The 57671-nt window shown below is 46.6% G+C and carries 52 protein-coding genes (2 of these 52 running past the window's edge); 19 read left to right on the top strand and 33 right to left on the bottom strand.

The window, feature by feature from the left end; translation table 11 throughout:
* Nucleotides 1-4, bottom strand: the beginning of a protein-coding gene (gltS, locus tag ATB78_RS15050) for a sodium/glutamate symporter (RefSeq protein WP_005443440.1). 1232 nt of this gene lie to the left of the window's left edge; 4 of the gene's 1236 nt are visible here — the first part of the coding sequence; the start codon lies at nt 2-4; its stop codon lies off the left edge, out of view.
* A gap of 561 nt (nt 5-565) precedes the next feature.
* Nucleotides 566-1198, bottom strand: a complete 633-nt coding sequence (locus tag ATB78_RS15045; RefSeq protein ID WP_061009081.1) for a CatB-related O-acetyltransferase — start codon at nt 1196-1198, stop codon at nt 566-568.
* 198 nt (nt 1199-1396) lie between these two features.
* On the opposite strand from ATB78_RS15045, the gene ATB78_RS15040 reads away from it, so the two are divergent.
* The 4 genes from ATB78_RS15040 to ATB78_RS15025 all read left to right on the top strand — a co-directional run bounded on the left by ATB78_RS15040 (nt 1397) and on the right by ATB78_RS15025 (nt 5051).
* Complete coding sequence (locus tag ATB78_RS15040) at nt 1397-2170, top strand: DUF4344 domain-containing metallopeptidase (RefSeq protein ID WP_039986478.1); 774 nt, start codon at nt 1397-1399, stop codon at nt 2168-2170.
* Nucleotides 2171-2211: 41 nt separating this feature from the next.
* On the top strand, nt 2212-2598 hold the full coding sequence (locus ATB78_RS15035; RefSeq protein WP_061009080.1) for a DUF393 domain-containing protein: 387 nt from the start codon (nt 2212-2214) through the stop codon (nt 2596-2598).
* A gap of 175 nt (nt 2599-2773) precedes the next feature.
* Nucleotides 2774-4435: a methyl-accepting chemotaxis protein gene (locus tag ATB78_RS15030; RefSeq protein ID WP_061009079.1), complete on the top strand. Its 1662-nt coding sequence runs from the start codon at nt 2774-2776 to the stop codon at nt 4433-4435.
* Between the two features lie 121 nt (nt 4436-4556).
* Entirely contained in the window at nt 4557-5051 is a 495-nt protein-coding gene (locus ATB78_RS15025) for a peptidylprolyl isomerase (protein ID WP_061009078.1), read from the top strand.
* 117 nt (nt 5052-5168) lie between these two features.
* Here the strand turns inward: ATB78_RS15025 and ATB78_RS15020 are convergent, their stop codons facing one another.
* The 9 genes from ATB78_RS15020 to ATB78_RS14980 form a co-directional block, all read right to left on the bottom strand.
* Nucleotides 5169-5804, bottom strand: coding sequence for a DUF2268 domain-containing putative Zn-dependent protease (locus ATB78_RS15020; protein WP_061009077.1), 636 nt, complete (start codon nt 5802-5804; stop codon nt 5169-5171).
* Between the two features lie 68 nt (nt 5805-5872).
* Nucleotides 5873-6664, bottom strand: coding sequence for a LytTR family DNA-binding domain-containing protein (locus ATB78_RS15015; protein ID WP_061009076.1), 792 nt, complete (start codon nt 6662-6664; stop codon nt 5873-5875).
* 15 nt (nt 6665-6679) lie between these two features.
* The gene (locus tag ATB78_RS15010) at nt 6680-7702 is read right to left on the bottom strand and encodes a sensor histidine kinase (RefSeq protein WP_061009075.1); all 1023 of its coding nucleotides are present in this window, start codon (nt 7700-7702) and stop codon (nt 6680-6682) included.
* Nucleotides 7703-9031, bottom strand: a complete 1329-nt coding sequence (locus ATB78_RS15005; protein WP_061009074.1) for a hypothetical protein — start codon at nt 9029-9031, stop codon at nt 7703-7705.
* Nucleotides 9032-9076: 45 nt separating this feature from the next.
* Nucleotides 9077-9862 (bottom strand): outer membrane lipoprotein-sorting protein, encoded by a 786-nt coding sequence (locus ATB78_RS15000; RefSeq protein WP_061009073.1) that lies wholly within the window; start codon nt 9860-9862, stop codon nt 9077-9079.
* Nucleotides 9855-11123, bottom strand: a complete 1269-nt coding sequence (locus tag ATB78_RS14995) for an ABC transporter permease (RefSeq protein ID WP_061009072.1) — start codon at nt 11121-11123, stop codon at nt 9855-9857. The genes ATB78_RS15000 and ATB78_RS14995 overlap by 8 nt, the downstream gene beginning before the upstream one ends.
* A complete protein-coding gene (locus ATB78_RS14990) occupies nt 11111-11809 on the bottom strand; it encodes an ABC transporter ATP-binding protein (protein WP_061009071.1) in 699 nt (232 codons plus the stop codon). The genes ATB78_RS14995 and ATB78_RS14990 overlap by 13 nt, the downstream gene beginning before the upstream one ends.
* Nucleotides 11810-11818: 9 nt before the next feature.
* Nucleotides 11819-12487, bottom strand: coding sequence for a hypothetical protein (locus ATB78_RS14985; RefSeq protein WP_017189795.1), 669 nt, complete (start codon nt 12485-12487; stop codon nt 11819-11821).
* A gap of 84 nt (nt 12488-12571) precedes the next feature.
* On the bottom strand, nt 12572-13492 hold the full coding sequence (locus ATB78_RS14980) for a LysR family transcriptional regulator (protein ID WP_061009070.1): 921 nt from the start codon (nt 13490-13492) through the stop codon (nt 12572-12574).
* 119 nt (nt 13493-13611) lie between these two features.
* Here ATB78_RS14980 and ATB78_RS14975 point away from each other — a divergent pair, with 119 nt between their 5' ends.
* The 3 genes from ATB78_RS14975 to rodA all read left to right on the top strand — a co-directional run bounded on the left by ATB78_RS14975 (nt 13612) and on the right by rodA (nt 17070).
* Nucleotides 13612-14661: an HlyD family secretion protein gene (locus ATB78_RS14975; RefSeq protein ID WP_061009069.1), complete on the top strand. Its 1050-nt coding sequence runs from the start codon at nt 13612-13614 to the stop codon at nt 14659-14661.
* A gap of 11 nt (nt 14662-14672) precedes the next feature.
* Nucleotides 14673-15683 carry a DUF2955 domain-containing protein gene (locus tag ATB78_RS14970; RefSeq protein ID WP_061009068.1) on the top strand — a complete coding sequence of 337 codons (1011 nt, stop codon included), beginning with the start codon at nt 14673-14675 and terminating at the stop codon, nt 15681-15683.
* A gap of 304 nt (nt 15684-15987) precedes the next feature.
* A complete protein-coding gene (gene rodA / locus ATB78_RS14965; RefSeq protein WP_009706701.1) occupies nt 15988-17070 on the top strand; it encodes a rod shape-determining protein RodA in 1083 nt (360 codons plus the stop codon).
* 83 nt (nt 17071-17153) lie between these two features.
* Here the strand turns inward: rodA and ATB78_RS14960 are convergent, their stop codons facing one another.
* The 3 genes from ATB78_RS14960 to ATB78_RS14950 form a co-directional block, all read right to left on the bottom strand.
* A complete protein-coding gene (locus ATB78_RS14960) occupies nt 17154-17870 on the bottom strand; it encodes a YebC/PmpR family DNA-binding transcriptional regulator (protein WP_005435878.1) in 717 nt (238 codons plus the stop codon).
* A gap of 133 nt (nt 17871-18003) precedes the next feature.
* Nucleotides 18004-18213, bottom strand: coding sequence for a DUF3283 family protein (locus ATB78_RS14955; protein WP_005435877.1), 210 nt, complete (start codon nt 18211-18213; stop codon nt 18004-18006).
* A gap of 94 nt (nt 18214-18307) precedes the next feature.
* A complete protein-coding gene (locus tag ATB78_RS14950) occupies nt 18308-20227 on the bottom strand; it encodes a hybrid sensor histidine kinase/response regulator (RefSeq protein ID WP_061009067.1) in 1920 nt (639 codons plus the stop codon).
* 68 nt (nt 20228-20295) lie between these two features.
* Here ATB78_RS14950 and ATB78_RS14945 point away from each other — a divergent pair, with 68 nt between their 5' ends.
* Entirely contained in the window at nt 20296-21051 is a 756-nt protein-coding gene (locus ATB78_RS14945) for a transporter substrate-binding domain-containing protein (protein ID WP_061009066.1), read from the top strand.
* A 96-nt stretch (nt 21052-21147) separates the two neighbouring features.
* Here ATB78_RS14945 and ribA read toward each other — a convergent pair whose 3' ends face one another.
* Nucleotides 21148-22206, bottom strand: a complete 1059-nt coding sequence (gene ribA, locus ATB78_RS28490) for a GTP cyclohydrolase II (protein WP_081096602.1) — start codon at nt 22204-22206, stop codon at nt 21148-21150.
* A gap of 165 nt (nt 22207-22371) precedes the next feature.
* Nucleotides 22372-22569, bottom strand: coding sequence for a hypothetical protein (locus tag ATB78_RS14930; protein WP_009706697.1), 198 nt, complete (start codon nt 22567-22569; stop codon nt 22372-22374).
* A gap of 361 nt (nt 22570-22930) precedes the next feature.
* Between ATB78_RS14930 and ATB78_RS14925 the strand changes: the two genes are divergently transcribed.
* The 3 genes from ATB78_RS14925 to ATB78_RS14915 are packed head-to-tail and all read left to right on the top strand — an operon-like array spanning nt 22931 to nt 25181.
* Nucleotides 22931-23785 (top strand): ABC transporter ATP-binding protein, encoded by an 855-nt coding sequence (locus tag ATB78_RS14925; protein ID WP_061009127.1) that lies wholly within the window; start codon nt 22931-22933, stop codon nt 23783-23785.
* Nucleotides 23782-24714 carry an ATP-binding cassette domain-containing protein gene (locus ATB78_RS14920; RefSeq protein ID WP_039986455.1) on the top strand — a complete coding sequence of 311 codons (933 nt, stop codon included), beginning with the start codon at nt 23782-23784 and terminating at the stop codon, nt 24712-24714. Before ATB78_RS14925 ends, ATB78_RS14920 begins: the two co-directional genes overlap by 4 nt.
* On the top strand, nt 24714-25181 hold the full coding sequence (locus tag ATB78_RS14915; protein ID WP_061009065.1) for a hypothetical protein: 468 nt from the start codon (nt 24714-24716) through the stop codon (nt 25179-25181). Before ATB78_RS14920 ends, ATB78_RS14915 begins: the two co-directional genes overlap by 1 nt.
* Before the next feature lie 323 nt (nt 25182-25504).
* Here the strand turns inward: ATB78_RS14915 and ATB78_RS14910 are convergent, their stop codons facing one another.
* Nucleotides 25505-27475: a replication initiator protein RctB domain-containing protein gene (locus ATB78_RS14910; RefSeq protein ID WP_061009064.1), complete on the bottom strand. Its 1971-nt coding sequence runs from the start codon at nt 27473-27475 to the stop codon at nt 25505-25507.
* 1242 nt (nt 27476-28717) lie between these two features.
* Here ATB78_RS14910 and ATB78_RS14900 point away from each other — a divergent pair.
* The 4 genes from ATB78_RS14900 (at nt 28718) to ATB78_RS14885 (ending at nt 35179) form a co-directional block, all read left to right on the top strand.
* Entirely contained in the window at nt 28718-29935 is a 1218-nt protein-coding gene (locus ATB78_RS14900; protein ID WP_005428912.1) for an AAA family ATPase, read from the top strand.
* Between the two features lie 7 nt (nt 29936-29942).
* Nucleotides 29943-30917, top strand: coding sequence for a ParB/RepB/Spo0J family partition protein (locus tag ATB78_RS14895; RefSeq protein WP_012130357.1), 975 nt, complete (start codon nt 29943-29945; stop codon nt 30915-30917).
* Nucleotides 30918-31032: 115 nt separating this feature from the next.
* The gene (locus tag ATB78_RS14890) at nt 31033-33051 is read left to right on the top strand and encodes a GNAT family N-acetyltransferase (RefSeq protein WP_061009062.1); all 2019 of its coding nucleotides are present in this window, start codon (nt 31033-31035) and stop codon (nt 33049-33051) included.
* 448 nt (nt 33052-33499) lie between these two features.
* Nucleotides 33500-35179 carry a FapA family protein gene (locus ATB78_RS14885; RefSeq protein ID WP_061009061.1) on the top strand — a complete coding sequence of 560 codons (1680 nt, stop codon included), beginning with the start codon at nt 33500-33502 and terminating at the stop codon, nt 35177-35179.
* Nucleotides 35180-35244: 65 nt separating this feature from the next.
* On the opposite strand, the gene ATB78_RS14880 is transcribed toward ATB78_RS14885, so the two are convergent.
* Nucleotides 35245-35898: a CatB-related O-acetyltransferase gene (locus tag ATB78_RS14880; protein ID WP_061009060.1), complete on the bottom strand. Its 654-nt coding sequence runs from the start codon at nt 35896-35898 to the stop codon at nt 35245-35247.
* A gap of 92 nt (nt 35899-35990) precedes the next feature.
* Here ATB78_RS14880 and ATB78_RS14875 point away from each other — a divergent pair, with 92 nt between their 5' ends.
* Nucleotides 35991-36893: a LysR family transcriptional regulator gene (locus ATB78_RS14875; RefSeq protein WP_061009059.1), complete on the top strand. Its 903-nt coding sequence runs from the start codon at nt 35991-35993 to the stop codon at nt 36891-36893.
* Nucleotides 36894-36905: 12 nt separating this feature from the next.
* Here ATB78_RS14875 and ATB78_RS14870 read toward each other — a convergent pair whose 3' ends face one another.
* From ATB78_RS14870 to murQ, 4 genes are all read right to left on the bottom strand, one after another.
* A complete protein-coding gene (locus ATB78_RS14870) occupies nt 36906-37154 on the bottom strand; it encodes a hypothetical protein (RefSeq protein ID WP_061009058.1) in 249 nt (82 codons plus the stop codon).
* A gap of 224 nt (nt 37155-37378) precedes the next feature.
* On the bottom strand, nt 37379-38437 hold the full coding sequence (locus ATB78_RS14865; protein WP_009706687.1) for a porin: 1059 nt from the start codon (nt 38435-38437) through the stop codon (nt 37379-37381).
* A gap of 152 nt (nt 38438-38589) precedes the next feature.
* Nucleotides 38590-40044, bottom strand: coding sequence for a PTS N-acetylmuramic acid transporter subunit IIBC (gene murP / locus ATB78_RS14860; protein WP_061009057.1), 1455 nt, complete (start codon nt 40042-40044; stop codon nt 38590-38592).
* 28 nt (nt 40045-40072) lie between these two features.
* Nucleotides 40073-40975: an N-acetylmuramic acid 6-phosphate etherase gene (gene murQ, locus ATB78_RS14855; RefSeq protein WP_061009056.1), complete on the bottom strand. Its 903-nt coding sequence runs from the start codon at nt 40973-40975 to the stop codon at nt 40073-40075.
* 242 nt (nt 40976-41217) lie between these two features.
* Between murQ and ATB78_RS14850 the strand changes: the two genes are divergently transcribed.
* Nucleotides 41218-42069, top strand: a complete 852-nt coding sequence (locus ATB78_RS14850) for an SIS domain-containing protein (RefSeq protein WP_061009055.1) — start codon at nt 41218-41220, stop codon at nt 42067-42069.
* A 20-nt stretch (nt 42070-42089) separates the two neighbouring features.
* On the opposite strand, the gene mpaA is transcribed toward ATB78_RS14850, so the two are convergent.
* Complete coding sequence (gene mpaA / locus ATB78_RS14845; RefSeq protein ID WP_155647812.1) at nt 42090-42800, bottom strand: murein tripeptide amidase MpaA; 711 nt, start codon at nt 42798-42800, stop codon at nt 42090-42092.
* A 187-nt stretch (nt 42801-42987) separates the two neighbouring features.
* On the opposite strand from mpaA, the gene ATB78_RS14840 reads away from it, so the two are divergent.
* Nucleotides 42988-44613 carry an ABC transporter substrate-binding protein gene (locus ATB78_RS14840; protein ID WP_061009054.1) on the top strand — a complete coding sequence of 542 codons (1626 nt, stop codon included), beginning with the start codon at nt 42988-42990 and terminating at the stop codon, nt 44611-44613.
* 61 nt (nt 44614-44674) lie between these two features.
* Here ATB78_RS14840 and ATB78_RS14835 read toward each other — a convergent pair whose 3' ends face one another.
* Nucleotides 44675-45259 carry a flavodoxin family protein gene (locus ATB78_RS14835; protein WP_061009053.1) on the bottom strand — a complete coding sequence of 195 codons (585 nt, stop codon included), beginning with the start codon at nt 45257-45259 and terminating at the stop codon, nt 44675-44677.
* Nucleotides 45260-45394: 135 nt separating this feature from the next.
* The gene (locus tag ATB78_RS14830; protein WP_061009052.1) at nt 45395-45982 is read right to left on the bottom strand and encodes a mechanosensitive ion channel family protein; all 588 of its coding nucleotides are present in this window, start codon (nt 45980-45982) and stop codon (nt 45395-45397) included.
* Nucleotides 45983-46191: 209 nt separating this feature from the next.
* On the opposite strand from ATB78_RS14830, the gene ATB78_RS30275 reads away from it, so the two are divergent.
* On the top strand, nt 46192-46326 hold the full coding sequence (locus tag ATB78_RS30275; RefSeq protein ID WP_009706678.1) for a hypothetical protein: 135 nt from the start codon (nt 46192-46194) through the stop codon (nt 46324-46326).
* Between the two features lie 50 nt (nt 46327-46376).
* Here the strand turns inward: ATB78_RS30275 and ATB78_RS14825 are convergent, their stop codons facing one another.
* From ATB78_RS14825 to ATB78_RS14790, 8 genes are all read right to left on the bottom strand, one after another.
* The gene (locus ATB78_RS14825) at nt 46377-48491 is read right to left on the bottom strand and encodes a type I secretion system permease/ATPase (protein WP_061009051.1); all 2115 of its coding nucleotides are present in this window, start codon (nt 48489-48491) and stop codon (nt 46377-46379) included.
* Between the two features lie 17 nt (nt 48492-48508).
* Complete coding sequence (locus ATB78_RS14820) at nt 48509-50422, bottom strand: LapD/MoxY N-terminal periplasmic domain-containing protein (RefSeq protein WP_032802817.1); 1914 nt, start codon at nt 50420-50422, stop codon at nt 48509-48511.
* Nucleotides 50423-50427: 5 nt separating this feature from the next.
* Nucleotides 50428-51111 carry a transglutaminase-like cysteine peptidase gene (locus ATB78_RS14815; protein ID WP_020197833.1) on the bottom strand — a complete coding sequence of 228 codons (684 nt, stop codon included), beginning with the start codon at nt 51109-51111 and terminating at the stop codon, nt 50428-50430.
* Between the two features lie 115 nt (nt 51112-51226).
* Entirely contained in the window at nt 51227-52618 is a 1392-nt protein-coding gene (locus tag ATB78_RS14810) for an HlyD family type I secretion periplasmic adaptor subunit (protein ID WP_009706675.1), read from the bottom strand.
* Between the two features lie 111 nt (nt 52619-52729).
* Nucleotides 52730-53956, bottom strand: a complete 1227-nt coding sequence (locus ATB78_RS14805) for a response regulator (RefSeq protein ID WP_061009050.1) — start codon at nt 53954-53956, stop codon at nt 52730-52732.
* Nucleotides 53949-55847: an ATP-binding protein gene (locus ATB78_RS14800; protein ID WP_061009049.1), complete on the bottom strand. Its 1899-nt coding sequence runs from the start codon at nt 55845-55847 to the stop codon at nt 53949-53951. The genes ATB78_RS14805 and ATB78_RS14800 overlap by 8 nt, the downstream gene beginning before the upstream one ends.
* A 47-nt stretch (nt 55848-55894) precedes the next feature.
* On the bottom strand, nt 55895-57067 hold the full coding sequence (locus ATB78_RS14795; RefSeq protein ID WP_061009048.1) for a hypothetical protein: 1173 nt from the start codon (nt 57065-57067) through the stop codon (nt 55895-55897).
* Nucleotides 57067-57671: the 3' portion of an outer membrane lipoprotein-sorting protein gene (locus tag ATB78_RS14790; RefSeq protein ID WP_061009047.1), read on the bottom strand. The gene runs 166 nt beyond the window's last position; 605 of the gene's 771 nt are visible here — the last part of the coding sequence; its start codon lies beyond the right edge, outside the window — the gene reads right to left on this strand; the stop codon is at nt 57067-57069. Before ATB78_RS14790 ends, ATB78_RS14795 begins: the two co-directional genes overlap by 1 nt.

The following is a 57671-nucleotide window of genomic DNA, read 5'->3' as shown; positions in this document are numbered from 1 at the left end:
TCATATCGCCTCTTATTATTGTTCTCTTCATCCTCCGTAATGATTGAGTGTTAGTTTAACCTTCGCTCAATAGCAAATTTTCTCGCTATATTTTTTCGAAAATACTCAAAAGGTTGTGTTAAATGCGCCTTAGGCTAGTTTAAGGGACGGTCGTTAAGCGATGTTCTGATTTACGCGCTATTCGCAAGCCCTAAAATGTAAAAGGAGCCTGTTAAGCTCCTTCTTATCCTCTTCATAGACAACCAGAAATGACTGCTTGCAGGAGATGGATATAATGTTGTGAGTATTGTCCGAGTGACACTTTCTGAACCGCTATCGGGCTCCCTTACTTAAACAGAAAGTGATCATCACTATCGAGCAAAGTTCCTTCCCGTCATAACGAATAGAGCGCCGTGGTGGCGCTCTAACATCTGGGTTTGCTTGTATCCCATCGTAGTTCAAAAACTCTGACTCATGGTGTTTGAAACGAGCCGAATCCCGGGAAATTCTCAAGCTTGCAACAAGTGTTCTCGTTACAACGGAGCGAGATTATAACATATCGCTGAAAATTTTCCTCATTTCAGTGCTATTCGCCACTTTCATAGTTTGCTTCTGCAATGATCAACTGTTCAATATCATTACTGCAGATGAAAGCGCGAAGCGCCTCGAACTTGGCTTCATCCCACATGTAGATTTGCAGGGCGAGCAGCTTATCAATGATGTCTTGCTCAAAGCGAAGCTTAACGGGTTTTGCCGGAGATCCTGCCACCACGGTGTAAGGTGGGACATCTTTAGTCACGACGCTGTTTGCGGCAATCACTGCGCCTTCCCCAATGGTGACGCCGGGCATGATCATCGCGCGCATGCCAATCCAAGCTGCATCACCAATCACGGTATCGCCTTTGCCTTGGTAAGATTGCTCGATGTCATCAAGAAACGGATACAGACAGAACCAGTCCGTCCTGTGATTGTGGTTGCCGCCCATCAAAATCACCGCTTCAGCCGCGATACAAACGTAATCACCGATGTAGAGCTGATCGACTTCCCACCTCGGCTGCCACGCTTTACTGACTTCATCGCCATGCAGATAACGCACGACAGAATCTTCAAAGCCGTTATCCCAACAATCACTGTAATAACTGTGGGTGCCTTTGATGTGGATGTTTTGGTTTTGCACCACTTGGTGCAGGTACTGAAATTTGGACCAATGTTTTTTCATGGCAATGACCTCAATAGAGTAAATGTATGCCACGGAACGATTTCTCGTGGCGTTGTTGCTGCGTTCTCAGTCAACGACGCCTATTGGATGCGGGGTTGCAGTAGTAATGGATTATTCATGAATGTGTCCTCCAGCGCGCACACTATAAAAAGCATGTATAATTTTCAAGCAAACCAAACAAATAACAAGATTCCGAAAATGAAAAGTCACTCTGCCTTTGCCTCTCTGCTGCTGTTTGCTGCCACAGCGTCTGCGAGCGAAAACATTAAAATCGAATACCGCCCTGCGGAAACTGCCGACGATCGCTTTGCTGCGCAAGTGATTGAAAGCAGTGAAGTGAACGACATCTTTGTCCAGCTTTCTGATGATTACTTCCCGTTTGATAACCCACTAACACTGACCTACGGTGGCGAAGACGGTCCACTTTACGATCCAGAAACCCACACCGTCCATATTCCCTACACCTTCTATCTGGAATCATTCAACTACTTCACCAACAACAAATACCAAGAACGTTACGGTAAATCACCGAAAACGGGCGCGCTCGATACTTTGCTGCACACGCTATTGCACGAAGCTGGACACGCGTACATTGCCGATCAAAGCATTCCGGTACTGGGTAAAGAGGAAGATGCGGTCGATAACTTCGCTACCATTTTGTTGATCGATTACGTCGATGACGGTGCCGATGTAGCGATCAGTGCTGCAGACATGTTCGCATTCGAATCCGACGACAGACCGGACTACTACGATTTTGGCGAGTACATTGACGAGCACAGTTTCGATCTACAGCGTTACTTCTCTACCCTGTGTCTGGTCTACGGCAGCGATCCAGAGCAATACAAAGCCTTGTTAGATGAAGTAGAAAAAGATTACTTACGCGATCGCAAAGAGTTCTGCCAATTCAATTACGGCAACATCCGTGATAATTGGCTGCATTACTTGCAAGACAATGAACTAAAAGAGAAATAATCGCGTAAAAGGGACAAGAACCGTCAATAATGAGCTCAATCATGACCAAACTGACCGTATTTTATGATGGCACTTGTCCCTTGTGTGCCAAAGAGATGAAAGCGCTAAAACAACGCGATGCCAAGCAGCAAATCAAAACCGTCGACATCTACAGCGAGGCGTTCGCCGCTTATCCGCAGATCGATCCGGAGCAAGCTAACACCATTTTGCACGCCCTCAACGATAAGGGAGAGCTGCTGCTTGGGTTGGATGTGACTCATCGCGCATGGCAACTGGTCGGTCGCGGTTGGTTGTATGCACCGCTGCGTTGGCGCGTTTTTAAACCTGTTGCGGATTGGCTTTACCTCAAATTTGCCAAAAACCGCTACCGCGTCTCCTACTGGTTAACAGGCACTTCTCGCTGCAATAACGGTTCGTGTTCACGTTAATTGTGATCCTGCTTAAAAATGCTACGACCTTAGTCTAAATTTATAAACTTCCAGTACTTCTGATTGATTAACTCGGTTAATCTCTAAGCATTACAACAATAAGTATTAATAATTTTATCAGGCAAGCTTATTCGGCTTGTCACTTGTAACGCTGCGCCGAGAGAAGGACGTCTCTATGAATCTGACGATCAGAAAACGACTATATATCCTTTCAATAATTCCAATTCTAACCATGGCAATAGGCATGATGTGGTTCACCTATCTACAAACTACAGCCTACAACGAACACGAGATTGAGCAGACTCGAAGTCAAATGATGGAGATGAAGAAATCCGAGCTCAAAAACTACGTCCAAATGGCGCGCTCCGCCGTCGAGCCATTACTCGCTGAAAATGCCCCACTTGAAGAAGCACTGCCTATCTTGAAGCAGCTGGAGTTCGGTCAATCCGGCTACATCTTTGGCTACGATTCAAAAGGCGTGCGTGTCGTGGTGGGTAAAAACACCAAAGGCATCGGAGAGAACTTCTATAACTTGCAGGACAAAAAAGGCAATTACCTGATTCAGGATTTGATCAAAAATTCCAAAACTGGTGAGTTCACGACTTATTACTTCCCGAAACTCGGTCAGAACGAAGCGCTACCGAAACTGAGCTACTCAGTCTTTATTCCTGAATGGGATTTGATGTTAGGTACGGGCTTCTACACTGACGATATCGACGCGATTGTGGCAAACATGGAAGAAGCCGCGCATCAGGCCCTCAACACCACACTGACGGCAATTGCTCTGTTCTGTGTCTCGATTGCAGCCATCGTTGCAGTCTTCGCGGTGTTTGTTAACCGCAGCATCATGAAGCCTATTGAGCAGTTTGATGCTTCAATTCACTCTTTCGCGCAAGGCGATGCAGACTTAACCGCGCGTATGGAAGAATCAAGCGTGCCGGAGTTCACTCAGCTTAGCCGTAACTTCAATATCTTCGTTGAAAGCCTGCAAGGCATCATCAAGAGCGTTAGCCATGTTGGGCAAGAAGTGGTCTCAGAGACCAACGACATGTCACAGCGAGCATCGCAAGTGGATGAATTGGCTTCAGGTCAACGTGAAGAAACCGAACAAGTCGCCGCAGCAATGACCGAGATGACAGCAACAGCGCACGAGATATCCAGCAACGCTAACCAAGCGGCGCAATCCGCCAAGGACGCCGACGAAAATTCACAGCAAGCGAAACACATTGTTGATTCCGCAGCAAACTCTGTTGAAGCGCTCGCGCTAGAGGTGTCGGAAGCCAGCACGGTGATTTCTCGTTTAGAGAGCGATGTACAAAACATTTCTTCTTCGCTAGAAGTGATTCAAGACATCGCCGAGCAAACCAACCTATTGGCACTAAACGCAGCCATTGAAGCAGCCCGTGCAGGCGAACAAGGTCGCGGCTTCGCAGTCGTTGCCGATGAAGTTCGTAAACTGGCGAGTCGCACTCAAGACAGCACAGGCGAAATTCACCAAATGATTGAGCAGTTGAAGTCTGGCTCGGATGCGGCAGTGAAAGCCATGGGTTCGAGCCAAGCGCGTGGTGAAGCAACGGTTGAAGAAGCACGAGCAGCCTCTGCCGCACTGCAAGAAATCCAAGCCGCGATTGCTAACATCATGGACATGAACACCCTGATCGCAACGGCAACCGAAGAGCAAAGCCAAGTTGGGCAAGAGATTTCACAACGCATCGAGGTCATCTCTCAACAAAGCAGCCAATCGGCGCACCTTGCGAATCAAAACCGCGCAGGCAGTGGCAACCTTAACCACAAAGCTAACGAGCTGTACGACTTGGTCGGTCGCTTTACGGTTTAGAGCTTTCCTCACCCATTCACCATGCAAACAGCGACGCCAAAACGTCGCTGTTTTTATTTCTGCTATCCTCAGAAGTCTTAGCTATAATGCCGCCAACTTAGCACCTACAAGGGCAAACAAGATGATTATTATGACCACCAATTTCGGTGATATCGAGATTGAACTGAACCTAGAACGAGCGCCAGTTAGCTCGAAGAACTTCAAAAAATACTGTGAAGATAACTTCTACAACGGCACCATTTTCCACCGCGTTATCGACGGCTTTATGATTCAAGGTGGCGGTCATACCGAAGACATGGCAGAAAAGCCAACACGCGCACCGATCGCGAACGAAGCAAACCGTGGTCTAAAGAATCTTGTTGGCACTATAGCAATGGCGCGTACCGATGCTCCGCACTCTGCAACGGCACAGTTCTTCATTAACTTGGAAGACAATGATTTCCTAGACCACACCGCAACCACCAACCTAGGCTGGGGCTATGCCGTGTTTGGTAAAGTGACCGCGGGTATGGATGTCGTAAACCGCATCGCGAAAGTGAAAACGACCTCTAAGCTTGGTCACGATGATGTGCCATGCGATCCAATCATTATCGAGAAAGTGACGATCAGCGAATAAGCCCGTTCGCCTCTTGGTAAAAATCGTCGCTATAAAACGACAAAAGCGCCTAATGTCAGATGACTTAGGCGCTTTTTGTTTTTATGACTCAGCCGATTAGTTTGGCTTGTGCCAGGGTTATTGATAGAAAAGCTCGGCTTTTGCTCCGACTAAATCAAGCTCAGAGCCTTGAAAATCAGCCAGATAATCAGCAACAAGGTTGTACCCAACCCAATACCCCATGTATTTCGGCCAGCGACTTTGATCGCTGCCAAGAAAGTAAGCGTCGAAGTTGTAATCTAAGTTGGTCAACTTGTCTTTCATCTCAGCATAGAAAGGACGCCAATCTTGATCTTTGATTTGTTCAAACAAGCTCGGAGTGACGCCGCCATTCACCATACGTTCGAAATGACAAGCTAACCCTTCCATAATCAGCACATCACCAAGCGCAACGCCATTCTCTCCCGCTCGCATACGGAACAGGTGATGCAACTCATGCGCTAACACCGCAGCTAGTTCTTTCTCAATAACGTTTTTAATATCAGCACGTTGAGTATCAAGCAGAATCTCTACACGATAGGCGCTTAAGCAATAGCCACCAATCCCCGTCTGCGGTACGTCATTGCGATCAAACGGGCTAATGGTGAGGTCAATGTTACTTAAATCAAAGTAACTAGAAAGTTGTGAGCTCAGATCATCAAGTTTCTGATGCAAATACTCAGAGATTGGAGACAGTTCTCCCGTCGCATTTAACAGGGTTACGCGATAACTCATTTATCTTCCTTGATAATGTGGGTTAAGAGCAGCGAGTTTACAGTGTAAAGAGTGAGCAGTTCTAGCAATTACATCCCTTTGAACAAACTTTGAGATGCACGGCTCACAGCGAGCTTAGTTTCTCCAACGTGAACAAACATTCTGCCAGCAAAGTCTTTGTTTACTTTGCTAATTTTGCACACTTGCACCACGCTTGAACGGTGCACTTGCCAGAACTGTTCTGGGTTAAGCTGTCCTATCAACTCTTTCAACGATGTGCGAATCAAATACTCTTGCACTTTGCCTTGTCCTTGTTGGGCATATACAGAAACGTATTTTTCTTCCGCTTTGAAATACAGTACATCAGACGTGGCGATCAGATGAATATCTTCCCCTTGCGTCGCTTTGATCCACTGAAGATATTGCGGCGTTTGTGGAGCAGATAATTGCTGCAGTTGCTCTAACAGGCTGCTCATCTGCACATTACTGCTCTCTTGCTCTCGCTTAGCAAGGCGTGTTTTCACTCTTTCACACGTTGTCAGGAGGCGCTCATCCGAGATAGGCTTGAGCAAATAATCGGCGGCATTTTGTTCAAAGGCTTTTATGGCGTAATCATCGTACGCGGTAACAAACACAATCAAAGGCGGGTTGGCGAGTTGATTGAGTTTTTGCGCTAATGTCATGCCATCCAAAACTGGCATACGAATATCAAGAAACGCAATATCAGGTTGGCTTTGCTCAATGGCTTGCAACGCTTGTTCACCATCGGCGACTTTGGCTATCACCTCTAGTTCTGGCCACACTTCAGCTAGGCTTTTATCAAGATGACGCCTCAATAGCGGTTCATCATCAGCAATAATGGCAGTAAACCCTGTATTCATTCCTTTCTTCCTTGATTACGATTCCATTGGCCAGCTCAGGCGAACACATACGCCACCCTGAGCAGACTCACTGATAGAAACCTCTCCTTGCCCGGCGAACAAAGCTTCCACTCGCTGCTTGAGATTACTTAGACCCACGCCAGAGCCCATGTGCCCACTCACGTGATTTAAGCCAACACCTGTGTCTCTGACTTCAATCAGCAAGTTCTGTTGTTTGCGCTTAACCAGCAAACGGACTTCACCGCCTTCTCGCTTCGGCTCAATACCATGGATGATGGCGTTTTCGATTAAAGGTTGGAGCATCATCGGCGGTAATTCGGTTCTGCCTAGCCCTTCTTCCACCTCAATCTTGTAACTGAGTCGATCACCCAAACGAGTTTGTTGGATGCCTAAGTAAGCCTCAAGTAACGCCGTTTCATTGTCTATGGTGGTGTGTTCTTCGCGTGAGCTTTTAAGCGTTGCACGCAGTAGCGCGGTTAACTGTTCTAGCATCAGCTTGGCTTTATCGACATCTTGCGACATGAGCGCACTGATATTTGCCAAGGTATTGAATAGAAAATGCGGTTCAATCTGGCTTTGCATCTGCTTAAGCTGACTCAGTAACAGCGCACGATCTTGCTCTGCTTTCTCGCGTTTGATGGCCTCTAACTCTCTTTGAGCGATCGCATGTTGCTCGCGTGAATAGAAATAGAAAAAGCACATGGCACTGAATAACAATCCCATGAGACCAACCGACAGCATACTTGAGATACCAAAGTATTCCCCAAGCCAAAGCTGGGCGTTCACCACACCAAACAGTAGGCATGCCGTCAGCGAGATAGCCACTTCCGCCAAACGAGGAATGGTAGGAAACAGGCGGTCGACAAGCCATGAGAAGAAGATAGCCGAATAGCCAAATCCAAAGCTAACCGCCACATGAATGTAGAATGGACCGCCCCAAACCGAGAGCGTCATTGCTGCGATAAAGAGACAAAATGCCGTGGTCACTAATAAGCTACGCGGCCATCCACTTTTCACCACTAATTTTGCTGAACCCATTTAGAATTTCCCTTTGATGTTAAATACAATCATATGCTTATCATTGATTTGTGCGTAAGCAGATTGGTCGTCTCCGGTTAAAAAGCGTGCGGCAACTTCCACTTCTACACTTTGATCGCCAGTATCAATCCATTGGTAGTTAAGCCACTGCGTGACAATCACACCCCCATCTTGTGGCGACAGCATCGCATCCAACGTAGGGGTTACATCACTTAGCCAGCCCATATCCGCTTTACCGTTCCATGCAGCCCACGCTTCCAAATCCCAACTCCAGTGCAGCATTACGTTATGCTGAACGATATTGGCATGCTGAAACCCTTGGGCGTAGCTTGTCGCAATTAGAGATACATTATGGTCGGGGATCTGAGAGAGTAATTCGCCACGCTCTATTGCTTGTTGCCATTCGCCTTTCGACCATGCACGGCTGTCGTACCAATATTCAGCAATCACGTTGTGTCCGGCTTGGTTTGCCCAATTCAACCCAATTAAGGCTTGGAATGCGCTGCCTTGGTCCTCAACCGAAACGGGTTGGTAAAGATCATCCTGCTGAAACTGATAGCCGACACTTTGCTTTTGCCACAGCATGGAACCGTGCATGGCGATGGATTCATCCCACACGGCGATGGCACTGGCGCCAAGTAAACCTCGGCGCACATCATCGTAATAACCAATAAGTTGATACTCGGTATCACCCACCAGCGCATAACGACGAATACCAACACCTTGCTGCTCTGCGGCTTGATCCAGTGCACTTTGGTCTTGTTGCCCCCAGCTTGAATCCGTCGCAATCACCGTCCACTCGCCTTCCATATCGTAGTGTGAAAGTGAAAACACACCCGCCCCCTCTTCTGCGACTAAGCCAACAGGGTTTTGTCGATAAGGCTTAAACAGATCTAAGGGTCGGTAGCCATAACCCACGCCCCAATCAACGCGCAACTTACCTAAGCTCACATCAAGTGTGGTGTCACCAACTTGCCACTCCCCTAGCCAAGCCAGCTCTCGAATCAACAGTTGGTTATCAGCTTCACTCCACCAGTCACTCTCTCCTTGTTGGTTGAGGTACAACCCTTGGCTGTACAGAGCAAACAAGCCGCTGAAGTTCTGATAATTCACCTGCACATCCAACAGTGCATTAAGTGAATCACGAGAACTGCCCTGCGCCTGCATAAACGCGCTATCACGCTGCTTGGCAGTTTCGTAACTGACAGCCCAATCCCACTCAAAACTCAGCTCATCATTGGCAAAAGCAGGGACTGCTGCGCCCACACACAACGACGCAGCAATCAACAAACTGGTGCTTTTGTTAAGGTTAGGCTGGTGCGATTTCATGTGACTTCCTTGCTCGTTTTCATGCTTCTATTTGCAAAGATCAGACTAAAGCTGAGTCGTATTGGCTTTCGGCAAATAGCTTGGGTTGTAGAACTTGTTGTCCAGCTGCCAAGGCACGATCTCTTGATACTCGATAACGGTCTTTTTGCTCGGCTGAATGCTATCAAGCAAGGTCATCTCACTGACGTAGTCTTCACCGTTGTCAGTTGCACGCCCATATTGCGCTTGCTTGGCGAGTTTGCCAGAGCGCAAGTAAAGATCAGCTTTGATTGGAAACGCATCTTGCTCAGACAACCACAAGTCGATCTTCTGATAGCTCGCCCCTTTGGTTTTCGCGGTTAAAGCAAGGTGATAAGCCGCGACACTTTCCCCGTTTACCGAAACGGTTTCTGTCGCTTTCCATTCACCTTGATAATCTTGACTCCACGTCAGGGTTGAGATGTCGCCGATAGACGCTTCACCAAGCAGCTTCTGCATTGGCGTAATGCGAATCGGACGGCGGCTCTTTGGCATTTGCAGCCAGTAGTTGTCGCCCATCATCAGCATCTTTTGCCCAGCTTCGACTGCCGATTTGAACACCACCAACGATTCACGATTTGGACGCGTGTACACATGGTAAAGGCGGGTTTTATCTAACTCTTGGTCTTGATATAAGCGCACCAGTGACACCACTTTGGAGGAATCATCTTGCAAGCGGTAGCTGTCAGCTTTTTCAATCAATTGCGCAACTTGCTGTGCATCTAGCGCTGTTTCATTTGCACTGACATTCATGCTTGCAACGCCGCTTACCGTCAGCAGTGCAATTGGTAATAGTGATTTGAAATTAAACATAAATCAGTGCCTCCGTAATTGGCTTGTTCACCCCTTTGCGCGCCGAGAAAAACGCCGCAACCAAACAAATCATCAATACTGCAAATCCTGCGACAGCCACCAGCTCCCAAGAGAAGTAAATCGTCAATGGGTAACCCTCTGTGCGTCCTGGCGGTGGCGGCATTTGTACATCCACGACCATCAGTAAAATGGTGACTAATGCAGTGAACAAAGCGCCGATTAAGCTGCCAATCACCGCGAGTAACCCTGCCTCGCGCAAGAACCCAGCAATGATTTCGCGAGGGTAGCTACCAAGAGCCGACAAGGTGCCTATTTCACGTGTACGTTCAGTCACAGACATGGTCATGGTGTTGAACAGGGCGACAAAGACTACCAACGCCATTACTGCGCCCATGATGCCGAAGATGCGGTCGTACAAATCTTTCACTTTGAGATAGAAGAACGCACGTTCTTGCCAAGGCGTAATCTCAATATCTTGATCGCCAAAGTTCTGCTTTTGCTTACTCAGAACCGAAGCCACTTGTTGCTCGACTTGGTTAGTTAAACTGGTATCGAACAGGAAGACCGATAACGCACTGACTTTGTTTGAACCGAGCAGCGATTGCGCGCTGTTGATGTGCACGTACAACTGGCGTTTATCAAGCTCAGGTAAGCCGGTTGAGTAGATGCCACGTACTTTGAAGTCATACGCATTCAATGCGCCATCGGTAGTGGTCGCCAGCAAGGTAATCCAATCGCCAACGTGCACGCTTAGGTTGTTCGCCAAATCAACGCCGAGCATCACTTCTGGCTCTGCAGGGTCATAACGCGATGCATGAATGTTGGACAGCGTCTGCCCTTCACGCACATCCAAAAACGGCCCTTTCATATCGAATTCGCGCTCGTTCACGCCAATGCCGATAAAGATCGATGACTTGTTGCCGTTGGAAATCAAACCACTGAATTCAACTCGTGGCTGCACGCCTCGCACTTCATTTAACCCAATCAATTGCTTGGTGATGTCGTCTGCATGAGTTAAACCGTTACTCAGTGGCATCTCTTCTTCTTTGGCGAAATATCCCGGCGTGGTTAACGTCAGATGCCCCGTATCACGCGCTGTCGACTCTTTCAAACTGTCGTAGGTGTACAGACCAAAACCGCCCGCACTGGTTAACGCAAACACGGCAATGGCAATGATCAACATCGACAACAAACTGCGACGGCGATTGCGTTGCAGGTTCAACCAAGCAAGGCGAACCGAAACGGGAATTAGCTTGCCCATGAAACCTCCTCCAAACTTGCGTGCGTTTGGGTGATTTTGCCATCCACCAACTCAATGGTTCGATCGCAGCGAGATGCCATACGAGGGTCGTGTGTGGCGACGATAAAAGTGGTGCCAAGCTCGTGTCCGAGCCCTTTCATAATGTCGATGACCTTGTTGGCAGTTTGGCTATCAAGACTTGCGGTGGGCTCATCAGCAATCACCAATGCTGGTTTGTGCACTAAGGCGCGCGCAATTGCCACGCGTTGTTGCTGACCGCCTGATAGGTTATCGGGCATGTGATGAATAAACTCGCCCAAGCCAACGTGTTCTAGCATTTGTGTGGCGAGCTCGGTTTGTTCCGCTTTTGAAAAACCGTTAAGGTGTAGCGGATAAGCCACGTTCTCTAACGCCGTCATCACGGGAACAAGGTTGAATTTTTGAAATACAAAGCCAAGCTTTTCACGGCGCATTTTCGCAGCCTGCATTTGCCCAGTTGGGTATGGGCTGCCTGCAAATGTCACCTGACCTTGGTATTGAGTATCCAGCATGCCAAGCACGTTAAGTAAGGTGCTTTTGCCTGAGCCAGACGGCCCGCACAATGCCACCATTTCGCCGGCAAACACTTCACCAGACACCTCTCGCAATGCACGTACCGTTTGGTTGCCAAGGGCGTAATCGCGGCTAAGTTGATTAAAAACGATCATGACGCCTCCCTAATATTTCGCTAGCAGCGCTTTCGCGGTTTGCGTTTCTAAATTGCTGTCACCCAACTGCTCCATTTGCGCTAACCATGTTTTGGCTTGTTGAACATCTTCAGCTCTTAGTGCTGCTTCAATGGCGTAGCGATAAATCCACGAAGTAGCCGCGAAAGGTTGTTGGCTAAAACTCGGCTCATCGAGCAATGAAAGGTACAGCTCGTAGCCACGCTCAAAGTGATTGAACATGTCAGGTAGAGAAGTAAAGGTGGTGGCTGCCATAGCGGTGGCTAGTTGATATTCCGGCAAACCTTGTAAGCGTTGTTGCTCTTGCAGTGGTACTGGCTGATTCGCCATTAAATCCAAACCTTTTTGGATTGTGGCAAGACCGCGCTCGGTGAACTTCATCTTGTTCCAAGGCATAAACGCCTCACGACCTTGCAACGTTTCAGCACTACCTAAATACACCAAGGTCACCGGCGTTGCGCCTTGCTCTTCGAGTTGTTTAGATAATTCGCCGTAAACGGTATCAACTAAGCCAGAGTCACCTTGCGCCGCTTGGTTGAATTGACTGAGTGTGCGCTCGCTTGGATTAGCCAGAGCCAAATTGCTGCTAAGTGCAAATGCGGCGATAAACGTACTTGCCAGTTTAAGAGCTTTGATTGAGCGAGATTGAGAAACCATCATGTACTGTCCTTAGTTGAACGTGATTTGATGGTTTCAGATTAAGGGAGAAGATCGCACGCCGCTTTTGCATGCGACCAATGGCAGTTATGCGGAGTGAATGGTATTGAGAGAGGATGAATGGTTTTGCGTTTCGGCAGCCTGCAATATCGCCTCAATCATTAAGCTGAGAGCCTTAGGCTGGTAGTTGCGTTGGCGATAAACCAGATAAGCTTGACGATCCCCACGACTGTAGGACTGCGCCACCTGCACCAAATTCAGCTCAGGTTTCACATGACGAATGGGAATCGAGGCGATCCCCAAGCCGTTTTCCACTGCTTTGATCACGGCGGTTATATCATTGACCACTAAGCGCGGCTTGCAGTTGAGCATGTCCACCAACTTATCTTGTTGGTAGATAGGCACTTGTGTGGTGTGCGTGCTGGCTACCCAATCTTGCTTAGCTAAATCCTCTAAGCTTTCAATGCTGCCGCCCGCTTGCGCTAAGTACTCTGGGCTAACAAAAAAGGCATGTTCCGCTTTAAACAACGGGCGAGCGATCATGTCGTCTAACCCATCCAATTCGAATGTCACCACCAGATCGCGGTCGGTCTCTGGAATCGAATTCACTTGGCTAAGCAGCAGATCAATCGTCACTTTTGGGTAGGTTTTGATGTAGTCCTCAACCACCTTATCGACCAAGTCATTGTAGAAGCGGCTTGGCATCACCAATCGAATTCGTCCTTCGACTTGTTGGCTTTGCTGGTTGAGCTGCAAGATGCCGGATTCGATCTGCGCCATCGCACTGCTGAGCTGATCAAACGCCTGTAAGCCTGTCTCGGTTGCCACCAACTCACGGCCTTTCTTCTCCAACAATCTCAGCCCTAGACGTGCTTCCAGCGCCGATAAACGACGAGACATGGTAGAGACCGGCAGTTCGAGCTTTTTCGCTGCCGCGAGCAAAGAGCCTTGCTCAACCACTGAGCAAAACAGGTACAGATTATCAACGTTTCCAAATATGGAATTCATACTTCTTCCATTGGTTATTTTTTCCAATTTTAAATGAGTATAACCTAGCCCACGTAGAAAAGAGACCCGAATATGCCGTGAACGCGGCGCTTAATAACGAATGAATACTAGGTACAGACGTGAAAGAAAATTTTTATAAATACGCGATATACACTGTTTTTTCAGCGGCAGCTTTGTTCTCCGCTTTTTTAGTCACCTCAGATAATGTTTCCCCTTTCACCACCCAAGCGACACTGCATCGTAATGTCGCTACTATTGCGCCGGAAGTATCTGGCGTGATCACCGATGTGATGGTGAACAACGGTGAATTGGTTGAAAAAGGTCAGCCACTGTTTGCTATCGATGCCAGCAGCTACCAATTAAAAGTGGCACAAGCCAAAGCCGAACTGCGCCAAGCACGTGAATCAGATTCCGCGAAATGGCAACAATTGGCTGCAGCGAAGCAAACCCAAAGCCAACGCGAATTCGAATATCACAACGCGAAGCAAAAACTGGCGCGTAACCAAAAACTGCGCAACAAAGGGCTGGCAACTGAGCAAGAGCTGGATGACGCTATCACTAATACACAAGTCGCCAGCAGCGCGGTTGAAGCGGCGAACGCGGAAGTGAAACGCATTGAGGCAGAGCTTTCTACTCAAGATCGTACGGCGGCTATTGAATTGGCAGAAGCAAAACTTGCCAGTGCAGAGCTCGACCTAAGCCACACCCAAATCGTGGCGCAAACCGAAGGCGTGGTAACGAATTTGCAACTGCAATCAGGCAGCTACATTACACAAGGCACAGCGTCATTGATGCTGGTGGACGAAGCTCATGCGTGGATCAGTGCAGACTTCAACGAAAAAGGCATTGATAAGCTTACCAATGGCCGCGAAGTGTTGGTGTCCTTCGATGCACTACCGGGCAAAGTGTTTACTGGTGAAGTCAGCAGCCAAGAGCGTGCGATTTACGATACCAACAATGCTAATGGACAGCTTTCTAGTGTGACCAATGATACTCGTTGGATCCGTGAGCAACAGAAAGTACGTACCCGCATTACGGTTGACGAGTTGGATCCTTCAATGATTTCTGGTTCACGAGCGAGTGTGATCGTTGAAAGCGGCAATCCTGTTATGGATGTCATTGGCTCGGCTTGGATTCACTTGGTGGCGATGTTCCGCTACATCTACTAGGGGGGTGAACCATGTGGACCTTCGAAAGCCTATTTCAAAGTCGTTCTGAGCGCAATGAAGCACTGCGTGTAGCCCTTACTGTGACGATTTGTATGGTGCTAGGCAAACTGCTGAATCTTGATTCTCCGGTTTATCTGGCGCTGTACCCAACCATCATCATGACCAAGAACAAAGACTACTCTTGGCTTGGTCTCCTTCGCACCTTGCTACCTACGTTATTAGCAGCAAGTGCAGCATTGGTGGTGACCGAAGTGTTTTCACAGCATCCGTTTGTGGTGTGGACCATTAGCTTGTTCTTCTTCGACTTTATGCGCCGTAGAGCGACCACGCCGCCGAAGAAAGGTCAGATGCTAATGCCAACCTTCAACTGGATTCTGATTGTGGTGTTTGCTCAACACACTACCATGGACATGCCAATGCGCATTCATGAAATCCTGCTATCAATGCTGATAACCATGGTCGTCGCAAAAACCATGGTGACTCTGTTCCCTGTTGAACGTGGTGGTAAGCCACCAGCATTTGAAGAAGAGCCTGTTACGTTTGAGAACAGAGCGATTTCACTCGCATTGATTGGTCTTGGTGTGGCGTTCTTGATGATTGTCGACATCATCTCAGCAACGTTTTGTTTAGTGCCAGTGATTGCCGCAGCAACGCAAACCACACACAAAAGCTTTATCGACGTGGTTGATCGCCGTTTTCAAACTCAAGTGGGCGGCTGCGCATTAGCTGTAGTGTTCACCTTACTAATGGCTGGGCATCAGTCCACGTTCGGTTACTACATCATCGTATTGGGTCTGCTTGCCTTTATGATCACCGCATCAATGGCAAAAGCGAAAGGCCCGGCCAAAGACGTCCATGCCGACGCGTTATTGGCGACCATGCTGCCGATTCAACTCTACATGACCAGTAACGAGTTAGGCTTGGAGAGCACCTTCCTTCGAGCTTGGGAGCTTACCGTGACTTTGTTTGTGCTGTGGGCGTTGTACCATTTCACGCACAAACCAGAAAAAGCCCAAGCCTAAGCGTGCCATCGCCTTAAGTGCTCAGTACTTAAGGCGAATCTGCTCATTTCATTGCGCTGTCTGTACCAATTTCCATTTCAATCTTATAAAAAATGTGGCGCAAAACCTCAGCCTGGTGTATTTATCCATCCCACGACTTTCCAAGTCAGCTTACCCATAACAGGCGGCGTCGCACACTCCTCTCTTGCACACCTTTGCGTGGTGTCTGTTATTTCCAAATTGGATTCTTAGCATCGGAATAGTTTGAGCTCGCAGAGTTCTGGTTGTTTTCGCCCCGCGTTGGGGCGTTTTTAGGTTGTAGAAGATGAACAAGCGTTTCTTCCCTAGGATTGATTTGCCATTGTTGATGGCGATCATTCCGATCATGCTATTGAGTTCGCTCACTCTCTGGAGTGCCAGTGGATTCAATGAAGCTATGCTCTTTAAACACCTCGCTCGATGCGGTTTGACGCTGGTGTGTATTTTGGTGATGTCGTCGATTCCTGCGTCCAGTTATCAACGTTCAGCGCCTTATTTGTATTTGGTTGCGGTTTCTCTCTTGGCGGCCGTGGCCTTATTTGGCGATAGCACCAATGGCTCGCAGCGTTGGCTCGATATCGGCTTCTTCCGCTTTCAACCCTCTGAGCTGATCAAGCTCTCCATTCCCATTATGATTGCGTGGATGCTGCATCTAGAAGGTGGGCGACCAGACATTCGCAAAATTGCTTTCTGTTTGCTGATCACCTTTATTCCTGCAGGCTTAATTGCCTTACAACCTGACTTAGACGGCGCTATCTTCACCGTGATTTACGCGTTGTTTGTGCTGTTTTTTGCAGGCATGAGCTGGAAGATCATTGGCGGCTTTTTGGTGAGCATTCTAACGCTGGCACCAATACTTTGGTTCTTTGTGATGGAAGCGTATCAGAAGAGCCGTGTAACGCAGTTCTTGCATCCTGAATCGGATCCACTGGGTTCGGGCTACCAAATCATCCAATCGTTGATTGCGATTGGTTCTGGCGGCATGAAAGGCAAAGGCTGGATGAATGCCACTCAAGGTACGCTAGGCTTTATCCCTGAAAGCCATACTGACTTTATCTTCTCGACCTACGCAGAAGAATGGGGCTTTATTGGTTGTGTGGTGTTGTTGGCGCTGTACTTGTTTATTACGGCGCGTGTGATGCTGCTGGCATGCCAATCTGAGCACTTCTTCAGTCGTCTGGTGAGTGGCGCATTGGCGATGAGCTTCTTCCTTTACGCCTTCATCAACACCGGCATGGTAAGTGGCTTGTTGCCAGTAATGGGTAGCCCACTGCCGTTTTTTAGCTACGGTGGTACGGCGATGCTAACCCAAGGCATCTGTTTTGGTGTGATCATGTCACTGTGTTATTCCAAGTACCGAAACACCTAAACGCTAGTCATAATAGAAAAGACAAACAACACGATCAAAAAAGGCTTCCCTCGGGAAGCCTTTTTTACAACTGGAGAACCGAATTATAGTTCGCCGTTGTGGTATACCTGTTGAACGTCGTCACAGTCATCTAGAAGGTCTAGGAACTTCTGGAATTTCTCTGCGTCTTCGCCTGTTACTGGCGTGTTCGTTTGCGGTACGAATGTGATTTCTTCAACGTCGATCGTTAGATCTGGGAATGCAGCGTTAAGCGCAGTTTTTGTTTTGAAGAACTCAGTGTGAGGTGCGAATACAGTGATAACACCGTCTTCTAGCTCAACGTCAGTAACGTCTACGTCTTCCATCATTAGCGTTTCTAGGATGATTTCATCATCTTCGCCTTTGAACTGGAATACCGCTTGGTGATCGAACATGTGAGAAACAGAACCTTCAACACCAATTTTCGCACCTACTTTAACAAAGCATTGGCGAACGTCTTGGAATGTACGGTTACCGTTGTCTGTTAGACAGTCTACGATCACGCTTGTGCCACCAGGGCCAAAGCCTTCGTAACGTGCTGGAGTGTAGTCTTCACCACCGCCGCCGTTCGCTTTGTCGATCGCTTTATCGATAACGTGTGCAGGAACTTGGTCTTTTTTCGCTTTTGCGATCAGGTGCTTCAGAGACAAGTTCATGTCTGGATCACCACCACCGTTTTTCGCGCACATGTAAATTTCTTTACCGTATTTGGAATAAACTTTAATTTTTGCGCCTGCAGTTTTCGCCATTGAGGCTTTGCGCACTTCAAAACTTCTTCCCATCGGGATGTCTCTCTAAATTCAAATTTAATGCGAAGGATTTTAGCAAAGAGTGAAAATTTTACCTTTCACCTTGCAAAGGAATGGGGAGGAAACCTCATTCGCCGCTACGGTTTACACCAGAGCCACGCTCGCTTTATGCGACACCCATTACTCGTTTGTACTTATCGATTGCCTGTTGAAAAAACACTTTCTCATCAGCGTCGTTAATCTTAGACAACTCTTCTTCTATCGCTTCAGGACCAGATTTCGCTTCTTTAAGCTTCCAAACCAAAAACGATGCTTGCTTATCAAGTTCGATTTTGTTTTTCTCGTCAGGCGGCAACAGGGATAGATTGAACGACATTCACAGCCTCAAGGTACTTTAATAAATACTAGCCGCGCACTATAGCACACAGATTTGACTTTTAAGAAGTGAAACGCACTTTCCTTGATCAATTTCAAGTTGCTTCCTTGGGATTCGATCGGGTTTGCAATGAATCAGGAAGATATTGCTCAAAAATTTGCTGCAAACGCTCCTTGGTAACCGGTTTGGCAACAAACTCATTCATGCCAACATCAAAACAACGCTGTTGATCTTCTTTAATCACATTGGCGCTCAACGCTATGATCGGCACTTGCTGACCCCACTCGCCCATCTTGCGAATGTTTTCAGTAGCAATAAACCCATCCATCACTGGCATTTGACAGTCCATCAATATCAAATCGAATTGATGTTCTTGGCACTGTTGGAGCGCCTCTTCACCGTGTTCTGCCACATTCACCTGCATGCCGAGTTTTTCCAACATAATGCGCACGACTTTTTGGTTTACCGCGGTGTCTTCTACCACCAGAATCCAAGGTTTGCCCTCGTCTTTGGTTGGTTTAAGGCTTTTTGGCGCGCTGTCTTCACCGTTACGAAAATCAAGCACGTTCGGTGTACTTGGCGCAATTGGTGTATCACTGACGATATTGAGTGGAATAGTAAATTCAAAACAACTGCCAAGCCCCGGCTCACTGGTCAGACGGATCTCGCCGCCCATCACTTCGACCAAGCTGCTGCAAATCGCTAAGCCTAAACCAGTACCGCCGTATTTTCTCGTGGTGCTGCCGTCGGCTTGCTGAAACTTCTCAAATACCGCTTGCTGGTTTTCTTTCGCGATACCAATCCCCGAATCAACCACACGGAAATGCACGCTGGCGACGTCATCTTCTCGGTTCACTTGTGACACCATCAACTTAACATGGCCACGCTCGGTGAACTTGACTGCATTACTGAGTAAGTTACTCAGCACTTGTTTGAGCCTACCCACATCACCTTCCACTTCTGAAGGGAGTTGAGTGTCGATATCGCAAACCAACTGTAAGCCTTTTTGCTGAGCTTTAACGGTGTGCAATCTGCCAACTTCATGCAGTAGATCGAGCAGATTATAAGTGGCTGTCTCAAGCTCAATTTTACCCGCTTCAATTTTAGAGAAATCGAGAATGTCGTCGATGATGACCATCAGTGAGTTGGAAGAGCTGTTGATGATGGAAACAAAGTCTTTTTGCTGTTCATCTAGCTTGGTATCACCGAGTAAGGAAGCAATGCCGATAATCCCATTCATCGGCGTACGAATCTCATGGCTCATTGTGGCTAGAAATTCACTCTTCTTACGGTTTGCCACTTCAGCTTTGTCACGTGCTTCTTCGATTTCCAGTTGGTGCTCACTGACACGCTCTACGCTTCGGTTGTATTTGCGTTCTAATAAACCCACTTCATCGAAAAACCAACGCTTGGGGAGCTGTACTTTGCTCGGTACATGGCCGCCGCTAAAATCACTCACCGCACCAGAGAGCAATTGAAGTGGCTTGACCATTAAACGAAACGTAACCCAGAGAACACCGATGATGAGCAAGAAGATCTTGATCGCTTCCGCGATCACAAGAAAAAAGAAGGTTTGCCATAATCCTTGATAGATCGGGCTGAGATCCGACTGCACCGTTACTTCGGCAAGATCAAAGGTTTTTGTGCCCATGTCGTACTGCAAAGGCCATTGACGCTCGATCCGATCTTCCGTCAAGGCCGAGCCTAATTCGAAGATCACTTCATCCGGCGTCGCGATTCTTAGGTAGTCCACTGAGGGCAGGCGCATCGCCCCTTCTGCTTGGGTGTGCAGCAATTCTCTGTCTTCTACCCACAGACTGGCAGAAAAACTAGAAAGGTAGCTGGTTTTCACCTGTTCCAGTTCTTTATCCAAGCGAGCGAGATCATCGTTGAAGTCACGGTACAAACTGACGGAAGAAATGATCACGGTAAAGATTAAACTCAACGCAAAAATCGCCAGCATCAGCTGGTTGCCGATACTAAACCGACGTTGAGTTCGCTCTTTTGTCTCCATATGAAATCGCTCCCTTAAACATGCGCTACTATAAATATAGTCACGTCACGACAATAATCGAGGTTAGGATGAAAGGACTCTTACGTACATTAGGCTTTAGTTTTATGGCCTTAAGCGCACACACCATGGCGAGCGAAGTGAACTACTACGTTATCTCTGAGCAAGCTCGACCATTCCAAATAGAACAACAAGGTGAACAACATTCCGGAATTGTGACTGACATCGTCAGTGCCATCTTTGCCGAATCCGATTATGAGGTGAAATACCACACTTACCCATTTAAGCGCATGATTTCAGTACTTGAAGCAGGCGGCGAGGAGAATTGGGTCACTTATGGCAGCCCAAATTGGGGCAAGGTGCAATCAGAAAACCTCTCTGAACAACCTATTTACACTGTAAAACACGTACTGGTTTCGAGCAGTAAAGCGCCATTCAAATTTAGCGATATGCAGCACATGCAAGGTCGTTCTATCGTACTGTTGCTTGGCTTTGATTATCCGAACTTAAGTCCGTTCTTTGAAAACGGCACCGTCAATGAAATGCGCGTGAAAGACTACGACGCCGCTTACCGCGTCCTACAACGCACTCCTGGTGATACCGCCTTTGTCGAGATGGAATCGCGTGTGGTGTACAACATCAAACGTTTAGAGCTGCCAATGGGAGACTTCCAGATCCAATCTTTCAGCTCTGTCATTCCAGATTACTCCATCTATCTGGCTTTCTCTCCGGAGATGAATCCGAAAGTGCAAACCTTCATCAATAAGCGCCTAGCAGAGCTCAAAAGTTCGGGGCAAATCGACAACATCATCAAAAAATACATCTAACCGTTCATACCTAACCAATCATGAAAAAACCGCCAGCTTGGATAAGCTGGCGGTTTCATTTTTATCTCTTCTTTGTGATTCATCTTGTTCGAGCGTTTAATCTTGTTCGACAAATTTGGGGTCGAACATGTGGCCAAGCTTGTTGGCTTTGGTTTGTAGGTAGTGTTGATTGTTTGGGTTATTGCCTTCTTGTAGTGGCACCCGCTCAACTACGTTAATGTTCACCTTCTTCAGCGCTGCAAGCTTGCGTGGGTTGTTGGTCATCAAACGCACTTGATCAATATTCAGGTGGTCGAGCATCCCCTTACAAAATGCGTAATCACGCATATCAGCAGCAAAGCCTAGTCGCTCATTGGCTTCGACCGTGTCTGCGCCTTCATCTTGTAAGTGATAGGCACGAATCTTATTGATTAAGCCAATGCCCCTGCCCTCTTGGCGCAAATAGAGCAGCACGCCACAGCCTTCTTCGACAATATTTTGTAATGCGCGGTTAAGCTGGAAACCACAATCACAGCGAGTACTAAACAAGGCATCACCAGTTAAACATTCTGAATGCAGACGAATCAGCGGCGCTTTACTGTTTGTAGGGTCACCATACACCAAAGCCAGATGCTCTTTTCCCGTCGCGTTCTCGATAAAACCATGCATGATAAACGTGCCCCATTGGGTTGGCAGCTTGGCTTTATCGACAAAGCGCACCAAGTTATAAGGCTCGACGTGTTTTAGCTCAGCACGTACGTTCATCAAAATCTCCCCTAAATGGTTTTCACCCGAGCCGTCACCTCCATCGCCCCAAAAGGCATCTTTATGCGAGTGTTCGGTCAAGCAGGCATTTCCTGTTTCCATTAACTGTTGGGCTAACAGTGGGTTTTGCAGAAACTTCTCACGGACGATAAACGCCATTACGGAGAGTTTGTCGTCGTCCCAATCTTCACGGACGAGGTGTTGATATTTGCGGCTTAAAGCAAAGGCTTCGTCGGGGCTTTTTGCGGTGAGGATTTTATTTTGTAGTTTGCGGTCACTGAATTTTTGCGCTTGGTAATAGTGTTCGCTGGTGGGCCAAGATTGGGTGGAGACTTTTATCTGCGCTTGGCAAAAGTTGGAGAGGAAACCGTGGGATTCATCGGGTTCATAGAAAAGGATCTGATCAACCATAATCGTACTCCTGACGTTGCTGTTCAATAGTCAACAAAAAGCATATTGCTATTGATATAAGCTTTAGTAACGCAGGGAGAGAAAGTCAAATAACTGGTTGTAAATCATAAAAATGAAAAGGGCAGTCTTATGACCACCCCATGGTTTAATTCCGCAGTGCGAGAATTAGTGAATTAAGCCAAGTTCCCTTGCTTCTTCGATGCTCAAGCCGCTTTCACGGATCTCACGAAGAGCTTCAATACGACGTCTTGCTTCGGCAGATTTCACGGTTTTCTCAGGTCTCACAACGGTTTCTTCTTCAGGGAGTTCCCATTTGTGAGCGATGTTGCTCATCTCTTCATGGTCGATAGAATTAATGGACATATTTCCTCCGAACACACCATGTTTTCGATGGGTAATCTATAGCAAACCCCCAATGTAGAGGTAAGAAAAACTGTAGGGAAATGTGACCCCTTTCGACCTTTCACTAACTCGTTAATAGATTCATCATTTAGTTTTTGCAAAGCGCGTTTTTAGCGATTAAATTTGAAGAATTCCCCCTACGAAAAGTGAGCTGATCCAGCTCTCATTTTTCCCTCGTAAATTCACACTTCCATAACGGAAAAAATTCTTTTTATTACACTCAACTTTCGAGTCACTTCACTGATTAGACGGTTTTGCCTTTCGTAAACCTCATACACCTGATAATGATAATAATTATCTTTTGTATTGGTAAGATGTAATGATGAGTGAACTAAACCTGAATCAGGCATATAACTCTGATCCTGTCATTCAGATCAGAGAGTTATGTGTGGATTACATCACCGACAACGGCGACTTCAATGCTGTGAAATCGGTGAGCTTTGATATTGGCAAAGGCGAAATATTTGGTCTGGCGGGTGAATCAGGCTGTGGTAAAAGTACCATTGCTTTCTCTATCAACCGTCTGCACAAGCCGCCCGCGTTTATCTCTGGTGGGCAAATTCTATTTGAAGGCAAAGACATCCTTCGTCTGCCTGATAATGAGCTTAATACGCTACGCTGGAGCGAGATTGCAATGGTGTTCCAAAGCGCTATGAACTCACTGAATCCGGTTCTCACCGTTCAGGAGCAATTTGCCGACGTATTACGCCACCACAAAGGATTAACCAACGAGCAAGCCAAAGACCGTGCAGAGAAGCTTCTCGACTTAGTCAACATTCCGAGAAATCGCCTGGGCGAATACCCACATCAGTTCTCCGGCGGCATGCGTCAACGTTTGGTGATTGCGATTGCCCTATCCCTCAATCCAAAGCTGATCATCATGGACGAGCCAACCACAGCGCTCGATGTGGTGGTTCAACGTGAAATCTTGCAGCAAATCTATCAGTTACGTGATGAGTTTGGTTTCTCAGTGCTCTTTATTACCCACGATTTAGCGCTCATGAGTCAATTGTGCGACCGCATTGCCATCATGCGCCACGGCAAGATTGTTGAAGTGAATAGCTCATACGAAATCCGTAATCATCCTCAACACGAATACACCCAAAAGCTATGGGCTTCGTTCCCGAATATTCACGATGTACATAAACAACCACAAACGGAAGGAGCGCCAGCATGAGTGAACCGATCATCCAAATGAAAAACGTGATCAAGGAATTCAAAGTCGGTGGTGGCTTCGCAAAAGAAGAAACCTTCCGTGCGCTTCAGGGCGTAAGCTTTGATCTTTATGCAGGCAAAACCCTTGCGCTAGTGGGCGAATCAGGTTGCGGGAAGAGCACCTGCGCGCGATTAATTACCAAGGTGTATCCAGCCAGCGATGGTGAAATCCTTTTCAATGGCAAAAACATCAACGACATTACTGCTCGTGGTGAGATTCAGGATTACCGCAGTAAGGTCCAAATGGTGTTCCAAGACCCGTTTGGTTCTTTAAACCCAACCCATACTATTCGCCATCACTTAACTCGCCCATTGAAGATTCATAAGCAGGTGAAAAGTGACAAAGAAATCCCAGCTAAACTGCTAGAGCTGCTGGATTTGGTTGAACTGCCAGAGGAAACGCTGAACAAGTTCCCTCACGAACTCAGTGGTGGCCAGCGTCAACGCGTTAATCTAGCGCGCGCTCTGGCGGTAGGCTCACAACTTATCCTTGCCGATGAACCGACGTCGATGCTGGATGTATCGATTCGCTTGGGCGTACTTAATCTAATGCAGCGCATGAAGCAAGAACTGGGGATCGGGTTCCTATACATCACTCACGACCTTGCAACCGCGCATTACATCGCTGAAGAAACCGCAGTGATGTACAAAGGGCAGATCGTCGAATGGGGAGATACCCAAGCTATCTTAAAGAATCCTCAGCACCCATACACTAAGCTATTGATCTCTGCGGTACCGGATCCTGATCTGCCATTTGGCAACCTAGTGGAAAGTGAGCCAAACTATTCAGTAGATGCCGATGAGATCCGCAGTCGCAGCAGCGTTGTGGTCGAAGACTATGATCAAATCGGACCAAATCACTTTGTAAAACAATGGACTGAGGCAGCCTAATGGATTTGATGACCTGGCAAGATCAACTATCAGATTGGTACGACAATCGGAAGCATGATCAAGTAGAAAGCTTAGAAGCGATCTTATACCAAGCGCCTGTTGCTGTGTTTGGTCCAGAACTGACGGACGAACAGAGTAAAGCGATCGCTTGTTGGCTAGATGGTTGCCTAAGAGTCTTTCAACACGCTAGGCATCAAGACCATCAAAAAGCCTTCCAAATCCTGCAATACACTGGTGCGAAGCTCGAACAATCGGCTTGCCAACCGATGAACGATATTCTTATCAAGGATTGGTGTCTCAAACGCTTACAACATTTGACCGTTCTGGCGTTAGAGTTTTGTAATCAGCAACACGATCAAACTGAATGGCAGCAACAAGCGAGTAGCTTGATCGAGTCACACGTTGCGTTGATGCGATCGTTGAATTGGAATGAAACTAGGAAGCATGATCAAGGATTACGTCATTGATTCGGAAAGATGATCAAGGTAACAGACAGGGACTTGTCAGTTTAAGCAGATGCACAGGACAGGAATTTTAGATAAAAAAAAGCGAGTTTCTTGAGGAGAAACTCGCGAAGTCTATTCAGAATGAATGTAACAATATGAGCCAATCTATTAATCATCAGAAAGGACAAAAGGTTGTCTATTCGGGATAAATCTTAGTCTGCCCTCGGAACCGCAATGTCAGTGATTTGTAAGAGTTAGGTCTGATTTCCATCAGTGCAATTCATTGTTACATTCTGAATCAATTCGTCACGCTTATCACTCGAAAAGCATCCACGTGATTCATATTAAATCGCCATTTCATCAAGTGCTCTGAATACCATCTCGTCCATGTGACCTTCAAAAATCTGACGACACACTTTTCGACGAACAGCCAAACCCGCGATCAAGCGCTCGATGGTCAAATGTTTCACGTCATTTTGGCCGTTAAACAGCTCCACTGTCTTGCTCAATGTCTCGTATGGCAGAGGGGCGTCCCCTACCCGCAGGTAGTCAAGCTTGTCAATGAACTCAGAACACTCTTCTTTGATTGAGGCATAGGAATGCCCTGTCATCGCCGATAAAGCCGTTATACTGCGTTCTAGGGCCTCTGGAGAGGTATATTTGGATAGAGTAATGGTTATCTCGTCCGCGTTGATCTCGACCAGGTGCTTTTTCTGTTTCACTCGACGGCCCAAATTGCCACGTGGAGACGGTGCTTTGCGCTGAATAGGCTCAAATTCGCCGTCTATGATGCCTGAGAGCTCGTCTAGCTGCTGCCTCGTAACCATCTCATTACGAAGTGGGTTTGGCAGCGTAGGCGCCATGTTGCGCTTTCCTGCGTTGGTCGTACGAGCGCGAGAGTAGCGCAATACCTCTTCCACATCGCATTTGATGTCGACTTGGTAGTCCATCACTTTGCCATTTTCGATCATGGCCTCGATCGTTAAGTGATAGCCCCATAAGTTCACAACAAAAAGATCTTCCGTCCCTTTGCCGTCAGACAAGCGCTTCAACTCACGAATCAGATCCATTGAGAAACGACGCCATTCGATGTTGCGTGCCAGTTTTTGGTTCAACTCACTCAGCAACATGCAATCGGTGTGTTTGCGCACCATGCGGCTACGGAAGAACGAATACAGCTGGAACACCAAGGTGTGCTGTTTCAGAATCTCTGGCGGGAACAAGAAGAAATAATCACGCGTCAGCAGTTCTTCGTAGAACGAAGGTTCCCAGACTAGGATGTATAAGTTGGGCTTAATGCGAATCTCGCCGTCAGCACCTTCTGTTGGCGCTTCTTCCGATGCGGTAATGGTTCTCGCAATGAAACGGAAACGATCACTCTTGAAGCCTTCAGGCATGTTTTCACTTAGCCAACGGCCAGTTAGCTCATGCAATTGGAAATCGGTAAATTCAATTCGATCAATACTGTCACGGATTGAATCACGTGCAGGACCGCTGTCTTTCTTGCCACGCAATGACAGGATATCCGTGATGTACAACGGGGTTTTATTCGGCACATGCGCCGCATCCATGTGGTACTGATCTTTGTGATGATCATGGTATTGCACGGTCAGTGTAAACAGAGCAAACAGCGTCATCAGATCGTCCACTGTCATGATGTTTTTCGACGATCGTGTTTCAATCACAGCTTTGGTGCCAGAGATCGACACCATGGATTTTTGGTAGCTCTTACGAGTGCGTGGTGGCGCTAAAGCTTGGTCGATGATCCCTGCCCAGTTAGTTGGTGAAACGACAAATTGATCCGCTTCATCCTTCATCATCGGTGGGGTATTCAGACCATGCTCATTCAACAGGCGCTTGTTCACTTGGGTTTGTGCCAAAGCCTTAGAACGTTTTTGCTTTTCGCTCTGACGAACTTTTTCTGTGACTAAGCTGGTGGCACCCAAGGCTGAGATTAGCTGGTTAGGGTTAACGAACTTGTGCAACATGGTTTTACCTGCAAGGCCTTCTTCAAAGCGCACAGGTGTTTGAGTAAACAAACCAATGTTAACGGCAGCACGTAAGCGTTGTTGTAATGCGGCTCTGGTTAGTTGACCGTCGGTTGCTGCCACAATTTCTGTTGTGGAGACCAAACCGTCTTTGCTGCTGAATCCTCGTAAGGAGATCAGATTAAGCAACTCTAAGATGCTCTTGGTAACCCCTTTGAAGTGTTGGTATTGTTCTACCCAATCTGCAGAAGATTCGTGTACCTCAAAAAGGTGCCCATCCTTATGGCTTCTTGGCGCTTTAATCAGAATTTTTTCATCAGCCGTCATTTTAGATCCAGATCACACTAGCCGTAGTTTTGCTATGGTTCCGAAGAATAAAGAAAAACAGATCATAAATAAAGAAAAAATCTTTGTTTTTTAAATAACTGATCTTTTTGATTAATCTGATCTTAATTGATTATATGATCTAATGATCTGGAGATTTTTAACGACGTAAGCTCATGTTTTAAATGGATATTTTAAAGCGGTAATTCGGAACTATGATCATGATTATTCCGAAACGATGATCAACAAAAGTCAGAAAGCATGATCACAAAGCGCCGTAAGCATGATCATTAAGTTTCTGAAAAGATGATCAAAAAGGTCATGAAACGATGATCATGATGTTTGTACAACTTATCCACAGAAATAAAGGAACACCTTGGAAAACTTTGTCTTCGTTTGCGGTAAAGGAGTGGGGTTTTACCTTTGGAACAATGATCAAGAGCGTCGTTTTTCATCGTTCTGTCGCGGCTTGTGAATACTATTTGCGCAAATGCTGAATCCTTGTCCAATTTTACATCGCACGCCTTGTTTCTCTGTATTATCCCGAAACAAACGGAAGCATGATCATGATATCGCGTTCTACATTTTGTTTTCGGTTTATTTTCATCGTTCCACGTTTTTATCTTTGATTTGGCCTCTATCCCCCAGTCTATCTGCATTCATCCGTAAATTGGCCGTGAAAAAGCATGCTTCCGAGGCTGAAATTCACTTGATCATTTTTCCGATAAATTGATCGCATTGAAAAATCGATGTGCAATGTACCCGAACACATAATTTCCTTGATCATGCTTTCGTATTTGCTGTTCTCGACGGAAGAATGATCATGATGCTTCCTTGATCATTCTTCCGTACAATATCGCTGTTTTACATGAATAAACATACTGGATGCATGATCAAGGTAGTCGCTTCTCGTGTTTTTAATTAACAACGTTCATTCATCGTCAAACACTAGATTCATCTCACACTATCCGTAATTTAGCGTCTTTCTATAATCGTTCCGGAAAAACTGTAGATTTACATTGTAAATACGTGACAGTGTGACATTTTTATTCTTTCAAAGTTTGAAGCACTTTATTGGCATAGATTTGATTAAATTTTGTGATGTTTTTAAGGTGAAATCATAAAACAGGCGTTTGTGAGTGTTTTTTATGTGATGGTCATTCAAAATGCTTGTTCACCTTTTTGTTGTTTTTGGATAGCAGTGCTGTACAATTAAATGCAGATATCCTTCCAACGGAATTTGGCATGAAAAGAGAAACAACGATTGAAAATCTCCAGGAATTAGCAGAACTGACGCAACAAGTTCAAGCTGACCGTATTGAGATTGTTTTGGAAGAGCGTAGTGACAACTACTTCCCACCAATGTCTAAGGCAATGATGGAAACCCGCTCAGGTTTGACTCGCCGTAAGCTGGACGATGCTATTGGTAAGATGGAAGCGGAAGGTCATCAATTTACAAAGAATAATGCCAACCATTATTCAATCACGCTTGAAGAAGCACACATGCTAATGGATGCGGCAGAAGTGCCTAAATTCCATGAACGCAAAAAGAATTCTGAAAACAAACCGTGGATCATCAACGTACAAAACCAAAAGGGTGGTACGGGTAAATCGATGACAGCGGTTCACTTAGCGGCATGTCTGGCGCTAAACCTAGATAAACGCTACCGCATTTGTTTGATTGACCTTGACCCTCAAGGCTCTCTGCGTCTGTTCTTGAACCCACAAATCAGTGTGGCAGAGCATGACAACATCTATTCAGCGGTTGATATCATGCTTGGTAATGTGCCAGATGGCGTTGAAATCGATCGTGAGTTTCTACACAAGAACGTGCTGTTGCCAACGCAATACCCGAACTTGAAGTCGATTTCTGCTTTCCCAGAAGACGCAATGTTCAACGCAGAAGCGTGGCAAACACTCTCTGAAGACCCATCGCTAGATATCGTTCGTCTGTTGAAAGAGCAGTTGATTGACAAGATTGCGAATGACTTCGACGTGATTATGATTGATACCGGTCCACACGTTGATCCGCTAGTATGGAACGCAATGTACGCATCAAATGCGCTATTGATTCCTTGTGCAGCGAAGCGTCTTGACTGGGCTTCAACAGTAAACTTCTTCCAACACCTTCCAACGGTGTACGAGATGTTCCCAGAAGATTGGAACGGTCTTGAGTTTGTTCGTTTGATGCCAACCATGTTTGAAGACGACAACAAGAAGCAAGTTTCTGTTCTAACTGAAATGAACTATCTTCTAGGTGACCAAGTTATGATGGCCACTATTCCTCGTAGTCGTGCATTCGAAACGTGTGCTGACACCTACAGCACAGTGTTTGATTTGACCGTAGGCGACTTCGAAGGTGGTAAGAAAACGCTCGCTACTGCACAAGATGCGGTACATAAGAGTGCACTAGAACTAGAGCGCGTACTGCACTCTAACTGGCCGTCATTGAATCAGGGGTAATGAATAAATGGCATTGAAAACGTCTGAATTAAACGCGAAATTATTTGGTAAAACCAATAAACGTCGTGTTGCGACACCTCAAGAAGCGCAAACGGCTGCAAAAGACAAAGCACAAACTATCGAACTTGCTGTAGCAGGTGAGAATACCGTTCAGTTTGAATTGGTACGCATTCCTGCGGATAAAGTGGCGACAGATACGAGCGTATTTGCAGAGAACGCTCGTGAGCAATCTTTCCTAAACGAACACGCTTTATCAGATGTGTTGGTGACGTTGAAAGAACGTGGTCAACAGTATCCAGCGGTTGGTCGTCGCACTGAAGATGGCAAGATTGAAGTATTAGACGGTAGCCGCCGTCGTATGTCTTGTATCTTAGCAGGGCAGGATTTCTTGGTTTACGTTGGTGACGGCATCAACACAGACCACGCGAAATTCCTTTCTGATGTTGCAAACGCGCACAAGCCACTGTCTCTATACGAAAAAGGTAAAGAGATGCAGGCGAAGCTTGAAAGTGGCGAAGCTGAAGACCAAAAAGCGTTGGCAAAAATGTTCCAGTGCAGTGAAGCATTGGTGAGTGGCGCATTAAAAGCCGCTGCACTTCCACTTGAACTTCTGCAAGCTTACCCGAATGTTGGTGATTTAGGTCGTCCAACGATTGTTAAGCTGCATAAACAATTCTCGACGTTGAACGGCGAACAACAACAAAACTTGTTGGATAAGTGTCGTACGTCGGAAGGTTATTTATGGCAGCGCAGTACAGCTCAAGGTGTGGCTCGTCTTACTAAAGAAGTGACAGAAAGCATCGAAAGCTGGATTGCAGAATTAGCGCCTGCGAAGCCGGCTAAGAAAGCAGAAAAAGTCGATTTAGTTAAAGGTCGTGCAAGCTACAGCCGTAAAGGTAACAACCTTGCTCTTAACTTGAAGAAAGTAGACGACAGCTTGATGGAAGAAATTCTGGCTTTCGTTGAGAGCAAAATGAAGTAAACCTCTTCTTGTTTGAAACCGCCTCCGGGCGGTTTTTTTATGTCTGCAATTTGGCGAAGTATCCATGAATCCAGATGTGATAACATGGCGTCAGTTCAATGCTTGGATACACGTAATGCTCGCACAATCTGAATTCCTTTCTCAGCTTCAGCTCCAATCTTACAAAGCCTTTCAACGTAATGGCGTGGTGATTTATGGTGATGCCGATTGGCAAAAAGCCTTGATTACCGACTTCCATCAAAAGCAGCAAAATCAGACTTGGTTTTGCGTAGGGGAGTGGCAACTAGAAAATGCCCACTGCGTAAATGCAAAACAAGGCAATATGCTGCTCGGCCGCGAGTGTGACGTTTTGCTGTTTGATGCGAGAAAAGAGCTTGATGCAAACAGTTTTACTTCGGCTCTTGGCGCGCTCGTCGGAGGTGGGCTATTGATTGTGGTTGCCAATAAAAACCAAGAGGCGGATGAAGCGGGACTGTGGCTGCAAACGCAATGGCAACAACTCACCGTTATTGAGGAGAATTTGTCATTACCTCCATTGCCAGCTTTCATCCAAGCGGAAAAAGCGCACCAGTATAGCGAGCAAACTGAAGCGGTTTCTTTTATCGAAAAAGTGGTGACTGGGCATCGCAAACGTCCTTTAGTATTAACCGCCGATCGTGGTCGAGGAAAAACCAGTGCGTTAGGCATTGCATGCGCGCAGCTTTTAGAACAAAAGCCACTGCGCATTCTCGTCACAGCACCAAGCATTAAAGCGATTGAACCTGTTTATCAGCACGCGCAGAGAATGCTATCAACCGCAGAGCGCGTTAAGAAAGACCGATTAGAATCGGGGCTGGGTTACATTCAGTTTATCGCACCAGATGAATTACTCTCAGCTTTACCTGAGTGTGATTTGTTGTTGGTTGATGAAGCCGCCGCGATTCCGGTTCCTATGCTTAAGCAGATTACTGAGCAATATCATCGCCTCGTCTTTTCAACCACAATTCATGGTTATGAAGGTTGTGGCCGTGGCTTCACGCTTAAGTTTGTTGATTGGCTACAAAAGCAAAGACCTGGAATGAAGCTTTGTCATCTTCAACAACCTATTCGATGGGCAGTAAATGACAACTTGGAATCTTGGTTGTACCAAGCATTTTTACTGGATGCAGAACTTACCCCGAGCCAACCTGCCGAGCTTGGCGATATTTCATTAATCAATCTCCGTAAGTCAGCGTTGATTTCTAATCCTTCCGTATTGAAAAAGTGCTTTGCGTTGCTCGTGAATGCGCATTATCAGACCTCGCCAAATGATTTGCTGCATCTTCTGCAAGATGAACATTGCCAGATCTACGTAGCTCAGAATAACAATGAAGTCGTCGGGGTGATGTTAACGGTGGAGGAGGGCAACCTCGATTCGAATCTCGTTAAAGATATTCAGCACGGGAAACGTCGTCCGAAAGGGCACCTGACGCCGGTGACTATCATCAATCAACTTGGTTACGCTGATGTGGGTGCGCTTTCTACTTTGCGAGTGATGCGAATTGCGGTGCATCCAGATTTGCAAGGGCAGGGAATTGGCCAACAAATGTTGAAGCTGCTGGAACAAACTACGGCGCCACATATCTCTTATTTGTCCACCAGCTTTGGCGCAACAGAAGAACTGATTGCGTTTTGGAAGCTATCTGGTTTTGAATCCATTCGTCTTGGAAGTATGCGAGATGCGGCAAGTGGGTGTTACTCGTTGTTGATGGTTCGTCAATGTGGCTCACAACAAACTTGGATAAACGAAGCCAAGTTGCTATTCGAAGAACTGTTGCCATTGAGTGCAGCGTCTACCTATTCTAAGTTAGAACCAAGTTTGCTTCGCGCGCTATTACCAACCTCGGTATCTACTTGCCCGTCCCATTTAACGAAGCGCACTTTAATCGAGTGTTATGCTCAAGGTGGTAATAACTTTGAATCGGTCTCTGTTTGGATTCAGCAATGGTTACTGCAATGTGGTTTGGCTGATGTGTCTGACTTGATGATCAGTAAATTATTCTTAAGCAAAGAATGGAGTGAGTGCGCTAAGCAATATGGCTTGTCAGGACGTAAGCAAGTTGAAGCACAGATAAGAAACGAGTTACAAGTTTTGATAGCTAAATTTACAGTGTAAACAGAACAAGCAATTTACACTGTAAAAGTGGTTAACGGGAGGAGAGGGTTTACACTGTAAATCCTCTCCTTTTTATATTTGGTCTTTTGCTAAGGTTGATGGTTGAGATACAGGGCCAATCTCAATTTACACTGTAAACGGAAGTCTTGTCTTATTAGCTATATATAAAATGAGCTAAATAATAAACTTCCCTTAAAGTTAGATTGTCCATTAGGGATGCTCCACCATCTATTCGAATACAGGTCGTGATGCTTTGGTGAAGTAGGGAGAGCGCAACGCAAAAAATGAATCTAAATCGGATTTAGAAATTCTAAGTAAGCTTATCTCTAGCTCATAAGTCGCGGGGCATCCTTTAGTGATGTGAGCCTGATTCTGAGAATTGAGAGGTTTGTTCAGAAAATGATTTTGGTTAGACTGAATTGGGTGATGGGTAGCAGATGGATTGGTTATGTGGAAGATATGCCTTGAATGGTCGGAAGACAAAACGAGGATTTTTGCCCGCCTACCGGGAGATGTTGAACTCGGAGGTGAGCTAAATCAAAAGGAGTTGCCTGAACAGCTTCAAGCAATGAATGCCAGTCAGGCGTTTGTTGATGATGCTGAAGTAGTTCGATTCATTAACTGTGCTCGTGAGCGTAAAGCAGAAGCATACGAAGGCATCGTCGTCGCACAGATTAAGAATGCTCAGGTAGAAGTTGAATTGTCGAACAACGACATGCTCGCTAGCATGAACATTGTAGGTGCTTATGGTGGCCGTGGTTTACGTGGCCCTGAAATCGTTCAAGCACTGGCTCATGCGAGAGTATCGAAAGGCATCAATAAGTTGGCCCTTAAAAAAGTTATGGTCGTCAGCAATCAACTCAAACCCGGAGAAACCTTTACTCAACCTGTCGCCGTTGGCAAACAACCTGTCAAAGGTAAAGACGCCATCTTTACGCCCCTCGTCAAAGATATCACCAAACGCATCCTCAAACCGAAAGAAGGCCAATCGACCAGCGACAAGATTGATTTACGCAACTTGGGTGAAACCATTGCCGTTGATATTGGCGACGAGGTTATGCGTCGAACGCCTGCTACTAAGGGTACTCCAGGTTTTACTGTGCAAGGTCGCGTGATTCCTCCCCAAGCAGGCAAAGACAGTCCGATTAAACCGGGTAAAGGAACGGAAATTAGCAAAGCCGATCCTAACCTTCTGCTCGCTTCTGTATCTGGGACTCCTCTCATCAAAGACAAAACCATCGAGGTCGATAATGCACTGTGTCTCAACAGTGTGGGCGTAAATACCGGACACGTTAAGTTTAAAGGCAATGTCATCATTGGCGGCAACATTGAATCTGGCATGATCGTCAAAGCGACAGGCTCTATTACCGTTGGTGGCTTTATTGAATCTGCAGATGTACAAGCTGAGGGTGATATCCAAGTGGCGAAAGGCATTATTGGCCATACAGTGAGTGATGGTCAGCCGAAGAGTTGCCACGTTCGAACCAAAACATCGATTCGTGCCAGTTACGCCCAGTATTGTGAATTGCAGTCTGGCGAGGATATTGAGCTCGCTGTGCACAGCATGAATAACGACATTGAGTGTGGACGCAACCTGACGGTACTTGATGCAAGCGGTAAAAACGGCACTTTAAGCGGTGGTGATGCCAAAGTAGGAAGCAAGGTGCTTTGTTCGCAACTTGGTGTAGAAGGCGATACCGCCACGAAAGTCGAGGCTTTTGCTAATTACGCCTTGTACAAAGAGCGCATTGCCAGCTTAAAAGAAGAATACAAATCTGCCCAAGAAGGCACGATGGATGTGATTCGTAAGGAACTTGAATTTAAGAAGCGTCCTAAAGCAGAGCGTACTGATGAAGAACAAGCTCAAATCGAAGTAATGAAAGCGCAAAACAATACTCGCCTTGAAGAAGTTAAACAGAAGCTAGAACACACTGAGCAAGAGTTTGAAGTCTCGCTAGAAGAGAATATCGTCGAAGCCAAAGATCGAGTATTTACGCGCGTTACAGTGCAATTTGGAGACGAACAGGTGACAACCAGACGCACCCATGGCGGTTGTGTGTTTAGCTTTAACCAATACGAAATCAAAGTGGCGGCAAATTTAGAGGAAGAAGACGTCGTCGCGATTTAACTCTTTAATTGGAAGAATGAAAAAGCCCGTGTATTGAGAGGTGCACGGGCTTTTGTTTTTAAACATCAGGCAATGTGTTCTTGGTAGTAAGCACCAAGGGCACGTACATCACTGCTGCACATGATCTTCATTGCTTGTTTAATATGGTTAATGGGCCAATCCCACCATTTGATTTCTGACAACATAGCGACACATTCGTCGTCAAAGCGCTGGCGAACAATATAATTGTGACCAACAACAATCGAGTAGGGCGGAACATCTTTTGTGATGACTGAGCGCGCACCAATCACGGCACCATCTCCAATTTTCACGCCCGGCATGATCATCGCTTCGCTGCCAATCCACACATCATTACCCACAACAGTATCACCTGCGCGTTCAAAGCCGCTTTGTACATCTTCTCCAAACTCTTCAGGAGAAAATGGAAAGGTAGAAATCCAATCTACCCGATGGCCTTGATTGCCTGCCATCATAAAGGTCGCGCCAGAAGCGATTGAACAGAACTTGCCAATGATCAGCTTGTCCACTTCGCCATAAGCACCTTCTTGCCACTCTTGTTGGGTAACGCTGTCGCCCATCAAATAACGAACCGATTGATCTTCAAATGTTTTACCGTGATAAAACCCTGAGTAATAACTGTAATCTCCCACCTCGATATTCGGGTTAGTGACATGGTCTTTGATCACTTGCCCTTTTAACCAAGTATCGAATGCGTTCATTCGTGATTCTCCGTTCAAATTTTAAGTTGTAAGCAGTGTAGAGCCTTTCTATTATTTCCAGTAGGTTGTTTTTAGAGATTCATAATTACTATATGGAAATAAAGTGGCTAAGCTACGTGCCAATGTACATAGCTCTATGTGAAGAGAAGAGTATTGCAGGCGCGGCGAAAAAACTGCGTTGCTCAAACGCGCACGCGAGCCGTCAATTGAGGCAGTTAGAAGAGATTCTGTCAGTACAGTTGATTCAACGTACAACAAGGAAATTTAATCTAACTTACGATGGGGTGCGCTTTTATCAGCAAGTGAAGGGCTTGATGGATGGGGCAGAGCAGATTAATGAACAAGTGATGGAAAGTGATCGAGTCGCCGGGCATTTACGCATCGCGGCGTCGGCGTCATTTGGGGCAGCGTTATTGAACCGAGCCTTGATCGAGTTTCGCCAGTTATATCCTGAAGTGACGTTCGAAGTGATCTTTTCAGAAACGCCTTTGGATCTTATTGAGTCTGGCTTTGATGTGGCGTTTTTCTTCACGAACAATCCACCCGAGGGCTATATTGGCCACCATCTGCGCTCTTTACACTGTAAACCGTTCGCACACAAAGCGTACTTGTCTAACAAACCAAGCATAGCTACGCCGGAAGATCTTTATCAGCTTGACCATATTGTGTATCGAAATGAAGTGTTAAACCTCGATACGTGGCACTTCCATCATATGGAAACCAAACAAAAAGTGTCAGTGGTTTTGCAAAGTGTACTCAGCTTTAATTTGGTTCAATCCATGCTTGAGGCCACTCTTGCGGGATGCGGCGTTGCAATGTTGGATGAATTCGCATTGGAGAAACTCAGCGGTGAAGAGCTATCGCAACTCGTGCCGTTACTTCCTGAATGGCAAACGGATGCGATCCTACCGCTCTATATTCTTTATCCTAAACGTGAGCATTTACCAAAGCGAACGCAGGCGTTTATTGAGCATTTCAAACAGCAATCATTTTAAGCTGTAATCATTTTAAACTGACAGGTTGTCTTGAGCGTGCAGGTCTTTAATCTCTGCAGTGCCTTGAAAGTGTTGATTACAAGTGCGGCAGTAGAATTGAGGCGTTAACTCGTGATAGTGGTTACCGGTAAAACAGCGTGATACCAACACCATTAAACGGGCTGTTTTGCCGTTGATGTTTTCTGGTTGAATGTTGATGCGTTTCATCACGCGTTTGTGTTCAGTCGGTTTGTTGCAGTGTGAGCAAAATTTTACAGGCATAAGGCTCTCATATTGATTCAGTGATGATTAATTGATGAGAGAGTACTTTGCTTAATGATGAAAAAGTAAACATGCATGTAATGATAATTGACAGCAATGCCTATTAGGAAACTCATAGAATTGCTAGTAACTGAAAAGAAGGAAGATTTCATTCCTCGATATTTTAAAGGCAGGAAAAATATCGAGGAGGAAATCTTAGCTAACTAAAACGAGCGTATGGACATTTACAGCTCGTAACGTAGCCCGAAGTGGTAGTAGCTTTCATCTGCATGTGCACCACCAAACGAGACTTCTTGTGCGTTGTCGTAACCGCGCGAGCCATTACGGTCAACGTAACTGGTGTAGATAGAAGAGCGAGGGGTCAGTTTGTATTGCACTTCAACGGTTGTGTCTTTCAGCTCAAGCTCGTCGCCGTCGCTGTTTTCTAGAGAGCGGTAACCTGCACGTAGCGCCCATTTGTCATTTACACTGTAAACTGCGGTCAGCTCCATGACTTTATCGGTACTGGTTTCAGAGAAGTAACCTTCTAGCTCATCTTCTGAGTAAAGCGCACCTAACATCAAATCACCCAAGTAGTAACGCGTGCCTGCACCCCAGAAGGTGTAATCGGTATCGTTATTTTCACGCGCATCGCCTTTGCTTTTTTGCATTGCAACTACAGGGGCTAGTGTGCCTAAATCGCCCATTTCTAGGGTGTAACGTAGTGCTGCGTTGTAGCCGTAATCGAGTTCAGAGGTGCTGTTACCAATAATGTAAGCCACAGATGCATCGAAGTTGCCAATGCGGTTTTGGTATTGCAGCGTACCGTCTTGACGGAAAACTTGTGTCGCGGTTTTATCCACTTTATTTGCTTGGCGTGCCATAGATACGTCTGATGACGCGAACACATCACCAATGTCGGTGAACATGATTAATCCTGACGCAACACGGCCACCTGTGATTCGACCGTAATCTTGCGCATCAATACCAGCCCAAACGTAACGCGCTGTCAGAGAAGGCTTGTCGTTCACTTGGTTGGCGTATTCGGCTGCACCTACTTGGTATTGCGCTTGGCCAATGACAGAGGCGTGTTCGTTGATGGTTTGTGAGCCATTCAAACCAATACGGCCATCAAATTCGCCATTGGCATCACCGTGTTCATCATTTTTATTGGTGACGTTAAAGCCGAGGCGAGAGTAAATGTTCAAAACCGACCCGTCTTCTGCTTGGTAAAGTTGAGCAGCCATCGCTGCGTTTGATGCCATCAGAGTAGGGAGAAGTAGAGTCAAAATGTGCTTTTTCATGTGAACGACCTTTTCGTTTCTATTGTTTTTAAGCACGACAAAGCCCCTTCCGAATAACGGAATAAAATCAATGTCGTGAGAAGTAGAGAGAGGGTGCGCCCTTGAAAGCTCAAGGACGCGAGCTAGTCCATTCCTATAGGGGTTAGAATGATTTAGCTTAAATCAACGTCTTTGCAGCCAAAGAAGTAGGTAGCTAGGAAGCCAACGATGTAAGAGATAAGTAGGCCACCGATGAACACCATCATGCCGGCAAAGATGCCGCTAGCCGAGGTCATCAAGGGGATTGCAACGATACCAGATGGGCCGAATACTGTGTTTAGACCGACAGGCAGGCCAAGGTAAGAGACTAAGCCGATAAAGAAGCCACCCGCTGCGCCACCAATACAAGCGGTTACGAACGGTTTAACGCGTGGTAGCGTCACGCCGTAAATCAGTGGCTCACCGATGCCAAGTAGACCTGGAATGATGGCGCCTTTTACTTGTGTGCGTAGTAGGGCGTCTTTCTTGGCTTTGAAGTACAGCGCCATAGAAGCACCCACTTGACCGCCACCAGCCATCGCTAGGATAGGAAACAGCGAGTTAAAACCTTGTGCTTCCATCAGGGCAAAGTACACTGGCACAAACCCTTGGTGGATACCAAATACCACGGAAATTAAGAACAAACCTGCCAAAATCGCGGCGCCTAATGGGTTGTCATTCAAGTTTAGGAACAACCAAGACATGCCTTTGAATAGCTCACCACCGATTGGCATGATGATCAAAAACGTTACTGCACCCATGATCAAAAGCGTGACAACTGAGGTTAAGATCATGTCCAGATCGTCAGGCATATACTGACGCACTTTTTTCTCGACCTGAGCACCAATGATCGCTGCCATCAATACGCCAATAATGTTGCCACGAGGATCAATCGCAAAACCGAAGAACTCATTCATTCCGGAATAAATGCCCGACGTTGCATCGGGGTTGTAACTCAACACAAATAGCGAAGCGAGTATGGCGCCATTGACACCTGAGCCACCAAAAGCTTGTTGAGCGTTGTAGCCAATTAGAATGCTCAAGAAAGCGAACAGGCCTTTACCAAATACCTTCATGTAGGCAATCAAATCCAACATAAACTGGCTTGGCGTTTGGTCGAGCACGAAGATTTGTTCCAATAACGTGGCAAAGCCGAGCAGCAAACCCGCAGCGATAAAGCCGGGAATCAGCGGTGTAAAAATGGTGGCAAACTTACTTAGAAAACGCTGAACCGCACTGGTTTGCTTGCTCTTTATCTGTTTTTTCTGCTCTGCAGCGACAGCAGAAAGATCCTGTTGTGGTGCGTCAGGCTCTTCGCTGTCACCAGAGATTAAGCTGTCGATCAACTTATTCATCATATCGGCAGCTTGCTGAGCTTTACCGGGACCAAGAATGATCTGGAATTGCTCGTCGCTTTCTACCACACCCATTACGCCGGGAATTTGTTTAATGACGGATTGATCCGCCAAGCTGTTATTCGCGAGAGATAAACGCAAACGCGTCATACAGTTACCGCACTTACTTACGTTGTTACTGCCACCCACTGCGGCGAGCAATTGCGATACTGTGTTAGAGGTAATTTTGGCCATAGGGACTATCCTTCAGGACTAGGGCTATTTAGTTATTATTTAGTGCTGCACGAATAAAACCGTTGTGCTCGGCGAGGCGAGACTTGGCTTGCTCAGCATCCAAATCAGCCAGAATCATTAAAATTGCGGTCTTACAGTGACGTTCACACGCTTCAAGCGCTTTTTCTGCTTGTTCTTTTGTTGCGCCCGTTGCTTCAATCACAATGTTAGTTTGACGCTGAATCAGTTTGGCGTTGGTGGCTTCTACATCCACCATTAAATTGCCAAACACTTTACCGCTGCGAATCATTGCGCCAGAAGTCAGCATGTTCAGCACCAGTTTTTGCGCTGTGCCCGCTTTCATGCGTGAAGAGCCGGTGACGACTTCTGCACCCACTACCGGAAGAATCGCGATGTCCGCGGCGTCTGCCATTGCGCATTCTGGGTTACATGCGATTGATGCCGTTGTTGCTCCGACAGATTTTGCGTACTCCAAACCACCTAAAACATAAGGCGTACGGCCACTGGCAGCGATGCCAACCACAACATCATGCTGAGTCAGATTCAGCGTTTTTAAATCGTCTTGGCCCATTTGAGCGTTGTCTTCTGCGTTTTCTACCGCTTTCAAAATCGCTTGATGACCACCAGCAATTAAACCGATAACCATATCTGGATGTGTGCCATAGGTTGGAGGACATTCACTCGCATCAAGAATCCCAAGGCGGCCAGACGTTCCTGCGCCCATGTAAATTAAACGACCACCATTGGCGAACGCTGCAGTAATGGCATCGACGGTTTGCGCGATTTGTGGCAATACGGCTTGCACCGCTAAAGCGACTTTCTGATCCTCTTGGTTAATGACTTGCAGCATCTCGATGGTAGAAAGCGTATCGATCTCTGCGCTCGCTGAATTGCGGCTTTCTGTCACCAATCGGCTTAAATCAATTTTCATGTTTTGTACTCTTCGTAAATGTTCAATCTGAGGGCGATTCTATGGAATAAAATATTCAGGTTTGGTGATAAAAATCACACTTGAGGTTATTCTTTGTTCAGTAAAAATTTGGAATAATGACCGAGAATACTGATGAGATAACCTACGTAGAAACAAGGGTTGTTAAGTTAATCAGGCAGTTAAACAAAAGTGTGATTATTTCTGTTTTGGAATAATTTATTTAAAGTTTTTGGAATTTTGTCGTGTCCGTTATCAATAAAATCGTCGCAAGACGTACTCAACTCTCTCAAAGTGGTCGTTTGGTTGGCGATTGGATTGTCGAAAATGCAGAAAAAGCCGCCCAATTGACCAGTCAAGAACTTGCTGCGCAAGTGCAAGTGAGCCAATCGAGCATCGTCAAATTCACTCAGAGAATTGGCTATAAAGGCTATAGCGAGTTCAAGTTGGCGTTGAACGAAGAGATTGGCCGTAAGCAAGCGATGCAATCCACCCCGCTACACAGTGACATTCTGGCGGATGACCCGATTGCGGTGATTTCGCAAAAACTGGTTAAAGCGAAAACCGACGCTATGTTCCAAACGACCAATGCGCTCTCTTATGAGGCGTGTCATCAAGCGGTGAAGTGGTTGAGTGAAGCGCGCCGTGTGCAAGTGGTGGGCATTGGCGGCTCTGCACTTACGGCAAAAGATTTGAGCTTTAAACTGCTTAAGCTTGGGATTACCGCGCTATCAGAGCAAGACAGTCACGTACAAATTGCGGTTGCGCGCACGCTCTCTTCACAAGACGTTCAGATCGCGATTTCTTTTTCAGGAGAACGCAAAGAGATTCTGGTGGCTGCGGAAGCGGCGAAAGAGCAGGGAGCAAAAGTGATTGCTTTGTCTGCTCCGGGGAGAAGTCGATTGAGAGGCATTGCCGACATCACGTTTGATACCATCGCCAATGAAACTGAGCATCGCAGCTCTTCCATTGCTTCGCGTACGGCACAAAACGTGATTACGGATCTGCTGTTTATTATTTTGGTGCAGCAAAGAGACGAAAGCGCGCGTCAGTTGATCAGTGATATCAGTACCGATATCAAGCAGATCCTTACTTGATCGCTTCGTATCGCTAGAAATTAAAGATCTGGATCGTGCTGCAACAAAGCAATAAACGCATCGAGATGCTTTTCGATCGTGAGATCCGCCGAGATCGGGGGCAATTCTACCGTAATACAAGGTAGTTGGCGTTCATTGCACCAAGTACCGAAAGACCCCGGCGTTTCGTAATCAACATCGTCAACGATAGGTAGATTGAATTGCTTGCCGAGCCATTTGGCCAAATCAGAATGAGCAGGGTCGTCGACAAACGCTAATGGCTCATGAAACGAGACCACAAATTTTGGTCTGCGCAGTTCAATCAAACTAATTAGTGCGTCAACTTCTGGTTCTAGCTGTTCTTTGTTGCCTGTTTTTACTTTCACGTCTCGAACCGGTGTATGCGAGCTCCAACGATAGACTGTGCCGTGCTCTGTCCAATTCTGTGTAGGAAACGCACGGTTTAGATCGACTTGATTGGCGTTGGCTCGCGTACCCAGTTGGTTTGCATCTGGGTTCATCGATAAAATCACATCGTGTTTCAGACACTCCACTGGCAAGCTTCTTAACGCGCACGACAATCCGGCGATTGAGGCTGTCTCGTCGCCGTGTGTCCCCGCGAGAATAAGGCCTCGCGAGTTACTTTCTACTTGTGCTGGGAAGTACAACAACGGCGCGCCCAGTACCGATTTTCCATATGATGTTGGCGTAATTAAAAATGCCGCTCTTTCCGTTCTTGGAATTAGACTCACCGTAATCTCCTGATTGTTCGAGTAGTATCTGTTCATCACTCAAGCTATATATAACTCATGTTACAGCCGTTGAACTTAGCATCTTGAGATTACTCGGATATAAACTGAACACTTAAAGTTCGTCAATGCTTGTATGATGAATTGTGGTACTTGCTTCAAAAGACGTGTTAGGAGAACGAAAAACGATATGGATTTTAAAAAGCATTCAACAGCGTTGCTGGTTTCCTCTTTATTGACCCCATTTTTATCCGCTTCAGCCCTCGCTGATTCTTTGCATGATGGTGTGCAACTCGCACCGGAACAACATTTAGTGCGAGCAAACGATGCAGAAGCGGCGACGCTAGACCCTGCAAAAGCCGAAGGCTTACCAGAGATGCACGTGATTCGTGATTTGTTTGAGGGATTAGTCATTCAAGACCGAGATGGCAATATCGTTCCTGGCGTTGCGGAATCTTGGCAAACCGAAGATAACCAAACCTTTGTGTTCCAGCTGCGTAAAGACGCAAAATGGTCGAACGGCGATCCTGTGACAGCGGATGATTTTGTCTATTCACTGCGTCGTGCAGTGGATCCGAAAACCGCTTCTCCCAATGTTTGGTATCTCAAACTCACTAAGATCAAAAACATCGCCGACGTAGCAGAAGGTAAAAAGCCACTGGATGATCTTGGTATCACCGCCGTCGATAAACATACTCTGCGCTTCGAACTTGATAGTAAGGTGCCGTACTTTGTCGCAATGACAGGCCACACTTCGATGATGCCGGTACACAAAGCAACGGTTGAGAACAGCGAAAAGCCGTGGAGTGACCCACAACAGTTTGTTGGCAACGGTGCATTTGTTCTGGATAAATGGGTGGTGAATGAGCGCATTGAACTGAAAAAGAACCCAAACTACTGGGATAGCGCGGATACTCATCTCACTGAAGTGACATACATTCCGTTTGAGAACCAAAACGCATCGATCAATCGCTATGCGGTGGGCGAAGTGGACATCACCTCAGATGTACCAACCCACATGGCGCAAAAGCTGAAGAAGGACTACGAGCAAGCGTATACCGCGGTTCCGCTACTTTGTACTTACTACTACGCGTTTAACACCACGCGTCCTCCGTTCGATGATGAACGAGTTCGAAAAGCCGTGTCTTATTCGATGATGCGTGATGTGATCACTAATGGTGTCACGCAAGTAGGTAATCTGCCTGCTTATACGTTCGCACACCAGTACACGGCTGGCTTTGATGCGACTCAGCCTGAATACAGCACATGGACGCAGAAACAGCGTGATGAAAAGGCGCGTGAGCTGCTGAAAGAAGCAGGATACGGTGACGGTAAGGCTCTGGATTTCAAATTGCTGTACAACACCAGTGAATCGAACAAAGCCATTGCAGTGGCGATTGCTTCCATGTTGAAGAACAACTTGGGCGCGAAAGTCGAATTAGAAAACCAAGAGTGGAAGTCTTACCTTGTAGCTCGTAAGCAAGGGGATTTCGATGTGATGCGTGCCTCGTGGTGCGGAGATTATAACGAAGCTTCGACCTTCTTGAGTCTACTGCGCTCTGGTTCGTCAGGTAACTTTGCGCGTTACAGCAGTGAAGCCTACGATAAGGCGATGAATAGTGCATTGGCCGCAACGGATGAGAAAGCGCGCCAAGGTTTCTATGATCAAGCCGAGCAACTGTTGGCGGCAGATATGCCAATCGCACCGATTTACTACTACATGCAAGCGCGTTTGGTTCGCCCTACGGTTGGCGGTTTTGCCAAGAACAACGTAGAGGGGCGTATCTACTCGAAAGACCTCTACATCAAGAAGTAGTGCTCAAAACAAGCGATAAATAAGAAGCCCCGAAGATGTGTCTTACGGGGCTTCTTTATTACTAGCGAGTGGAGAGCTTATTCACGAGCATAGCGACTCGTTTGCCAAGATACTCTGCTGTTGCAACATCTGAGGCATGCAACTGACCGTCTTCACCGCCTTGAGCAACAATGCCACCTTGCACACCATATCGGTTCAGATTCTGCTCGCCAGAATTGCTGATCTTATCCAATCCGACCCACATCATACCGTGTTGGTTAGCGAGCGTTTGTAGGTACTGCAACGTCATTGACTGATCGCCATTCATTGCCCCACCACTGGTAAAGCCAGCCGCGATTTTGCCCGCCCATTTTTGGTAATACCAAGATTCACTGCTTGCGTCGGCAAATGCTTTAAACTGCGCTGCTACGCCGCCCATATAGGTCGGTGAGCCAAAGATAATCGCATCGCACTCAGCAAGTTCATCCATTAGGCTAGGGTTCACAAAACGCCCTTCAATAATCTCACTGCCTTCAATACGGTGAGAGAGAATTTCAAATCCACCTTGTTGCTCAATGCCTTGTTGTTCAACGCCAGCGGCAATCGCGCGAGCTAGCTGGCCTGTAACGTCGGTTTTTGAGAAATAAATAATCGCAATTTTGGACACAATGGTTCCTTTTTCATTGTTGATTTTGAATCGTGCGAATAAGGCTAAAACCTCAAGCTTGGTTGAGGTCAAGAAGGTATTTAAAAAATGCGAGGAAACAAAAAGCCGATGTATCTACATCGGCTTTTTAGTGGGTTATTTCTTTCTGCGGGTATAAATGCGTGAGGCGGTTTTTGGCTCCTCAGGCTTGGCTTTTTCTTTTGCCAGTTTTAAGACCGCTTTTTGTAGCATCAAGTTGTTAGGGTAAGTGATTAGGTTGCCGTTGTCGTGTTTGATCAGCACATGGAACATACGGATTTCCTGAATCTCACCGCTGATGTCTTCGTCTTTGTCCACGACTTTAATTCGGTCCCCGACACGGTACGGAAAGACAAAAAAGATCAGAAAGCTTGCTGTGATGTTACTTAGAATCGACCACTGTGCGATGAAAGCCACCCCCAATACCGCAAAGATAGACGATAGGAAGAGTGACACATCGCCATAACCAATACCGGTTACGATGGCGAAAAGCGAAGCAAACAAAAACAAGAACGCGACGTTGAAGCAGCGCTGAATAAAGCTCAAGCGCGCTTTGTTTACGCCTTTAGCTTCTGCCAAATTTAGGATCGCTCGGTTGGCGATTTTCTTTAGCAAGCGATAAGCGATCAGAATGGTGACGCCCATCAACACTTTATAACCGATAGAGCCAGCCGTGAAATACTGACTGATTTGCTCTAAATGCATCCAATGATTCATTTCTTCAACTCGAGAATATTAAGAAGGCGCGTGTTATAGCCGATTTTTGCTCGCAAGTAATTAACTATTTTAGATGCAGAGGAATATTCATGTTGAACAAATTTTGACCGACATCTCAGTTCCGAATTGAGAAGAGATGAACTCTGATATCTGGTGCGTTGGCTGCTGCTAATCTAGAAACGTAACTTACGAGCGTTATGGAAAATGGTAGGGATGCGATGGAAGAAGATGAAAGGGCCATCATGGGATTAGTGGTTATTGTTGGCTTTGTGTTGCTTTGGATATTCCTCGAAGAGTTTGGCTACTTTGGATTACTGACCATCAATAAATAAGCCCCGCGAAACACTGGGTTCAACGGGGCTTTGTTTTCTCTTTGTGCGTTTTAGCTTACGGCGCGAACTTTACCTTGCTTCAAGTCATTCAGCACTTGCGATTTCGGACCATCAGCAATCACGCTTCCTTTTTCCATCACAATCACACGATCAACAATGTCGAGCATTGAAGTTTTGTGCGTAATCAAAATCAGTGTTTCGCTTGGTTTTAACTGCGCTAATTGATGCTTGATGTGCATTTCTGAACGATTATCCATTGCACTGGTTGGTTCATCCATTAAGAGCACTGGAGGGCGACCCAAGAACGCTCGTGCAATCGTCACAGCTTGACGTTGACCACCAGACAACATGCCGCCACCTTCGCCCACTTGGCGCTCTAGACCCGCAGGATCTGATTGAGTAAAGGCGGTGACACCAGCGCGGTTGGCGGCGTCTAATACGTCGCGATCATCGGTGAGTGGACGACCTAGGGTAATATTGTCGCGAATAGAACCGAAGAACAGATTCGAATCTTGCGGTACACAGCCGATATTGCGTCGTACGTCCACATGGTGAAGTTGTTCGATGTCAGTGTCATCGATACGCACGTGCCCTTCTGTCGGCTTGTATAGGCCCATTATCAGGCGTTCTAGCGTGGTTTTACCTGAACCAATACGACCGATGATTGCGACCTTTTCACCTGGGTTAATCGTTAGGCTCAAATCACGAATCGATGCCACTGGTGCATCTGGGTAATGGAAGGTCACGCGGTCAATCTCAATCTTTCCTTGGACGATAGGACGGTGAATGTAGCGTTTCCCTTCTTCTTGCTCGTCGGGCATTTCCATCACTTGGTTAATGATGGTCATTGAGGACTTAGCTTGGTTGTAGCGTGTAGACAACAATGAAAGCTGAACCATAGGGCCGATCGCGCGGCCACTCAACATGGTTGCTGCAATCAAGCCACCCATCGTCAAATCACCATTTGAGATGAGATACACACCCAGAATGATCATGCCGACGTTACTACTTTGCTGAACAAAGCCCGCTGCGTTTTGAATGCTGTCGGTGATGCGACGGCTCTTGATGTTCCAGTTTGCCATGTGTGCCACTGCCTCTTCCCAACGGTATTGGAATTGGCTTTGTGCACTTAGCATTTTCACGGTTTCTAGGCCGGAAAGGCTTTCAATCAAGTTGGCGTACTTTTGTGAAGCAAGGCGAGAACCTTCTTCAATCGAGCGGCGCAGTGGACCTTGAATCAGCGCCGAGTGAATAATCAGAATCACCACACCAATCATTGGTACGTAAACCAGATCGCCCGCCATCAGCCAGATGATGACTAGGAACAAAATCGCGAAAGGTAAGTCGATCAGCGCACTCACGGTTGCAGAAGTGAAGAACTCACGAATCGATTCGAACTCTTGCAGGTGGCGAGCAAACGCACCCACAGAAGGTGGTTTGGACTCCATTCGGATGCCCATGACTTTGCTGAACAGCTTTGAAGAAATCAGGATGTCGGATTTCTTACCCGCAACATCGATAAAGTAGTTACGCAGTGATTTGAGCAAGAAATCAAACAAGAACACCACGAAGATACCGCTTGCCAGCACCCACAGGGTTTCAAACGCGAGGTTAGGGACTACTTTGTCGTACACCAAGCGAGTGAACATTGGTGCAGCAATGGCGAAGATATTGATGAGGATAGAAGCGATAAGCACATCGCGGTAGATGCGTTTCGATTGCCACAAGGTTGACCAAAACCAGTGACCTTCTTTGGTTTTGAGCACTTCGGGAGAGCGCTCGTCATAACGGAATTGCTTTTTAACTAAAAAATAGCGACCAGTGTACTGCTCAAGTAGGTCTTCTAGAGGAATGGAGATAGGCACCATTCCGCTTTCTAGGGTGGTGATTTCAGCTTCTTTCTTCTCAACGTTAATGCTGTTGAGAACGCAAGAATCGCCACCTTTTAGAAGTAAGATAGCCGGCAGAATCAGACTCGAGATCTGGTCTAACTCTGCACGGTTTTCCTTGGCAACCAATCCGGCCCTTTCCGCCGCTCTTGGTAGCAGAAACGGGGTAAGCTTGCCATCAGAGAGCGGAAGGCCGTTGATCAGCGCTTCCGGTGAGTTGGCTAGCCCGTAGTATCGGCTAACGTAAATGAGCGAGTTCAGTAAAGGGTCTTTCATCCTTGGTATACCTTTTCTTATTCCTTGTCGACGATGAAGCCTTGGAAGACTTCAACAAAGTGCTCGGTGAGGAAATCCAACTGAATCTGTGTTTCAACACGCGATGCAATCGTCGTAATACCCAAGTTGTGAGCGGTACGAGAGATTGAGGTCAGAGTGAATTTCTGTTTCTCATCGTGCAAGTTGTGCGTAAATAGGTAATCCAACTTCACGTAATTCGGGCGGAATTCCTGAATGTACTCAAGTGACTGGAAGTTACGACCGTAGTTATCAACACCGAACTCCGCACCTGCTTGACGAATCGCGTTACACAACAGCGCTGTGTGGTGCGGATGGTCAATGAAACACGCTTCAGGAAGCTCGAAATGCAGCATTGGGGCAACTTTTGAGTGCTTCTCTAGCATGCTGGTGGTCCAACGAATGAACGATGGTTGAGACAAGCTGCTTTGCGCAATGTTGATTGCCACTGGCTCTTTTAGCTCGCCGCTTTCTAGCATCTTGATCATCGACTCAATAACGTATTGGTCGAAGATGTTGGTTGCGTCTAGCTGCTCAAGAGCAAACAGGTATTGGTTCGCACGGTAGGTCTCGCCATCTTTTTCGATGCTTGAGAACACCTCGTTGTGGAACACTTTACCCCAAGTATTCTTCGCAGACTGGAAGCGGAATTTAATCCAATCGCTGTGAATCGCTTCTTCAACCAGCGCTTTCCATTGCTGTTTACCCATAAGGTTAGAAGTGTTTTCACCACCCACGAAGCCGTACGCTTTGTCTGGTTGTGCTTTTGCTTTCGATAGCGCGTTATCCACCATTGATAGGACTTCAGTACGCGTTTTCTGATCTTTACTGTGTGCCACACCCAGTGATGCTTTTGGCTTAGCAAGGCCGGTTGGATCGGTGTTAAGGCCATTCACACAGTTGACGATACTGTCAGCAAGAATGCGTAACTCGCTCTCATCCATGTGCGGGAATAGAAGGCCAAATTCGTCGCTTGATAGACGAGCAATGGTTGCTCCCGGAACATCGATGGTGTTTTTCAAGCGTTGAGACAACTCTTTCACGTGGGCATCAGCGCGTTGGTAGTCTTTTGTCTCGTAGATATCACCAATGTATTCAGCATGGAGTAGCGCGATACCCCCTTGCGTTTGTTCTGCCAGCCATTGGTCAACTTGGTTGATGTAGAACGAGCGGTTACCTAGCTTGGAGATTGGATCTAGGTAAGCTTGAGCACGCAGACGCTGCGCCTCTTTTGCCTGTTCTTTAAATGACAGTTCGATTTGTGCTGACATCGAGTTAATGCCATCAACAACTGCAATCAAGTCTTTGGTTTTAGGACGGGCCAGTGGGTCACCAAACTGGTTGTTAGCAATCTCGTGCATTTTCTTCACGATGGCCGCTAAAGGTTTGAGTGAGCGACGTAGGATGTAAGAAATCGCCACTAGACCGGCTAGGAAGATAACGCCAAATGCCGATAGCAGGCGAATAAAGCCTTGCCACAGTTGCTCGTAGGCTGCGCCTGGGTGGCTGATGATTTCCACCTCTGCAAGCTGCATCCAACCACTGGTTACCACACGTTTGTCGTGAATTGCCTTGAACAAGTTCAAGTCGATAAACCATTGCGGAACGCTACTTGGCTTGACTGGGTACGAGCGTACGATTTGGTAATCCGAATCTAACGCGGTGAGACGTACGACAGAATAAGTACTGCCATCGAACAACGCATTAATCACAGATTCGACCGCCACCTTATCTTTGTCTTTCAGATAAGGTGCTAGCGCCAAACCAACGGTATTAATGGTGTTGTTGACCTCTGAACGTTGCTGCTGCTCTAAGCTGTCTCGAGTAGTGTTGAACTGGATTACGAATACTGATGCCATCAAGAGTATAAAGACCGTAACCATTCCCACTACAAGCTTCTTATATAGGGTCATGTTTTTCACTCGTCATAGTTAATTTTAGGTTTTTTTAACTGCAACTTACGTTCGCGCGAGCGTAAGTCATTCCAAAGGCTCAAACGTGAGGCTTTTCCTGCTAGCTCTCCAACGCCAGCAGAAGACTTCATAAGCCATAGGTTTGAACCGTTAAAACTGTATATCGGTAGCAAGTCGCTACGTCTGGAGGCTCGAACAATCTCTGGGTTGAGGTTGTCGAGGATGAGAGGCTCCGAACTTGGGGTTGGGTAGTAGGCCAATACCATGTGAAACTGATTCAGTTCGATGGCTTTAACGTAGATCAAACGCATCTTTGAATCCGGTATACCGAGCTCAAGTAGGGAAAAGTATTTGGCGATGGTAAAGTCTTCACAGTCGCCAGCATTACTGCCCAAGAACTCGAGTGGTGTCGCCCAGTAGTCTTTTTTACCCCACAGGTCTATATCGTCAACGAAGTAAAGTTGATTGAAAAAGTCGTTAACGCCTGCAAGCTTCTCATGAGTCTCCAATGTTTTGAAAAAGTCGATGTTGTCTCGCCAAGTTTTCACGCGCATCCCAGCGCGCTCACCATAGACTGAAGTGACCGTATCGACCCATCGTTGTTCTTTGCTGTTTAACGCACCGATTTGGAACGAAAGACAACCGATGCTGATTAATAATGTAACTTTACGCTTCAATCTGGGTGGCATATTCGACTCACATCACAAGTGTACTCTTCCAACGGGCTCGTCAGTGAGAAATAAGTGCTTTCTATTTAACCACTTATCAACGCTAAACGACACATCGGGCATACCTTGCTGACCCTTACTCCTTCAGTGCGTTGGTTTTGGCACTCAAAATTGGCTTGAGTAAGTATTCCAAAACGGTTCGCTTCCCTGTGATGATATCGACTGATGCCGTCATACCCGGGATGATTGGCAAGTCTGCATCTTGTCCAAAATTGGTTTTATCGGTGCGTACGCGAACAATGTAGAAGCTGTTGCCTTCCTCATCTTGCGTAGTATCGGCACTGATGTGTTCCAATTCCCCTTCAAGTCCGCCGTACTTAGTAAAGTCGTACGCGGTAAATTTCACGATGGCGTGAAGATCTGGGCGCAAGAAGGCAATGTCCTTCGGTGCGATCTTCGCTTCAACTAATAAGGTGTCTTCGGTCGGAACGATTTCGACAATGTCCATACCGGGTTGGATAACGCCACCGACCGTGTTGACGTTCAATGTTTTGATGGTGCCTGTTACCGGAGATACGACAACAGTACGATTTACACGGTCTTCTAGGCCAACCGCCGACTCGACTAAAGAAGACAGTTGGTCTTGAGTACTATTCAGTTTCTCTTGCTGCTCAGAGCGGAATTTCAACGCAACATCAATACGGTTAAGCATGGATTCGCGAATGGCGGATTTGAGCACAGGAATCTTCAGTTCGCTAGAAGTCATTTCGCGGCGGGTATCGTTAACTTGGCGTTGAAGTTTCAACAGTTCGATACGAGGTACCACACCTTCATCTGCGAGTGGTTTGGTGATATCCAGCTCTTTTTTCGCATAACGGTAGCTCTGGCGCAGGTTGCTCACACGCGCTTGGATTTCTACCAAATCTTGTTGTTTCTGTTTTACCTGTTGGTCGATAACCGAAATTTGGCTACGCAAATTGTCCAAGTCTTCACGGTATTCCGCTTTTTGACGTTGGGTTAGGCGAGGTTGGTTTTCTTCTAGAGTTGGTGGGAAAGTCAGTTTGCCGTAATCCAGCACCACGTTTTGTTCCCAGTTGCTGTTATCAAACTCGCGGTTAACTTCCACACTGCTGATTGAGGCGGAAAGTTGTAATACAGAAGCGGTTAAGTTCGCTACTTGTTGTTCACGTTCACGGAAGTCAGAACGAAAGCGTGTGTCATCAATCAGCAATAGTTGCTGACCTTTTTCAACTTGTTGACCTTCTTTAACTAAGATCTCTTTGACCAAGCCACCTTCAAGGTTTTGTACCACTTGGATTTGAGAAGATGGAATGACTTTGCCTTGGCCGACGGTGACTTTGTCGATTTGCGCCCAAGACGCCCAACCAATGGCTGCAACAAAAAACAGCACCATGACCCACAGCATTAAGCGGGCGCTACTTGGCGTGTTTAGGAGCAATGCGGCGGTCTTGTCGTCGACAAAGTCCAACTCATCGTTGCTAAGTTTGTTGTAGTTGTCTCGGCTCATCACATTCCTTGTTTATAAAGACGGTTTATCTTTTTGATCTTATTATTATTGGCCAACCATGTCAGCATGCTCGGCGAATAAAAATGTGTGAAAGGGGTAAGTGCCCCTTATTTACTGTGCCTTGAACTTTGTTTTGTCCAACTGATGTTTTTTTAGTTTGTCGTACAAGGTTTTGCGCGACACTTGTAATTCTAGTTGAACCTCTTTGAGTCTGCCTCTATGTCGTTGCAAGGCGTCAAACAACAAGCAATATTCAAAGTGTTCTGTGCGTTGAGTCATACTTTGGATTTCAATACTTTTCTCATTGTTCCAATCTTCCATACGAAACGCATCGGGTTTTAATGCTCTCAATTCCGCAAACTGTCGCAGCTGTTTTATATTCTCTGGCCAATCGAGTTCCGTGACCATTCTCACCTCATCAAGGCTTATCTGTGGTGGTTGCAGTTGGTAACGACTGGCGGAGTGGCGCACAAAGTGTTTGTATAAGGGACCGATGTCTTCTTTGCGTTCATTCAAATTTGGCATGCGAATCAGCAACACTCGTTCTTCTATCCCTTTATCGACGCTATTGGCCGCGCCAAATACACGTTGTAACTTGGTATGCTGAAATAAGCATTGCCATTGCTTCTTCGAGATGTGCTCTGCGCTGTGTAAGTACAAACTACATTGGCTTTTGCCGTCTGTAAGATGATGTATGGCTTTGTCCAAGGCATCGAGTGAGAGTTCATATAAGTCTTCACCGGACGCGACAATCAGCTCACTTTCGGCTGTGGCATGAATATCGTGAGCGAACTGAGCAGCAAGTCTTCGCCCTGTGCCATCCTCACCAACAAAAACAAGCGGCTGGTGGAGTGGGGCGCTGATTAAAGCTCGGCGGATATCGACCATGGCTTGACTGTGACCAATCATTTTCGGCCCAACATGGGTTTGCATGTCGAGTTCTTTCTTTAGCCATACGTTTTCTTGCAACAAGGTCAGCTTGTCACCTGCGTTATTGAGGGACTTGAGTAGTTGCTCTGTCGAAAACGGTTTTTCAAGAAAGTCATACGCGCCACTCTTCATCGCCTCAACCGCCGTCTTCACATCGCCATGGCCGGTTAAGACGATAAATTGAAAGTGACTATTTTTGCCAAGCAGGGTGCGCATGAACTCCAAACCGTTCATCACTGGCATGTGAATATCGGTGATGATCAGTGCTGGCGAGTTTGGGTCAATCACACGTAAGGCTTCGACTGCATTGGGAAAACAAGTCACGTCGATGCCTTCAATCAACAAGGCTTGAGTTACTGCATCACGGATGTGCGGTTCATCATCAACAAAGAAAACAGGACTATGCATGTGAATTTTCCTCTGTGCTATGAGGCGGCACTAAAGGCACGCTGACCACAAAAGTCATGCCGCCAGATGGCTGAGAGTGCGTATCCATGGAATGGTTAGCGCTATGATTGTAAGCACTGAGTGAGCCTTGGTAGCTTTCCAAAATCCGTTTTGAAATGGTCAAACCTAATCCGAGTCCTTCCGGTTTTGTGGTGAAAAATGGGGCAAATATTCTTGCTAATGCTTGTTCTGACATACCTGGTCCATTGTCGGAAACTAAAATATCGCAGTTGGTTTCGTCGCATTGCACGGCAATTGAAATTTGTGGATCGATACAATGCCCTTCCATTGCTTGAGCAGCGTTGTGGAAGAGGTTGATCAGCACTTGTTCAAGCTCCACGCTGTGAATCGCTAGCCTCACGTTGTAATCGATGGTTGGCACTTTCAGTGTTACGCCTTGCTTGATGAGTTTGCTGCTTAGAATTCTCGTCGCGTTGTGCACGGCATCGTGTAAGACCGCCACTTCGTTGTGTGGGTTGTCGTCCGTTTTGCGTGTAAACACCTTTAAGCGAGCAATCACTTCGGCAATGGTGTCATTAAGAGAGAGCATTTTATCGAGGTTGTCTGTCACCATCGGGTAGCGCTCCATCACCATCAAGCGTTGAGAGTTTTCGGTGTAAGTGCGCAGCGCTGCAAGCGGCTGGTTGATTTCGTGATTGATGCTAGCGGATAGCTCACCAAGCAGCGCGAGTTTTGCCGCTTGAGTCAGTTCTTGTTGAGTCTGTTTGAGCTCTTGTTGGCTCTGCTCATATTGATGCACGGTTTGCTGTAATTTGTGGTTGGCTTGGCTGAGGACTAAGGTTCTCTCTGTCACCTTTTCTTCCAAATTGGCATTCACATTCGCGAGGCGTGCCTTGTTGACCAGCATTTGAAACCACGCCAAGGCAATTAAACCCACGAGCGCGTAGAGCAACAGGTAAACCACGTCCGCCTGCAATACCGCGGTAAGGACTTCTTGTTGGCTAATCAGAGCGACGACGCGAAAGCCTTTGTCGAATAATTTGGTCGCGTAAGCCAGGTAGTTAGGAGAAACCAGTAGCTGATTGTTCTCAAACTGTGTTGCGCCACTTTGTCCGGTCAATTCGCCTCGGTATTGCGGCAGGGTATCGCCATATTGCTGAGTTTGATTGAGTTCTTCTTTCGCAGCTTCAGATAACGGGAAAAGTGCACGATAACGCCAATCGGGTAAGTTACTCATGAAGACGACATCGTGCACACCTGTAACCAGCAAGCCGCCATCGTCTTGTGCCAATCTTTGTTCTAACTGCTCTAGGTTCACTTTAACGGTAATCACGCCCGCGACTTCGCCTTCAACCCAAAGAGGGGACGAGAAGAAATAGCCGCGCTTATTTGAGCGTACGCCCAGTGCAACATACTGAGCTTTCTCTCCATTTAAGGCGTGCTGAAAGTAAGGACGAAAGGCAAAGTTAGAGCCCACAAAGCTGTCGTCTTGCTGGTAGTTACTCGATGCGATAACTAAGCCAGTGTTGTCGTGCACATAAATGGTGTCAGCAAGGCTCTGAGTTAGCCATTCGGCAAGCAATTTATTGAGGGACTCAGAACGTTTGCCCACTTTAACGGCTTCAAGCAATCTTGGGTCATGACTGAGTAGATTAGGAATTTGTTCAAACTTAGCCAACTCATAATCGATCTCTTGTGCGACCTGAGAGGCTTGCTGTTTTAGATCCGATTGCCATTGCTGATGTTGGTACTTTGTCGCGTAATGATGAGTTAAAACTAGCCCGACCATACCGATGGCAAACAGTATCAAGAGAAAATGGCGCAGGGCTTTAGGGTTCAGTAAGTTCACGATTGGCTCACCAGTTTTTAACGCCATGTTATCAAAAGGCATTTAACGATGTTGTGAGCCGCCGCGATAACGAGAAATCGATCCGCTTTTTAGAAGTAGTATTCTGCGCCGATAGAGAAGTAACTGTCGTTTTCTAGGTAAGCAATGGGTTCGCTACTGGACATGGAGGAAAGATAGTAACCTTCTGCTATCCATTTCCAGTGTTCATTGATGCGCCCAGAAGCGGTCAGTTTGTAGATCGGTGAAGTTTGCTCTAAGTCGAACAATCCAGACAGCAAAAACTCGGTATCTTGGACATCATTCGCTTGCCAACGCAAACCAAGAAAAGCATCGTTGTTGTAGATAGTAGGTGGTGCGTATGTATCCCTATTATCCCATGCGTATTCGGCGATTATACCGAGAGTGCCTTGGCTAAAGGAAAAACCGTACACCGAATATTCAAACCCTGTGACTAGGGTAAAGTAGTCACTGCCTTCCCCAGATTTAAACGTCCCTTCCCATTTAAGTAAAAGGTCGTCTTGCGTCCATTGTAACTCGGTGCCAAGCTGGAATATTCGTGCGTATGAGGCTTGCCAGTCATTAGGGCGTTCGACGAGCAAAGGTTCTCGGCTATTGCCGTAAAAAGCGCTAATGCCAACATCTAATGCATCCTGCCAAAAGCCAATCCGTATCGCGCTATCGAGGGCGTTCTCTCCATCAGAATAGATCGCATCATCGTCGACAGGCTTAATCAGGGTTCGACGTTGATCTGGCTCTCTAAACTTACGAGGCTGGTGGAATGGCAGTAACAGCATTTGCACATCTCCCCAGTCAGGCAACCAACGCGCTTGAAGCATGGGTTGACCCATTTTCTCTTCATACCCCAAAGCGATGCGCCCATCATATTGATTTACTGCGTTGACGGGTTGGTAGACTTCCGTGACACCCCAGTAAACCACACCATAGCCAAGCAGCCATTCGATCGTTTCTCCCGCATAAGTGATATTGGCTTCGCGCAGATTAATGAACCCTTGTTCGGACTGAAACTCATATTCTGCATAAGGACTGAAGGTTGCTGCCCAGCCCGAATCGTTCCACCACAGTAGACGAGGGGCAATAAGAGCTCGATTGGCGAGTGTGTCACAGCATTGCCCCGTTTGTGCCTCGTCTTTGTAGAGGTCTGCGGTAAACCCAACAAAACCTTCGGTCTGCCAATCGGCAAATCCTGCCGATGAGAAGGAAAGAGATAAACTGGTGAGCAGTAAGGTGCGCGCTTTCCTCATCAGTTGTGCCTGTATGCGTTACGGAGTTGTTTGGGTTCAAACTGGCTTTGTGGAACATCCACACCTAACGTCATGTTTTTCCATGACAATGAAGAGGAACGCTTGTTTTTTAAGTTGTCCATTTGAGCAAACTTCGGACGCCAGTAACGTTGGTTGTGTTGCTCATAATCGGAGAGGGTGAGTTGCTTAAACAACGTGCCTTTTCGGTCGTAGTATTCGATTTTTCGTGGTTGATAAATGTCTTGATCAATCCAAGCGACAAGTTTCGAGTACCCGGAATTTTCGTAGCGAGGTAAGCAAGCCAACAGCCAGTAACTTTGCCCATCTTGTGTTTTTTCTTCGACGAGCTCATAGCGATATTTGTCCAACTCCCACGAACTCATGTCTTCATAAGCAAACTCACTGCCCATAAATGGCCCTGAACGATTGTTAGACGAAATGCGTTTAACCCTTTTGATAGAAGGCAAAAACAGCCATTGATCATCCGCTTCAATGGCGTGGCTAAACGTAAGTAGGGCGGTACCAGCAATGTCTCGTGGCGCTTGGAAGTAAGTGATGATCTTATCGCCATCGTTCTCTTGCTCGATACCTTTGATCGTCAATT

Source organism: Vibrio sp. CUB2 (assembly GCF_001557945.1).
In the GTDB taxonomy this organism is placed as follows: domain Bacteria; phylum Pseudomonadota; class Gammaproteobacteria; order Enterobacterales; family Vibrionaceae; genus Vibrio; species Vibrio owensii.
Note: the sequence above shows the minus strand (reverse complement) of the source record. Positions and strands in the feature narration are given on the sequence as shown.

What these genes read in the sequence shown, in the direction of transcription:
- ATB78_RS15045 (WP_061009081.1), bottom strand. Translation starts at nt 1,198, where the DNA reads ATGAAAAAACATTGGTCCAAATTTCAGTACCTGCACCAAGTGGTGCAA.
- ATB78_RS15040 (WP_039986478.1), top strand. Translation starts at nt 1,397, where the DNA reads ATGAAAAGTCACTCTGCCTTTGCCTCTCTGCTGCTGTTTGCTGCCACA.
- ATB78_RS15035 (WP_061009080.1), top strand. Translation starts at nt 2,212, where the DNA reads ATGACCAAACTGACCGTATTTTATGATGGCACTTGTCCCTTGTGTGCC.
- ATB78_RS15030 (WP_061009079.1), top strand. Translation starts at nt 2,774, where the DNA reads ATGAATCTGACGATCAGAAAACGACTATATATCCTTTCAATAATTCCA.
- ATB78_RS15025 (WP_061009078.1), top strand. Translation starts at nt 4,557, where the DNA reads ATGATTATTATGACCACCAATTTCGGTGATATCGAGATTGAACTGAAC.
- ATB78_RS15020 (WP_061009077.1), bottom strand. Translation starts at nt 5,804, where the DNA reads ATGAGTTATCGCGTAACCCTGTTAAATGCGACGGGAGAACTGTCTCCA.
- ATB78_RS15015 (WP_061009076.1), bottom strand. Translation starts at nt 6,664, where the DNA reads ATGAATACAGGGTTTACTGCCATTATTGCTGATGATGAACCGCTATTG.
- ATB78_RS15010 (WP_061009075.1), bottom strand. Translation starts at nt 7,702, where the DNA reads ATGGGTTCAGCAAAATTAGTGGTGAAAAGTGGATGGCCGCGTAGCTTA.
- ATB78_RS15005 (WP_061009074.1), bottom strand. Translation starts at nt 9,031, where the DNA reads ATGAAATCGCACCAGCCTAACCTTAACAAAAGCACCAGTTTGTTGATT.
- ATB78_RS15000 (WP_061009073.1), bottom strand. Translation starts at nt 9,862, where the DNA reads ATGTTTAATTTCAAATCACTATTACCAATTGCACTGCTGACGGTAAGC.
- ATB78_RS14995 (WP_061009072.1), bottom strand. Translation starts at nt 11,123, where the DNA reads ATGGGCAAGCTAATTCCCGTTTCGGTTCGCCTTGCTTGGTTGAACCTG.
- ATB78_RS14990 (WP_061009071.1), bottom strand. Translation starts at nt 11,809, where the DNA reads ATGATCGTTTTTAATCAACTTAGCCGCGATTACGCCCTTGGCAACCAA.
- ATB78_RS14985 (WP_017189795.1), bottom strand. Translation starts at nt 12,487, where the DNA reads ATGATGGTTTCTCAATCTCGCTCAATCAAAGCTCTTAAACTGGCAAGT.
- ATB78_RS14980 (WP_061009070.1), bottom strand. Translation starts at nt 13,492, where the DNA reads ATGAATTCCATATTTGGAAACGTTGATAATCTGTACCTGTTTTGCTCA.
- ATB78_RS14970 (WP_061009068.1), top strand. Translation starts at nt 14,673, where the DNA reads ATGTGGACCTTCGAAAGCCTATTTCAAAGTCGTTCTGAGCGCAATGAA.
- rodA (WP_009706701.1), top strand. Translation starts at nt 15,988, where the DNA reads ATGAACAAGCGTTTCTTCCCTAGGATTGATTTGCCATTGTTGATGGCG.
- ATB78_RS14960 (WP_005435878.1), bottom strand. Translation starts at nt 17,870, where the DNA reads ATGGGAAGAAGTTTTGAAGTGCGCAAAGCCTCAATGGCGAAAACTGCA.
- ATB78_RS14955 (WP_005435877.1), bottom strand. Translation starts at nt 18,213, where the DNA reads ATGTCGTTCAATCTATCCCTGTTGCCGCCTGACGAGAAAAACAAAATC.
- ATB78_RS14950 (WP_061009067.1), bottom strand. Translation starts at nt 20,227, where the DNA reads ATGGAGACAAAAGAGCGAACTCAACGTCGGTTTAGTATCGGCAACCAG.
- ATB78_RS14945 (WP_061009066.1), top strand. Translation starts at nt 20,296, where the DNA reads ATGAAAGGACTCTTACGTACATTAGGCTTTAGTTTTATGGCCTTAAGC.
- ribA (WP_081096602.1), bottom strand. Translation starts at nt 22,206, where the DNA reads ATGGTTGATCAGATCCTTTTCTATGAACCCGATGAATCCCACGGTTTC.
- ATB78_RS14930 (WP_009706697.1), bottom strand. Translation starts at nt 22,569, where the DNA reads ATGTCCATTAATTCTATCGACCATGAAGAGATGAGCAACATCGCTCAC.
- ATB78_RS14925 (WP_061009127.1), top strand. Translation starts at nt 22,931, where the DNA reads ATGAGTGAACTAAACCTGAATCAGGCATATAACTCTGATCCTGTCATT.
- ATB78_RS14920 (WP_039986455.1), top strand. Translation starts at nt 23,782, where the DNA reads ATGAGTGAACCGATCATCCAAATGAAAAACGTGATCAAGGAATTCAAA.
- ATB78_RS14915 (WP_061009065.1), top strand. Translation starts at nt 24,714, where the DNA reads ATGGATTTGATGACCTGGCAAGATCAACTATCAGATTGGTACGACAAT.
- ATB78_RS14910 (WP_061009064.1), bottom strand. Translation starts at nt 27,475, where the DNA reads ATGACGGCTGATGAAAAAATTCTGATTAAAGCGCCAAGAAGCCATAAG.
- ATB78_RS14900 (WP_005428912.1), top strand. Translation starts at nt 28,718, where the DNA reads ATGAAAAGAGAAACAACGATTGAAAATCTCCAGGAATTAGCAGAACTG.
- ATB78_RS14895 (WP_012130357.1), top strand. Translation starts at nt 29,943, where the DNA reads ATGGCATTGAAAACGTCTGAATTAAACGCGAAATTATTTGGTAAAACC.
- ATB78_RS14890 (WP_061009062.1), top strand. Translation starts at nt 31,033, where the DNA reads ATGCTCGCACAATCTGAATTCCTTTCTCAGCTTCAGCTCCAATCTTAC.
- ATB78_RS14885 (WP_061009061.1), top strand. Translation starts at nt 33,500, where the DNA reads ATGTGGAAGATATGCCTTGAATGGTCGGAAGACAAAACGAGGATTTTT.
- ATB78_RS14880 (WP_061009060.1), bottom strand. Translation starts at nt 35,898, where the DNA reads ATGAACGCATTCGATACTTGGTTAAAAGGGCAAGTGATCAAAGACCAT.
- ATB78_RS14875 (WP_061009059.1), top strand. Translation starts at nt 35,991, where the DNA reads ATGGAAATAAAGTGGCTAAGCTACGTGCCAATGTACATAGCTCTATGT.
- ATB78_RS14870 (WP_061009058.1), bottom strand. Translation starts at nt 37,154, where the DNA reads ATGCCTGTAAAATTTTGCTCACACTGCAACAAACCGACTGAACACAAA.
- ATB78_RS14865 (WP_009706687.1), bottom strand. Translation starts at nt 38,437, where the DNA reads ATGAAAAAGCACATTTTGACTCTACTTCTCCCTACTCTGATGGCATCA.
- murP (WP_061009057.1), bottom strand. Translation starts at nt 40,044, where the DNA reads ATGGCCAAAATTACCTCTAACACAGTATCGCAATTGCTCGCCGCAGTG.
- murQ (WP_061009056.1), bottom strand. Translation starts at nt 40,975, where the DNA reads ATGAAAATTGATTTAAGCCGATTGGTGACAGAAAGCCGCAATTCAGCG.
- ATB78_RS14840 (WP_061009054.1), top strand. Translation starts at nt 42,988, where the DNA reads ATGGATTTTAAAAAGCATTCAACAGCGTTGCTGGTTTCCTCTTTATTG.
- ATB78_RS14830 (WP_061009052.1), bottom strand. Translation starts at nt 45,982, where the DNA reads ATGCATTTAGAGCAAATCAGTCAGTATTTCACGGCTGGCTCTATCGGT.
- ATB78_RS30275 (WP_009706678.1), top strand. Translation starts at nt 46,192, where the DNA reads ATGGAAAATGGTAGGGATGCGATGGAAGAAGATGAAAGGGCCATCATG.
- ATB78_RS14825 (WP_061009051.1), bottom strand. Translation starts at nt 48,491, where the DNA reads ATGAAAGACCCTTTACTGAACTCGCTCATTTACGTTAGCCGATACTAC.
- ATB78_RS14820 (WP_032802817.1), bottom strand. Translation starts at nt 50,422, where the DNA reads ATGACCCTATATAAGAAGCTTGTAGTGGGAATGGTTACGGTCTTTATA.
- ATB78_RS14815 (WP_020197833.1), bottom strand. Translation starts at nt 51,111, where the DNA reads ATGCCACCCAGATTGAAGCGTAAAGTTACATTATTAATCAGCATCGGT.
- ATB78_RS14810 (WP_009706675.1), bottom strand. Translation starts at nt 52,618, where the DNA reads ATGAGCCGAGACAACTACAACAAACTTAGCAACGATGAGTTGGACTTT.
- ATB78_RS14805 (WP_061009050.1), bottom strand. Translation starts at nt 53,956, where the DNA reads ATGCATAGTCCTGTTTTCTTTGTTGATGATGAACCGCACATCCGTGAT.
- ATB78_RS14800 (WP_061009049.1), bottom strand. Translation starts at nt 55,847, where the DNA reads ATGCCTTTTGATAACATGGCGTTAAAAACTGGTGAGCCAATCGTGAAC.
- ATB78_RS14795 (WP_061009048.1), bottom strand. Translation starts at nt 57,067, where the DNA reads ATGAGGAAAGCGCGCACCTTACTGCTCACCAGTTTATCTCTTTCCTTC.